Annotated in this window: 48 protein-coding genes and 1 pseudogene (1 of these 49 cut by a window edge); 22 read left to right on the top strand and 27 right to left on the bottom strand. The window is 63.1% G+C overall.

Going from position 1 to position 57,331, the window contains the following annotated elements; genetic code table 11:
• The first annotated feature begins 4 nt into the window (after positions 1-4).
• Together AC070A_RS08255 and AC070A_RS08250 are read left to right on the top strand one after the other, a co-directional pair.
• Positions 5-469 carry an SRPBCC family protein gene (locus AC070A_RS08255; protein ID WP_057255368.1) on the top strand — a complete coding sequence of 155 codons (465 nt, stop codon included), beginning with the start codon at positions 5-7 and terminating at the stop codon, positions 467-469.
• 321 nt (positions 470-790) lie between these two features.
• Positions 791-1,750: a YeeE/YedE thiosulfate transporter family protein gene (locus AC070A_RS08250; RefSeq protein ID WP_057255367.1), complete on the top strand. Its 960-nt coding sequence runs from the start codon at positions 791-793 to the stop codon at positions 1,748-1,750.
• A 280-nt stretch (positions 1,751-2,030) separates the two neighbouring features.
• Here the strand turns inward: AC070A_RS08250 and AC070A_RS08245 are convergent, their stop codons facing one another.
• From AC070A_RS08245 to AC070A_RS08225, 5 genes are read right to left on the bottom strand one after another with little or no spacing between them, the layout of a single operon-like run.
• The gene (locus AC070A_RS08245; protein ID WP_058329987.1) at positions 2,031-3,047 is read right to left on the bottom strand and encodes an ABC transporter ATP-binding protein; all 1,017 of its coding nucleotides are present in this window, start codon (positions 3,045-3,047) and stop codon (positions 2,031-2,033) included.
• On the bottom strand, positions 3,044-4,039 hold the full coding sequence (locus tag AC070A_RS08240; RefSeq protein ID WP_057255365.1) for an ABC transporter ATP-binding protein: 996 nt from the start codon (positions 4,037-4,039) through the stop codon (positions 3,044-3,046). The genes AC070A_RS08245 and AC070A_RS08240 overlap by 4 nt, the downstream gene beginning before the upstream one ends.
• On the bottom strand, positions 4,032-4,940 hold the full coding sequence (locus AC070A_RS08235; protein WP_057255364.1) for an ABC transporter permease: 909 nt from the start codon (positions 4,938-4,940) through the stop codon (positions 4,032-4,034). The genes AC070A_RS08240 and AC070A_RS08235 overlap by 8 nt, the downstream gene beginning before the upstream one ends.
• A complete protein-coding gene (locus AC070A_RS08230; RefSeq protein WP_057255363.1) occupies positions 4,931-5,866 on the bottom strand; it encodes an ABC transporter permease in 936 nt (311 codons plus the stop codon). The genes AC070A_RS08235 and AC070A_RS08230 overlap by 10 nt, the downstream gene beginning before the upstream one ends.
• A gap of 12 nt (positions 5,867-5,878) precedes the next feature.
• The gene (locus AC070A_RS08225; RefSeq protein ID WP_112996440.1) at positions 5,879-7,456 is read right to left on the bottom strand and encodes a nickel ABC transporter substrate-binding protein; all 1,578 of its coding nucleotides are present in this window, start codon (positions 7,454-7,456) and stop codon (positions 5,879-5,881) included.
• Between the two features lie 457 nt (positions 7,457-7,913).
• Here AC070A_RS08225 and AC070A_RS08220 point away from each other — a divergent pair, with 457 nt between their 5' ends.
• A complete protein-coding gene (locus tag AC070A_RS08220; RefSeq protein ID WP_113736468.1) occupies positions 7,914-8,189 on the top strand; it encodes a metal-sensing transcriptional repressor in 276 nt (91 codons plus the stop codon).
• Between the two features lie 50 nt (positions 8,190-8,239).
• On the top strand, positions 8,240-9,562 hold the full coding sequence (locus AC070A_RS08215) for an MFS transporter (RefSeq protein ID WP_492383809.1): 1,323 nt from the start codon (positions 8,240-8,242) through the stop codon (positions 9,560-9,562).
• Positions 9,563-9,573: 11 nt separating this feature from the next.
• On the opposite strand, the gene AC070A_RS08210 is transcribed toward AC070A_RS08215, so the two are convergent.
• Positions 9,574-10,554 (bottom strand): TetR/AcrR family transcriptional regulator, encoded by a 981-nt coding sequence (locus AC070A_RS08210; protein WP_309140499.1) that lies wholly within the window; start codon positions 10,552-10,554, stop codon positions 9,574-9,576.
• A 69-nt stretch (positions 10,555-10,623) separates the two neighbouring features.
• Here AC070A_RS08210 and AC070A_RS08205 point away from each other — a divergent pair, with 69 nt between their 5' ends.
• Together AC070A_RS08205 and AC070A_RS08200 are read left to right on the top strand one after the other, a co-directional pair.
• Positions 10,624-13,767, top strand: coding sequence for an efflux RND transporter permease subunit (locus AC070A_RS08205; RefSeq protein ID WP_112996444.1), 3,144 nt, complete (start codon positions 10,624-10,626; stop codon positions 13,765-13,767).
• A gap of 15 nt (positions 13,768-13,782) precedes the next feature.
• On the top strand, positions 13,783-14,934 hold the full coding sequence (locus AC070A_RS08200) for an efflux RND transporter periplasmic adaptor subunit (protein ID WP_057255357.1): 1,152 nt from the start codon (positions 13,783-13,785) through the stop codon (positions 14,932-14,934).
• 41 nt (positions 14,935-14,975) lie between these two features.
• Here AC070A_RS08200 and AC070A_RS08195 read toward each other — a convergent pair whose 3' ends face one another.
• Entirely contained in the window at positions 14,976-15,872 is an 897-nt protein-coding gene (locus AC070A_RS08195; protein WP_244495738.1) for a DMT family transporter, read from the bottom strand.
• Positions 15,873-16,029: 157 nt separating this feature from the next.
• On the opposite strand from AC070A_RS08195, the gene AC070A_RS08190 reads away from it, so the two are divergent.
• On the top strand, positions 16,030-16,491 hold the full coding sequence (locus AC070A_RS08190; RefSeq protein ID WP_112996526.1) for an Lrp/AsnC family transcriptional regulator: 462 nt from the start codon (positions 16,030-16,032) through the stop codon (positions 16,489-16,491).
• Between the two features lie 17 nt (positions 16,492-16,508).
• On the opposite strand, the gene AC070A_RS08185 is transcribed toward AC070A_RS08190, so the two are convergent.
• The gene (locus tag AC070A_RS08185) at positions 16,509-16,967 is read right to left on the bottom strand and encodes an SRPBCC family protein (protein WP_057255354.1); all 459 of its coding nucleotides are present in this window, start codon (positions 16,965-16,967) and stop codon (positions 16,509-16,511) included.
• Positions 16,968-17,119: 152 nt separating this feature from the next.
• On the opposite strand from AC070A_RS08185, the gene AC070A_RS08180 reads away from it, so the two are divergent.
• Entirely contained in the window at positions 17,120-18,178 is a 1,059-nt protein-coding gene (locus tag AC070A_RS08180; RefSeq protein ID WP_057255353.1) for an adenylate/guanylate cyclase domain-containing protein, read from the top strand.
• Between the two features lie 18 nt (positions 18,179-18,196).
• Here AC070A_RS08180 and AC070A_RS08175 read toward each other — a convergent pair whose 3' ends face one another.
• Entirely contained in the window at positions 18,197-19,144 is a 948-nt protein-coding gene (locus tag AC070A_RS08175; protein WP_112996446.1) for an AraC family transcriptional regulator, read from the bottom strand.
• A gap of 94 nt (positions 19,145-19,238) precedes the next feature.
• Between AC070A_RS08175 and AC070A_RS08170 the strand changes: the two are divergent.
• From AC070A_RS08170 to fabF, 4 genes and pseudogenes are all read left to right on the top strand, one after another.
• Positions 19,239-20,250: pseudogene (locus tag AC070A_RS08170) on the top strand (SDR family NAD(P)-dependent oxidoreductase).
• A 118-nt stretch (positions 20,251-20,368) separates the two neighbouring features.
• Positions 20,369-20,968 (top strand): TetR/AcrR family transcriptional regulator, encoded by a 600-nt coding sequence (locus AC070A_RS08165; protein ID WP_057255350.1) that lies wholly within the window; start codon positions 20,369-20,371, stop codon positions 20,966-20,968.
• 59 nt (positions 20,969-21,027) lie between these two features.
• Positions 21,028-22,221 carry an acetyl-CoA C-acyltransferase gene (locus AC070A_RS08160; protein ID WP_492383808.1) on the top strand — a complete coding sequence of 398 codons (1,194 nt, stop codon included), beginning with the start codon at positions 21,028-21,030 and terminating at the stop codon, positions 22,219-22,221.
• A gap of 130 nt (positions 22,222-22,351) precedes the next feature.
• A complete protein-coding gene (fabF, locus tag AC070A_RS08155; protein ID WP_057255348.1) occupies positions 22,352-23,620 on the top strand; it encodes a beta-ketoacyl-ACP synthase II in 1,269 nt (422 codons plus the stop codon).
• A 24-nt stretch (positions 23,621-23,644) separates the two neighbouring features.
• On the opposite strand, the gene AC070A_RS08150 is transcribed toward fabF, so the two are convergent.
• Positions 23,645-24,100, bottom strand: coding sequence for an Lrp/AsnC family transcriptional regulator (locus tag AC070A_RS08150; RefSeq protein ID WP_057255347.1), 456 nt, complete (start codon positions 24,098-24,100; stop codon positions 23,645-23,647).
• Positions 24,101-24,216: 116 nt separating this feature from the next.
• Between AC070A_RS08150 and AC070A_RS08145 the strand changes: the two genes are divergently transcribed.
• Together AC070A_RS08145 and AC070A_RS08140 are read left to right on the top strand one after the other, a co-directional pair.
• Positions 24,217-25,128, top strand: coding sequence for a DMT family transporter (locus AC070A_RS08145; protein WP_192495507.1), 912 nt, complete (start codon positions 24,217-24,219; stop codon positions 25,126-25,128).
• A 25-nt stretch (positions 25,129-25,153) separates the two neighbouring features.
• A complete protein-coding gene (locus AC070A_RS08140; protein ID WP_112996450.1) occupies positions 25,154-26,365 on the top strand; it encodes an amino acid aminotransferase in 1,212 nt (403 codons plus the stop codon).
• On the opposite strand, the gene AC070A_RS08135 is transcribed toward AC070A_RS08140, so the two are convergent.
• Positions 26,349-26,831 carry a methyltransferase family protein gene (locus AC070A_RS08135; RefSeq protein ID WP_057255344.1) on the bottom strand — a complete coding sequence of 161 codons (483 nt, stop codon included), beginning with the start codon at positions 26,829-26,831 and terminating at the stop codon, positions 26,349-26,351. The genes AC070A_RS08140 and AC070A_RS08135 overlap by 17 nt on opposite strands.
• A 157-nt stretch (positions 26,832-26,988) precedes the next feature.
• Here AC070A_RS08135 and AC070A_RS08130 point away from each other — a divergent pair, with 157 nt between their 5' ends.
• The gene (locus tag AC070A_RS08130; protein WP_057255343.1) at positions 26,989-27,414 is read left to right on the top strand and encodes an OsmC family protein; all 426 of its coding nucleotides are present in this window, start codon (positions 26,989-26,991) and stop codon (positions 27,412-27,414) included.
• A gap of 68 nt (positions 27,415-27,482) precedes the next feature.
• On the opposite strand, the gene AC070A_RS08125 is transcribed toward AC070A_RS08130, so the two are convergent.
• From AC070A_RS08125 to AC070A_RS08110, 4 genes are all read right to left on the bottom strand, one after another.
• On the bottom strand, positions 27,483-27,863 hold the full coding sequence (locus tag AC070A_RS08125) for a VOC family protein (RefSeq protein ID WP_057255342.1): 381 nt from the start codon (positions 27,861-27,863) through the stop codon (positions 27,483-27,485).
• 54 nt (positions 27,864-27,917) lie between these two features.
• Positions 27,918-29,645, bottom strand: coding sequence for an adenylate/guanylate cyclase domain-containing protein (locus AC070A_RS08120; protein ID WP_057255341.1), 1,728 nt, complete (start codon positions 29,643-29,645; stop codon positions 27,918-27,920).
• Positions 29,646-29,770: 125 nt separating this feature from the next.
• Positions 29,771-30,742 carry an aldo/keto reductase gene (locus AC070A_RS08115; RefSeq protein ID WP_057255340.1) on the bottom strand — a complete coding sequence of 324 codons (972 nt, stop codon included), beginning with the start codon at positions 30,740-30,742 and terminating at the stop codon, positions 29,771-29,773.
• Between the two features lie 127 nt (positions 30,743-30,869).
• Positions 30,870-31,286, bottom strand: a complete 417-nt coding sequence (locus AC070A_RS08110; protein ID WP_057255339.1) for a hypothetical protein — start codon at positions 31,284-31,286, stop codon at positions 30,870-30,872.
• A gap of 466 nt (positions 31,287-31,752) precedes the next feature.
• Here AC070A_RS08110 and AC070A_RS08105 point away from each other — a divergent pair, with 466 nt between their 5' ends.
• Positions 31,753-32,376, top strand: a complete 624-nt coding sequence (locus AC070A_RS08105; RefSeq protein WP_057255338.1) for a hypothetical protein — start codon at positions 31,753-31,755, stop codon at positions 32,374-32,376.
• Positions 32,377-32,462: 86 nt separating this feature from the next.
• On the opposite strand, the gene AC070A_RS08100 is transcribed toward AC070A_RS08105, so the two are convergent.
• From AC070A_RS08100 to AC070A_RS08085, 4 genes are all read right to left on the bottom strand, one after another.
• Entirely contained in the window at positions 32,463-33,803 is a 1,341-nt protein-coding gene (locus AC070A_RS08100) for an HlyD family type I secretion periplasmic adaptor subunit (RefSeq protein WP_057255337.1), read from the bottom strand.
• Between the two features lie 23 nt (positions 33,804-33,826).
• The gene (locus tag AC070A_RS08095; RefSeq protein WP_492383807.1) at positions 33,827-36,286 is read right to left on the bottom strand and encodes a type I secretion system permease/ATPase; all 2,460 of its coding nucleotides are present in this window, start codon (positions 36,284-36,286) and stop codon (positions 33,827-33,829) included.
• 20 nt (positions 36,287-36,306) lie between these two features.
• Entirely contained in the window at positions 36,307-38,412 is a 2,106-nt protein-coding gene (locus tag AC070A_RS08090) for a type I secretion protein (protein ID WP_200964217.1), read from the bottom strand.
• Positions 38,413-38,542: 130 nt separating this feature from the next.
• Positions 38,543-40,303 (bottom strand): hypothetical protein, encoded by a 1,761-nt coding sequence (locus AC070A_RS08085; protein WP_162770874.1) that lies wholly within the window; start codon positions 40,301-40,303, stop codon positions 38,543-38,545.
• A gap of 528 nt (positions 40,304-40,831) precedes the next feature.
• Here AC070A_RS08085 and AC070A_RS08080 point away from each other — a divergent pair.
• From AC070A_RS08080 to AC070A_RS08070, 3 genes are all read left to right on the top strand, one after another.
• Positions 40,832-41,314: a hypothetical protein gene (locus AC070A_RS08080; RefSeq protein ID WP_112996458.1), complete on the top strand. Its 483-nt coding sequence runs from the start codon at positions 40,832-40,834 to the stop codon at positions 41,312-41,314.
• Positions 41,315-41,440: 126 nt separating this feature from the next.
• Positions 41,441-42,388, top strand: coding sequence for a DUF817 domain-containing protein (locus AC070A_RS08075; RefSeq protein ID WP_082616242.1), 948 nt, complete (start codon positions 41,441-41,443; stop codon positions 42,386-42,388).
• A gap of 76 nt (positions 42,389-42,464) precedes the next feature.
• Complete coding sequence (locus AC070A_RS08070; RefSeq protein ID WP_492383804.1) at positions 42,465-45,512, top strand: AsmA family protein; 3,048 nt, start codon at positions 42,465-42,467, stop codon at positions 45,510-45,512.
• Positions 45,513-45,560: 48 nt separating this feature from the next.
• On the opposite strand, the gene AC070A_RS08065 is transcribed toward AC070A_RS08070, so the two are convergent.
• From AC070A_RS08065 to AC070A_RS08040, 6 genes are all read right to left on the bottom strand, one after another.
• Entirely contained in the window at positions 45,561-46,445 is an 885-nt protein-coding gene (locus AC070A_RS08065) for a dihydrodipicolinate synthase family protein (protein WP_057255332.1), read from the bottom strand.
• Between the two features lie 27 nt (positions 46,446-46,472).
• A complete protein-coding gene (locus tag AC070A_RS08060; protein WP_057255331.1) occupies positions 46,473-48,092 on the bottom strand; it encodes an ABC transporter ATP-binding protein in 1,620 nt (539 codons plus the stop codon).
• Positions 48,085-49,008: an ABC transporter permease gene (locus tag AC070A_RS08055; RefSeq protein WP_057255548.1), complete on the bottom strand. Its 924-nt coding sequence runs from the start codon at positions 49,006-49,008 to the stop codon at positions 48,085-48,087. The genes AC070A_RS08060 and AC070A_RS08055 overlap by 8 nt, the downstream gene beginning before the upstream one ends.
• Positions 49,009-49,018: 10 nt before the next feature.
• On the bottom strand, positions 49,019-49,933 hold the full coding sequence (locus tag AC070A_RS08050; protein WP_057255547.1) for an ABC transporter permease: 915 nt from the start codon (positions 49,931-49,933) through the stop codon (positions 49,019-49,021).
• Positions 49,934-50,020: 87 nt separating this feature from the next.
• Positions 50,021-51,490, bottom strand: a complete 1,470-nt coding sequence (locus AC070A_RS08045) for an ABC transporter substrate-binding protein (protein ID WP_492384391.1) — start codon at positions 51,488-51,490, stop codon at positions 50,021-50,023.
• Positions 51,491-51,546: 56 nt separating this feature from the next.
• The gene (locus AC070A_RS08040; protein WP_112996460.1) at positions 51,547-52,416 is read right to left on the bottom strand and encodes a DMT family transporter; all 870 of its coding nucleotides are present in this window, start codon (positions 52,414-52,416) and stop codon (positions 51,547-51,549) included.
• 232 nt (positions 52,417-52,648) lie between these two features.
• Here AC070A_RS08040 and AC070A_RS08035 point away from each other — a divergent pair, with 232 nt between their 5' ends.
• From AC070A_RS08035 to AC070A_RS08025, 3 genes are read left to right on the top strand one after another with little or no spacing between them, the layout of a single operon-like run.
• Positions 52,649-53,845, top strand: coding sequence for a sialidase family protein (locus AC070A_RS08035; protein ID WP_057255328.1), 1,197 nt, complete (start codon positions 52,649-52,651; stop codon positions 53,843-53,845).
• Entirely contained in the window at positions 53,842-54,798 is a 957-nt protein-coding gene (pdxA, locus tag AC070A_RS08030; RefSeq protein ID WP_057255327.1) for a 4-hydroxythreonine-4-phosphate dehydrogenase PdxA, read from the top strand. Before AC070A_RS08035 ends, pdxA begins: the two co-directional genes overlap by 4 nt.
• Before the next feature lie 4 nt (positions 54,799-54,802).
• On the top strand, positions 54,803-55,921 hold the full coding sequence (locus tag AC070A_RS08025) for an iron-containing alcohol dehydrogenase (RefSeq protein WP_113736475.1): 1,119 nt from the start codon (positions 54,803-54,805) through the stop codon (positions 55,919-55,921).
• Positions 55,922-55,982: 61 nt separating this feature from the next.
• Here AC070A_RS08025 and AC070A_RS08020 read toward each other — a convergent pair whose 3' ends face one another.
• Together AC070A_RS08020 and AC070A_RS08015 are read right to left on the bottom strand one after the other, a co-directional pair.
• Positions 55,983-56,684 (bottom strand): FadR/GntR family transcriptional regulator, encoded by a 702-nt coding sequence (locus AC070A_RS08020; RefSeq protein WP_057255325.1) that lies wholly within the window; start codon positions 56,682-56,684, stop codon positions 55,983-55,985.
• A 3-nt stretch (positions 56,685-56,687) separates the two neighbouring features.
• On the bottom strand, positions 56,688-57,331 hold the 3' portion of the coding sequence (locus AC070A_RS08015; protein WP_057255324.1) for a four-carbon acid sugar kinase family protein. Its footprint extends 385 nt past the window's final position; 644 of the gene's 1,029 nt are visible here — the last part of the coding sequence; its start codon lies off the right edge, out of view — the gene reads right to left on this strand; its stop codon occupies positions 56,688-56,690.

The following is a 57,331-nucleotide window of genomic DNA, read 5'->3' as shown; positions in this document are numbered from 1 at the left end:
GGCGATGTCTCTCACCGAGTTTCATCTCATCACCCAATGGACCATCGATGCTCCGGTCGAAGACGTGTGGCGGGAGCTGAGCACCCCGGAGGCCTGGCCGGAATGGTGGCCATCGGTCAAGCGGGTTTCCCTGCTGCGCGAGGGAGACGAACACGGCGTGGGCGCGGTTCGCCGGCTGGAATGGGTGACGGCCCTGCCCTATGAACTGATCTTCAACGTGGAGACGGTGCGGGTCGAGCCGCTGTCGCTCATCGAAGGCAGGGCCTCAGGGGAGCTTGACGGCATCGGCCGATGGACGCTTGAGCGCGAAGGCCCCCGCTGCCGGGTGCGCTACGACTGGATCGTCCAGGTCACCAAGCCCTGGATGATCACGCTCTCATTCATCCTGAAGCCCATCTTCCGTTGGAACCATGGGGTGGTCATGGAGCGTGGCCGGCGCGGTCTCGTGCGTCGCCTCGCCCGCGTCTAAACGCTATTTTGAGCACACCTTTTCCCAAAGACAGGAAGAGCACAGCCCGCCCGGGCGACGCCAAGGTCGGGGCGGAGGCACCTGGCTAAACGGCAATGGTCTGGCTTGAAGTCGCCCGGGGGGATCGCCCGCTCTTCCGAAGCGATCGTTCGCATCGAAACCACCGAAGTGCTGTCCGCCCAAAAAGATTTGAGGCACAATTGCGCGCCCGCCGGAGCGGGAGAACCTCACTGCTGGGGTCGCTGAAATGTCAGCGACGGCGATCAATATGAATCGCTGGATGTGTCCGAAACTGGAGCAGGACGCGAGTCCGTTTGCCGAATGAGTGAATTTCTCCTTAACATATCAGGCACGGGCCCTGTCGCCACTAGCTTGGAGATCTGGGTAAGTATGGCCTTGATCGGGGCGCTCGGATTTGTTCTCGGCTTCGCCATGAATCGTGGATCGATCTGCACCGTCATCGCCACGAAGGAGTTGGTATCGGACAAGAGGCCGGCACGTTTCATCGCTCTGGTCGAATGCGCCGTCTGGGCGGCCCTCGTCTACGCAATCCTCGAAACGGCACCGATGATGCAGGAGGGCTGGTCGCCACTCGGCTACCTCGTTCCCGCAGCCATTTTGCTTGGGATCGGCAGCTATGTGAACGGCGCTTGTGTGTTCGGGTCCGTTGGGCATATCGGAAATGGCGAAATCGGATTCGCATTCACGTTTCTCGGGATCTATGCGGTCCTCTACATTGAATCCTTGTTTGATCTGCTTTCGGATCAGCCGCCGATAAGTGCTCCCCCGCCGCTGGAGGCGGCGCTTCTCGCGCTTGCATTGTTGGCGATCATGGCTCTGAGGCTCGGCGTTTCACGCAGATCCGAGTCAAACTTCCGGCGGCTGACGATAGCGATGGGAGCGATCGGCATCACCTCTACGGTCCTGACGCTTCTTGCGCCCGGGTTCTCAATCACCGCATCGGTCGGAGCGATCGCTTCGATACCTGTCGCGGGAGCCGTGATTTCGGTCTGCATGTTCGGCGGCAGCCTCGTTTCCGCAAGACTTCGGAAGCATGGATTCATGCTGAAGCGGCCGACAGTGAAGACCATAGTCAAGAGAACGCTTGCGGGCATCCTTATGGGACTGGGTGCACTACTCATTCCCGGTGGGAACGACACGCTGCTGCTGATTGGTCTGCCCGCAGGGGCCTGGCAGGCGGCGCTCGCCTACGTGCTGTTCGTTGCGACGCTTGCCGCGCTCATTGTCAAAATCGGTTCGGTGGCAAAACCTTGGTCATGACGCTGCTACACCGACAAGATGCTTGTCCGCCTCTAGAGCATCCCGCCTTCAAGTGGAAGCACAGAACGCGGATAAGATCCTCTAGAATCAAAGTGCTAGTGCGTCCATGTTGATCGCGTCCGCGACACCGCGGTGCGGTCCACACGTCTATCCGAACAAAAAAAGGCCCCGCTCGATGGCGGGGCAGGCGCGCATCCCCAGCTTAAAGGATGCGAGGGAACTTGGGATTCGAAGCAGGCAACGTCCGGACCGGTGGCTCTGAGGCGAGCCGCTCCCGGCTCTATGGCGCCGACATCTCCTGTTGAACGAGAGCCGTTCGATTGCCGCGGTGGAGATCCGCGGCGAAAGTGCAGGCCGCCGTATGCCCCGGCGAAAGCACCCGGGATGGCGGCAGCGCCTTAGCGCAATCGTCGACGGCAAGAGGGCAACGGGTTCGGAACCGGCAGCCCGACGGCGGGTTTGTCGGACTGGGAACTTCGCCGATCATCAACGGTCCCCTGCGGTGCTTCTCGATCCGCGGATCCACCTCGGGCGCCGATGCCAGCAGCATCTGCGAATAGGGGTGGCTCGGACGGTCATAAAGCTCCTTTGACGAGCCATGCTCGACGATCCTGCCGAGATACATGACGTAGACACGCGACGCCGCCTGCCGCACCAGCGCAAGATCATGGGCAATGAACAGGCATGCCACGCCCAGATCCTTCTGCAGCCGCAGGAAGAGGTTCATCACCTGTGCACGGATCGAGAGATCGAGCGCGCTCACCGGTTCATCGCAGATCAACACGCGCGGGTTCACGGCAAGCGATCTGGCAATCGCCACGCGCTGGCGCTGACCGCCCGAGAGCTCGCGCGTGTGACGGTCCCTGACCGCGGATGCGAGGCCCACCTGATCCAGGAGCTCCTTGGTGCGGCGATCCCGCTCCTCCGGCGATCGGGTGCCGGCGATCACCAGCGCTTCGTCGATCGCCTCGCCCACGGTCTGTCGATCGTTCAGAGACGAATAGGGATCCTGGAAGACGTATTGCAGCGCCCGGCGGCTGTCGCGCAGGGCGGCCCCGGAGAGAGCGCTGAGATCGACGCCGTCGAGAAGCACGCGGCCGCTGCTTGCCTTCTCGAGCCCGACGATGGTGCGCCCGAGGGTCGACTTGCCGCAGCCGGATTCGCCGACCAACCCGACGATCTCGCCCGGATAGAGTTCGATCGAGACATCGTCGACGGCATGGACAAATTTGCCCCGCTGAACGCTCTTGAAGCGCGTCTGCAGGTTTTCAACTTTAAGAACAGGTGCTTGTGTCATGCGGCAGCCTTTCCTTGATTGACGACAGGGCAAGCCACGAGAACCGCGCTGTCGTCCGACCGGACCAACGGAGGGCGGCTGTTGCTGCATGCAGGGACGGCGAGTTCGCAGCGCGGCGCAAGAGCGCAGCCTTTGATCGGTGCACCGAGCGTCGGCGGAATGCCGGGAAGCCCCCGGAACTCCGAACCGATTGGGTCCTCTCGCCGCGGTATCGCGTTGATCAGGCCCTGCGTGTAGGGGTGACGCGGACTCACCAGCACCTTGTCCACCGGACCGCATTCGGCAGCGCGCGCCGCATACATGACGACGATGTTGTCGGCTGCACCCGCGACCACGCCCATGTCGTGGGTAATCAGCACCATCGCCATGTTCAGCCGACGCTGCACGTCCTTGAGCAGCCGCAGGATCTGCGCCTGAACCGTCACGTCGAGTGCGGTCGTCGGCTCGTCGGCAATCAGGAGCTTCGGCTCGCCGGCAAGCGCAATGGCAATGACGATGCGTTGCCGCAAGCCGCCGGAGAGCTCGTGCGGATACTGCCGAAGCCGTGCCACCGGGTCGGAGATGCCGACGAGTTTTACAAGTTCCAACGCACGCGCTTCCGCGGCCCTCGGCGTCACGTCGAGATGCAGTTCGGCCATCTCGGCGATCTGCCGCCCGATCCGGCGTACCGGATTGAGCGCGCTCATCGGGTCCTGAAAGATGAAACCGACGGACTTGCCGCGCAGTTTCTGGATCTCAGCCTCGGGCAGGCCGATCAGCTCGCGACCCTCGAGCTTGACGGAGCCGGAGAGCATCGTCGTCACGCCTGTTGGCATCAGCCCGAGCGGCGCGAAATTCATCACCGTCTTGCCGCTACCGCTTTCGCCGACGATGGCAAGACATTCGCCTTGCCGGACCGAATAGCTGACGCCGTCGACCGGGCGTACTGCCGATTTCGCGGTCAGCAGGTTGACCGTCAGGTTCCTGACCTCAAGGAGCGGTTCGTCATGCATCGGAATTCTCCTTGCCCCAGCTTGCGACCTCGGCCCGACGGATTGCGAGCATGCGCCGTGTCAGCGGTTTCGGAATGCGGTTGAGCGCGATGGATTCCCCGAGCGTGTTGAAGCCGATGACGGCGGCTGTGAGGGCGAGGCCCGGCAGCAGCACCTGGCGCGGGTCGGATTCGAGATAGGGCAGCGCATCCACGAGCATCTGCCCCCATTCCGGCGTCGGCGGCTGGATGCCGAGGCCGAGGAAGCTCAGCGTCGCGACCGCGAGCGCAGCCGTGCCGGCGTCTGCCGTCGCATAGACCATCACCGCACCGATCGTCCCTGGCAGAAGGTGACCGAAGTAGATGCGCCAGGGGCTGGCGCCCAGCACCCGCAAGGCCTCGATATGCGGCTTGCTCATGATGCTGACGGCGACGGCCCGGCTGATGCGGCCGCTCATGGGCCACCAGGCAAGCGCCAGTGCCAGCACCATGGTCCAGTATCCGGGGCCGACGATGCCGATGACGGCGAGCGAGATGATCAGGCTCGGAATGGAGAGACCGACATCGACGACGCGCATCAAGAGGTCATCGACCCAGCCGCGATGATAGCCGGCGATCGTTCCGAGCAGGATGCCGATGGTCATGGCGACGCCGAGAACCGAGCCCACGCTGACGAGCGAAGTGTTTGCGGCGATGATCAACCGGCTGAAGGTATCGCGTCCGAGGTGGTCGGTTCCGAGCCAGTGAGCGGCGGACGGACCAAGTCCGGCATCGAGCAGGCTCTGGGTGCTCGGATCCTGGGGTGCAAGCCAGGGCGCGAAGGTGCCGAGAGCAACGAATAGGCCGATGGTGATCAGTGCCGCGCGCGGCATCTTGTTCAATCGGGCAAAAATGGGATTGAGCATGTTCATGGTCAGCTCCATTGGCGACGAATGCGCGGATCGGTCAGCAGGACGGCCAGATCGACGATCAGGTTCACCACGATGAAGAAAGTGAGGAAGATGAGCAGGCACGCCTGCACCACCATGAAATCGCGGAAGCGCACGCCGGCGAGGAAATAATCTCCCAGGCCCTGCCAGGCGAACAGCGGTTCGACGATGATGGCGGTCGCGGTCATCAAACCGACCTGGGTGCCGAGCGCGTTGATGAAGAGGGGTGTGATGTTGGGCAACGCCTCACGGAACAAGATGGCGGTGCGGCCGAGGCCCTTGCTTTTCGCGGTCAGAACGAAGGGACTCGTCATCGCCTCTTCCAGACCCACCCGCACGACACGACTGAGAACGGCAGCCGGCAGAACGGCGACGGTGAGCCATGGCAGGATCCAGCTTTTCGGACCATTGAAACCGAACGATGGCAGGAGCTGGAAGGTGACGGAGAAGGCGTAGATCATCAGCGCGCCGACGAAGAACGTCGGGGTCGATGCGCCGAGGAGCGCCAGACCGCGCGAAACGCGATCCGGCAATTTGTAGGGCCAGAAGGCACCGAGGAACCCCAAGGCCAGGCTGATGAGGGTGGCGATCACGGCCGAGCCCGCAATCAGCGTTCCCGTCACGAACATACGGTTCGCGAGGTCCGCGCTGACGTTCGTTCCCGTTCTGTAGGAGATGCCGAAATCTCCGCGAACCGCATCGCCCAGCCAATCCACGTAGCGCATCAGCAATGGCTTATGCAGTCCTATCTCTTCGGCAACCTGTTCGACGTAACCCGGTGTTGCGACCGCCCCGCGAAGCTCGGCAATCAAGACTGCAACATTACCGGGTGCCGAAACCACGAGGGTGAAGCAAACAAGGGACGCCATGAACAAAAGGACCAGGGAATGCTTCAGCCGCTTGCTGATGAAGTGGATCAAGGTACCCTCCTCTTACTCGGCCAGCAGAACGTTTTCGTAGGGCATGTCGTATTCGGTGACCGGGCTCGAAAAGCCGTGGACCCGCTTGGAATGCGCCCAGATGCTCGGCACGTAGACCAGCGGCGCAATCGCGTCGTTGTCCCTGAGCCAGTCGTAGACCTTCTGGATAGTCGGCTGAATCTGGTCCCCCGTTGCCGCCATCGCCGCGTTGATCAATGGATCCAGATTAACCGGATCGGTGACCAGCTTGCCCTCGACGTCATTGTGGAAGGTCGACAGGCACAGCCCCACGATCGAGCCGAATGGATCGTATGGCGCGCCGTAGGTCAGGAAGAAGCCGAGGTCATACTTCTGCTCCAGCATGTCGGTGTGCTTGGAGGCATGGTCGACCGAACGGATCACCAGGTCGATGCCGATCTCCTTCATCTCGGACTGGATGACTTCGGCAATGACGCGCGATCCCGGCACGGCGTCCGGGCTGACGACCAGTTCGAGCGTCAGCGGCTTGCCGTCCTTGGACCTTATGGGGCTTCCCGTCCAGCCGGCCTTTTCGAGCAGGGCCGAGGCGGCCGCCGCATCGCGAACCGGTGCATCACTCTGCGTTCCAGCATAGGGCAAAGCGCTGGAGAACATGTTGCCGGCGGGCTTGGCGTAGCCGTGGTAGAGCACCTTGGAGATCGCCGCGCGATCGATGCCGATGCTGACGGCCCTTCGCACCGCCGGATCCTTGAGCGCCTCGGCGCGGTCCGGATTATAGGCCATCACCAGCGTGACATTGCCCGGATCGACGACGACATTGAAGCCGGCCGCCTCGAGCTGCTTGCCTTCTTCCGGGGTGAGCGGCGCGATCCAGAAGCCGCCGATCAGGTCAAGCTCGCCGGCACGCAGCGCTGCAACCCGCGACCGTGCATCGGGGACGACCTTGGCTTCAAGGCGTTCATAGGATGGCAACTCGCCCCAGTAACCTTCGTGATGCTCGAAGACGCTCTGCGTATCGTCGGCGCTGATCTGACGCCACGGCCCGGTGCCCACAGGCTCCTTGAACTTGCCATCAGCGCCAACCGATTTGGGCGAAAGAAAGCGCGTCGGCCGGGTGTAGGAAAGCTCCTGCATCAGCGCGAGAACCGGCTCCTTGAAATGCAGGGTGACGTGGTAGTCGTCGACCACCTCAAGCGACTGGAAGTGTTTTGAGCAATTCATCCAGCTGAACTGGTCGAGCCCCATCCAGCGCTCGAGATTCCATTTGCACGAGGCAGCATCGAACTTGGTGCCGTCCTGAAACGTGACGCCCTGGCGCAACGTCAGATACAGCGTTTTTCCACCGTCCTCGATCTTCCAGTCGGTCGCCAGGCACGGTTCGATCTGGCCGCCCTTGCCGTATTTCACGAGCGGTTCGAACATCAGATCCTGGATCGCCCAGATCGCATAGTGGCTCTGCGGATCGAGATTGCCGGCAGGCTTGGCGATGGCGACCCGGAGCGTGCCGGCTGCACCCTGCGCATAGGCGATCTTCGACAAGGCACCCTGTGCGATGGCCAAGCCGATAGCGCCGGCCGCCCCTTGCAGGAACGTACGTCTCTTCACTGACATGAATTTTCTCCTCCGTTTTGGCGCTCCCTGCGCCCGCCTAGACATCCGGCCTCCACGCCGTTTTGTATAGACAAAATAACTGTCTCATGTATGCAATCTTGCGTCAATATCGTATTTTAGATTGTAGGCATTTTGAACTTTGAGTGAAAAGACACCGGGTCTGGCGCATCAAAATCGGCGAGAAACCTCCCGCATCCCGGCTCATTTGATGAAAAAGTGGATGCAGTGGCGGGACTTTATCAGCCAGATCGGCGTTCTTCGGCTTCAATCTCCGAGGATTGCCGAATTCAAATTGTATGCAATATGAAGAAAGTCACGTCACTTGTCGTTACGTTCGCGCGAGTTGAATAGCGCCAAGGCGATACCCGCGCTTCCAAGGCGTTACGCGCGCCTGAGGGCAGCGCTATCTCCGCAAGCATCCCTTGATATATCCCCTCCAGGGGGATAGGTTACGAGCATGAGCGAACACAGACACGATACCCATCCCGAGATCGTCAAGCGGCTAAAGCGCGCCGAAGGGCACCTGAAGAGCGTCATTGCCATGATCGAGGGCGGCCGCCCCTGCCTCGACATCGCCCAGCAACTCCACGCGGTGGAGAAGGCGATCAGCCAGGCGAAGCGAACCCTGATCCAGGACCATCTGGATCATTGCCTCGAAGACACGATCGGTGCGCTTCCGCGTGACCAGCGCCACTCCATCGACGAGTTCAAGGCGATCACAAAATATCTCTGAGCGGCCGAACCCGCCGTCACATCAACCGCCACCGAGCGAGCCCAAACCTCATGCTGCAGATCCTCGCAAACCGGACGTACCGCCATCTGTTTCTGGCGCAGATGATCGCGCTGGTCGGAACCGGTCTTGCGACCGTTGCGCTCGGGCTTCTCGCCTATGACCTGGCCGGCGCCGAAGCGGGCGCCGTCCTGGGCACGGCACTCGCGATCAAGATGATTGCCTATGTCGGCGTGGCGCCGATCGCCGCCGCCTTTGCGGAGCGGCTTCCGCGTCGCGCGATGCTCGTCTGCCTCGATCTGGTGCGCGCCGCCGTTGCGCTCTTCCTGCCGTTCGTGACAGAAATCTGGCAGGTTTATGTGCTGATCTTCGTGCTGCAGTCGGCGTCGGCCGCCTTTACCCCCACGTTCCAGGCAACCATTCCGGATGTGCTGCCGGATGAAAGGGAATACACACGCGCCCTGTCGCTCTCGCGGCTTGCCTATGACCTCGAGAGCGTCGCAAGCCCGATGCTGGCCGCAGCGCTGCTCACCGTCGTCAATTTCCACAACCTGTTTGCCGGCACGGTTGTTGGCTTCCTCGCCTCCGCCGCACTCGTCGTCTCAGTCGCGCTTCCAAGCCCGAAGGCGACGGAACGGCGCGGCATCTACGACCGGACGACGCGGGGCTTGCGCATCTACCTGGCAACGCCGCGGCTCAGGGGACTGCTCGCGCTCAACCTCGCGGTTTCGGCTGCCGGATCGATGGTCATCGTCAACACCGTGGTGTTGGTCCAGGCCAAATTCGGGCTCACCCAGACCGACACAGCCATCGCACTCGCCGCCTTTGGCGGCGGCTCGATGATCGCCGCGCTGCTGTTGCCCCGCCTGCTCGACAGGACACCCGATCGCGTCGCCATGTTTTCGGGTGCAGCGGTCCTCACCACCGGCCTGTTCATCGGCGCTCTTGTCCCAAGTTTCGTTTCGCTGCTGCCGCTGTGGCTCGCCATCGGTCTCGGCTATTCGCTGGCACAGACACCATCCGGCCGGCTGCTGCGCCGCTCGGCGCAGCCGGAAGACAGGCCCGCGCTCTTTGCCGCGCAGTTCGCCCTTTCGCATGCCTGCTGGCTGATCACCTATCCGCTTGCCGGCTGGCTCGGCGCGACGGCCGGGCTGACGCCGACCTTCGCAGCGCTTGGCCTCATCGCTGTAGGCGCCATCGTCGCGGCGGCCCGGCTCTGGCCGGCGCAAGATCCGGACGAAATCGAGCACGTCCATCACGAGCTTGCCGACGGTCACCCTCATCTCGCAGGTGCCACGCGCGTCGGCGGCGGTCACCGACACACCCATGTGTTTGTGATCGACAGCCATCACCCAGACTGGCCGGCCGAGCGATAGGCAAACGGTCGCTACTTGAAAGCGTCACCGCTGCCGGCAAAGGACAGGATCGCCGCGTCGGCGATCTCCGCAAAACGGGCGCTCGGCCCTTCGGCACCGCTGCTTTGCTGAGCGGCGCGCGCGCCCTCGATCAACAGCAGCAGCGTGTCGCAAAGCAGTTCCGCATCCGCGACGCCGGCCCTGCGGCAGAGTTCCACGACGCGGTCGCGTTGCGCATCCTTGAACATGCGGATCACCGAGCGCCCGGGATGATCCTCGTCGGTCAGTTGCACGGCGGCGCTCATCATTTCGCATTGGCACTTGTCGTCACCGAGATGGTCGGCGATCCGCCGAACCCAGGCCCTGAGCTGCCCTAGCCCGTCGCCCGGATACGCGTCTTCCAGCTCTCGCCAGAAGTCGTCCATCTCCATTCCCGCATGGCGCAGGCATTCGACGATCAGCTCATCCTTCGAATTGAAATGGCGATAGAGCGTCATCTTGTTGCTGTCGGCGGCATCGGCGATCGCATCGACGCCGGTTCCGCGAATGCCGTGCCGGCGAAAGAGGTCTCGCGCGGCCTCGACGATGCGATCGCGCGGCGAACGACGGGATGGCTTGCAGAAATCCGTTGTCATCGCATTGGCCCGGCGTGGTCGGCGTGAAAAATCTTGCCCTTGACGCCCTGTCATTGGTCGATAACATGCAACGCTGTTACCGACCAGTAACATTTTCGCCAACGCGGCACAGAGGAGTCGCCGCTTGCCGCGAAGGCCTTCCGGAGACGGCGGTAACCGCAGAAAACTTTCTAGCGCAGTGTCGGTGAGCGCGGTCGTCAGGCGTCTTTTAGCCAGAGCGCACACCGCAGAGACTTTTAAAATTCGATAACGCTCATGATTTGGGTCGATCCGGCCCATCATGATCTCGTGCCGGAGCCTTACGATGCGCATGCTGGATGGGCCGAAAGCTGAGGAGAACGTCGCGGACCGGAAGGTCCGCGCGGCGGGCGTGCGCATGCACAGGTTCGAAATGCTCCGCTATGCCGCCCGCCCCGAAAGCGGCGCCTGCAATGGATCGTTCCCGCCATGATCGACTTCTTCATTCACCGGCCGATCTTCGCATCGGCGATCGCGATCATCATGACGCTTGCCGGCGGCATCTGCTATTTCCTGCTGCCGATCTCGCAGTTTCCCGATGTAACGCCGCCGCAGATCGTGGTTGCCGCCAATTATCCGGGTGCCAGCGCGCAGGTGGTCGCCGACACGGTGACGACGCCGCTCGAACAGCAGATCAACGGCGTGCCGGGCATGCTCTACATGACCTCGACGAGTTCGAACGACGGCTCGTCGCGCATCATCATTTCCTTCGAAGTGGGTTATCCGATCGACGTCGCGGCACTCGACGTCCAGAACCGCGTCTCCCAGGCGGCCTCGTCGCTTCCCGCGCTCGTCAACCAGACCGGCGTCACCATCGCCAAGCAGATCCCCAATTTCACCGTGCTCGTCAGCCTGGATTCGCCGGACAATTCGGTCGATTTCGCCTCGGTCAGCAATTACGCCTACCTGCAGATTCTCGATCCGCTGAAGCGCCTGCCGGGCGTCGGGGACGTGCAGCTTTTCGGTGAGCGCCGCTATTCGATGCGCGTCTGGCTCGATCCGGATCGCATGGCCAATCTCGGCATCACCGCCGTCGACGTCCAGAACGTCATCGCCGAGCAGAATATCCAGGTCGCAGGCGGCAAGATCGGGCAGTCGCCGGCGCCAGCAGGCACGCCCTTCGAGATGCAGATCAACGCGCTCGGGCGCTTGAGCGATCCCTCGCAGTTCGGTGACATCGTGCTTCGGGCCGACCAGACGACCGGCGCGACAACCAGATTGCGCGACATCGCACGCATCGAACTCGGCGCCCTTCTCTACTCGTCATCGGTCACCTTCAACGGCAAGGAGAGCGTCGTGCTTGCCGTCTTCCAGGCGCCGGGCTCCAACGCGCTCGACCTGCAGAGCCGCGTGCAGGCGAAAATGGACGAGCTGTCGCAGCGCTTCCCCGCCGGCATCGCCTATCACATGTTCTACGACACCACGCGCTTCGTCTCGGCGGCGATGAAGGATGTGGTCTTCACCCTGCTCGAGGCGCTTGCCCTCGTCGTTTTCGTCGTCTTCATCTTCCTGCAGAACCTGCGTACGACCATCATTCCGACGATCGCCATTCCGGTCTCGCTGATCGCGACGCTCGTCGTCATGTATCTCTTCGGCTTCTCGCTCAACATGCTGAGCCTGCTTGGCATGGTGCTTGCCATCGGGCTGGTGGTCGACGACGCGATCGTTGTCGTCGAGAACGTCGAACGCCAGCTGGAGGCCGGCTTGCCGCCGCTTGCCGCCACCAAAAAGGCCATGCAGGAGGTGACCGGCCCGATCATTGCCACGACAGCCGTGCTGCTCGCCGTGTTCATCCCGGTCGCCTTCATTCCGGGCGTCGCCGGCAGCCTTTATAACCAGTTCGCTCTGACGGTTGCGATCTCCGTCGCGTTCTCCGCCTTCAATTCGCTGACGCTCAGCCCGGCCTTGAGCGCCGCGTTCCTTCGCTATCGCGGCGAGCCGCGCTTCGCCCTCTTCCGCTGGTTCAATTCGGGCTTCCATGCGTTGTCGCACGGTTATGCGCGCAGCGTCGCGGGGCTCGTGCGCTGGCGCTGGGCGCTGTTTGCCCTTTTCCTCGTCGCGATCGGGTCCACCTATGCCTTGTGGCAGCGCATTCCGTCGACCTTCCTGCCGGTCGAGGACCAGGGCTATTTCTTCGTCGTCATCCAGCTGCCGGACGGCGCCTCGCTTGAAAGAACCGAGGCCGTTGCGCGGCGATCGGAGGAGATCCTGCGCGGCACCGCCGGCGTCGATTTCGTCGGCTCCGTCGTCGGCTTCAATTTCCTGTCCTTTGCCGCCCAGTCGAATTCCGCGGTGCAGTTCGCCGTCTTGAAGCCATGGGACGAACGTCCCCCCGAACAGGGCGCCTCGGCGCTACGCGAGGCCGTAATGCCGCAACTGCTGCAGATCCCGGATGCGCTGGTGCTTGCCTTCGATCCGCCGTCGATCCAGGGGCTCGGCGCGACAGGCGGCTTCGAATTCCAGGTCGAGGATCTCGGCGGGCGCAGTGCGCAGGCGCTGAGCGACGCGACCCAGGCACTGATTGCCGAGGCGCGCAAGCAGCCGGAGATCAATCCCTACCAGCTCTTCACCACCTTCAGCACCTCGAGCCCGCAATTCGACTATGACCTCGACCGCGACAAGGCGAAGCTGCTGGGCCTGAGCCTGCCGGACATCTTCAGCACGCTGCAGATCTATTTCGGCTCGCTCTATGTCAACGACTTCAACATCTTCGGCCGCACCTTCCGCGTGACGCTGCAGGCCGACCAGGGTGCGCGGGCCTCGGCGACGGATCTTTCCCGCCTCTATGTGCGCAACACCGAAGGCGAAATGGTGCCGCTCAACACGCTCGGAACCTTCAAGCCGACGGTCGGCCCCGAGACCATCACGCACTACAACAATTACCCCTCGGCGCTGATCAACGGCGCGGCAGCGCCCGGCTTCAGCTCGAGCCAGGCGGTGGCGGCGATGGAGCGCGTCGCCCGCACGACGCTGCCGCGGGACTACACATTCGAGTGGACCGGCATTACCTATCAGGAGATCCGCGCAGGCTCGATCGCCGCGCTCGTCTTTGCGCTCGCGCTCGTTTTCTGCTTCCTGATCCTGGCCGCCCAGTACGAAAGCTGGTCGATGCCGTTTATGGTGCTGCTTTCGGTGCCGCTCGCGCTTTTGGGGGCGCTTTCGGCGCTATGGCTGCGCGGACTGCAGATCGACGTCTATTCGCAGATCGGTTTCGTGATGCTGGTAGGACTTGCCGCCAAGAACGCCATCCTGATCGTCGAGTTCGCAAGACGACGACGCGAGGAGGGTCTCGACGTGGTCGCGGCCGCAGCGGAAGCGGCGCGCCTGCGCCTGCGGCCGATCCTGATGACGGCCTTTGCCTTCATCCTCGGTGTGCTGCCGCTGATGTATGCCAGAGGCGCGGGTGCGGCGAGCCGCCAGTCGATCGGCACCACCGTCTTCGGCGGCATGTTGGCAGCGACCATTCTCACACTCATCTTCGTCCCGGTGTTCTACGCGGTCATCGAGCAATGGCGCGAGCGTACGTCCTCGAAGCCGTTCGGCCAGAGCCGCGAGCCGGAGGCGGCGGAATAGGAATTGGAGCCTGACATGCGTGGTTCGAGACTGGTCCTTGCCGCAGCGGTCGCGATCGCCGCCCTCGCTGCAGCCTATCACTACAAGAACGGCGGCTTTGAGCTGAAAGGCGGAGACGCCGGCGCGGCGGTGGGTCCGCCGCAGCAGGCGATGCCCGTTCCGGTCGCGGCGGTGGTCAAGAAGACGATCCCGATCTATCTCGACTATTCGGCGCGCACCGAGGCGATCCGCAACGTCACGCTTCGCGCCAAGATCACCGGCTACATCGAATCGCAGGCGGCTCCCGACGGTTCGGATGTGAAGGAAGGCGACCTTCTCTACCGGATCGACGCCCGCGACTATCGCGCAGAACTCGATCAGGCGAAGGCCCAGGTCGAGCGCGACCAGGCATCGCTTGCCTATCTTCAGTCCAACCTCACGCGCGGCAACGAGCTCGCGACCACGGGCTATCTGGACAAGGACAGTTTCGACCAGCGCCAGAGCGCCGTGCATCAGGCGGAAGCGGCGCTGGCGATGTCGCGAGCGGCGGTGCGCACGGCCGAGATCAACTTCGACTACACCGAAATACGAGCGCCCTTCGCCGGCCGGCTTGGCCGCAACCAGGCTTCTGAGGGAACGCTCGTCAGCAATACCACCGGAACGCCCCTCAATAACCTCGTGCAGCTTTCGCCGATCTATGTCTCGTTCAACCCGAGCGAAACGGAACTCGCCGACATCCAAAAGGCTCGGGCAAAGGGCAAGGTGGAGGCCGAAGTGCTTCTTCCCGGCGACGAGGAGCCGCGCTATCGGGGCGACCTCAGCTTCATCAACAATACGGTCGAGGGCAATACCGGAACGGTCATCGCGCGCGTGACGATCGACAATACCGATCTGACCCTGCTACCTGGCCAATATGTCCGCGTGCGGCTGAAAGTCCGCGACGAACCAAATGTGCTGATGGTGCCGGAAACGGCACTCGGCTCGAGCCAGCTCGGCAAATACATCTATGTCGTCGGCAAGGGCGACACGGTCGAGCAGCGGCTGGTCACCCTCGGCCCGACAAGCGGCGACCTCATCGGCCTGACGTCAGGCGTTGCGGAGGGCGATCAGGTGATCGCGGGAAACCTGCAGAAGATTTTCCCCGGCGCGCCGGTCAAGCCGATGCCCGCCGAGCAGGCACAGAAGTAGGCGTTCTCTGGCAACCCCGGAGCATCCTTCCAAAAAGATCGCTACGCTCGCATCAGGATCGGGAAGATCATTCCAAACGCGATGACCGCGATTGCCGCAAATTGCAGAGGCGCCGGTATTTCGCCGAGCGCCACCATGCCGACCAAGGCGGTGGTCACCGGAATGAACGGCATGAACAGCGAAGCCGGCTGCGGCCCAAGCTGGCGCACCACGAAGGTGTAGAGGACGACGGCAGCGGCACCGGCAAGGAACCCCTGGATCACCAGCTGCGTTGCGATTTCCGCCAGCGACGTGGCCCCGAGCCCGCTCGGCGCCAGGATGTGCAGCAGCGGCAGAGGCAGACAGGAAAAGAAGACCACGGCGATGGTCGCCGTGACCGCATCGACCGACCAGAGCCTCACTAGCACCGCATAAACCGCGAACATGATGCCCGAACCTGCAAAAAGAAGATCGCCGCGCAAGGTGTCGCCGGAACCGATGCCTGCGTGAAAGACGAACAGCGCGAGCCCCGCCATGATCACGGCAATGCCGATCACCCGTTGGCCGGAAACCCTGTCCCTGAACGCGATGCGCGAGAACAGGAACGAAAAGAAGACGATAAAGGCGGGAGAGAGGGCCGCGGCATGGGCGGCCGGCGCCTGGGTGAGCCCCTGATTGATGATCAGTGGATAGGGTAGCCCCGTCAGCAGGGCCAGCAAACCAGCCTTCCGCCAGCCGAGTGCCCTCAGCCTCGCAGCCCCGGTCTTCCAAACCACCGGCAGGAAGGCGAAAGCAGCGCCCGCAAACCGCAAACTGACGATATCGGCGGCGGTCAGATGTTCGCGCAGGCTGAAGCGGGCGGCAACGAACTGGATAGTGGTGATCGCAACGAAGACCACGCCCGCCAGGATCGCCAACCTCTTGCTTCCGGCCTCTTGCTCGACCAACAGAACACGCACGCTTGCCTCCATGACGACGAGATCGGTCCGGCCAGAAACGGTTATCGGACTGCGGAAGCGGCATGCTATTGCTCGAATGAGCGTGTCTAAATATATTAATTTCGCAGAATCTGAGTGAAATGCACTCTATCGAGGATCAGTTTGCGTGAATCAGGAAATTGCAGGTCTCGACACCATCGATCGCAACCTGCTGAGGCTGCTCCAGGAAGACGGCCGGCGCACGACGCTTGAACTGGCGAACCGGGTGGGGCTCTCGCCGACCGGCACCAGCCAGCGCGTCAAGCGCCTCTTCCGCGAGGGTTATGTGAAAGCGGTGCGAGCAATCCTCGATCCGAAGAAGATCGGCCGGGGAACCGTCGTCTTCATTCAGGTGCGCCTCGACCACACGGCGCCGCATATCTTCGAGCGGTTCTCCGAGGCCATCGCAAAGGCACCGGAGGTTCTCGAATGCCACATGGTGATCGGCGGCTTCGACTATCTCGTAAAGGCGCGGATTGGCGACATGTCGCTATTCCAGGACTTTCTCGAACGGGTGATATTGCCGCTTCCCGGCGTCAGAGAGACGCACACCTACGCGTCGGTCGGGGACGTGAAGCCGGATGCGCTCCTGCCGATCTAAGCAATCAGGAGAGGTCGTCAGCTGCTGCTGCCGTCACGGCCGAGCCAGGGATCGGGCCCGGGATCGCGCCCGGACGCGACTTGCCCCAACCGTTCCAGATAATGCGCCCAGCCTTCCGCATGGCCGGCGCATTGCTCGGAATTGGGCAATCCCGTGTGGGTGAGACGCAGCAAGGTTCCATCCGGCTGTTCGATCAGGTCGATCTCGATCAGGCTGGAGCCGGGCGGGACGATGTCACTGCCCTCCCAGCCGAAGCTGTAGGCGAGCCGATGCACCGGCACCACCTCACGAAAAGACCCACGGGCGAAACGCGCTCCGGTTACGTTGACGAGATAGAGACCGCCGGGCTCCGCCTTGGTGTCGGCCTCCGTTCCCATCCAGCGGAGGATCTTTTCCGGATCGGTCAGGAGAGCGAACACCGCGGCGGGCGGCGCCTGAATACGCGTTTCGCGGCGGACGACGAGGGCTTCTTGCATCGGTCTTCCCTTTGCTGTTTGGCCTGCCCGCCGGTTCAGGAGAGGTGAAGCACGGAACCCGGGCTGCCGCGATCATAGACCCGCGTGCCGTTTGGCGCCACCTTGCAGGCCAGCCCCTTGCCGGAACGAGCCCCGGCTCTATCCTCTTCGCCATGGATTTGTCCGCACCCCTCGCCTGGCTCGTGGATGAAGCGAGCGCCTCGCCCGATCCGGACCGGTTCCTGTCCGGGCTTGGACGCCTGCTTGTCGCCGACGACCTGCCGCTTGCCGGCGGTGCGCTCACTCTGGCCGTGCCGCATCCGATCATCGCCCGCCGCACCTGGCTATGGCGGGCCGAGACTGGCGTCGTGATCGAGAGCCTGGGCTTCGCGGGCGCGGTATCCGATCGGGCAGGACATGACTGGCTGGCCGGTCTCGGGCCGGTGCTTGAACAATCGACCAGTTCGGGGACGGACCGGGCGAGGCTCGGCTGGGCCGGAACCCGGCCTTTCGACCCGGCAGAAACCGCTAGGCTTCGTCAGGTCGCACGCTTCGCCGTCGCTCCCTTGGTGGCACTCGCCGAGCGGGCAGCGCTCGCCGCCCTGCTCGAAGCCTATCTCGGCCGTCGCAGTGCCGCCCGCGTCCGAGCCGGGGAGCTGACCCGCGGCACCGGCGAGACCATTCGCGCCGCATTGTTCTACGCCGATCTTCGCAATTTCACGGGTTTGTCCGAAACAACGGAGCCCGCTTTGGTGATTGCGGCCCTCGACGCCTGGTTCGATCGGGTGGCCGGCGCGATCCACGCCTTCGGCGGCGAGGTGCTGAAATTCATCGGCGACGGCGTCCTGGCGATCTTTCCGGTCAGTGGTTCGCCGACCGAGGCGTGTGACGCGGCCTTGCGCGCGGTGACCGCCGCCCGCGCCGGCATGGCGCATCTCGATGCTGCAAGGCAGGCCGAGGGTCTGCCGCCGCTCTCCTTCGGCGTGGCGCTGCATCTCGGCGACATTCTCTGGGGCAATATCGGCGCAGCCGACCGGCTCGATTTCACCGCCATCGGCGCGGCGGTGAACCTCGTCAGCCGCCTGGAAGGCCTGTGTCGGCCGCTTGGCCGGTCCGTATTGATCTCAGGCGCCGTCGCCAACGTCACGACGACGCCGCTCCTACCCCTCGGCGATCATAAATTGCGTGGGATCGCAGCGCCCTGCACCGTCTTCACCCTGCCGGATGCCTGAGGGCACTCCGGCCAAAGGTCAGAGCGTGACCGGCAACAGCTGACCCGGCGAGACCTGACGTCCAGTCTTGGCGCGCTGCCGTGGCGAGCGGCCCATGATGCGCTTGAACGCGGTGCTGAAGGCGGCTTCGGAGGCGTAGCCGACGGATTGCGCGACCGTCGCCACAGACTGGCCACCATCCTGTAGCTTTCGCTCCGCCAGCCGCATGCGCCATTCGGCGAGATAGCTGAGCGGAGCAATGCCCGCGACGGCCTTGAAATAGGTGGCAAAGGCAGTGCGCGACATGGCCGCAGCGCGGGCCAGTTCCGGCAGATGCCAGTTGCGTGTCGGGTCGCCATGCATCAGTGAGAGCGCCGGCGCCAGCTTCGGATCGCATGCGGCGCGCAGCCAGCCGACATCGACGCCACGCTCCCGTGACAGATAGCCCCTGAGGATCTGCAGGAACATCAGATGGGCAAGGCCCGAGCACGCGGCATCTGCACCGGGCGCTGCGGCCATGGTTTCCTGCACCAGCTCGCGGATGAGCCATTGCAACTGATCCACCCCGGCATCATCGCGGCGCAGGTGAATGACCGGCGGCAGATTGTCGATGAGCAGGCGGCTGCTTGCGGTGCCGAGGTCGATATGGCCACCCATGAACAGGAAGTCGTCCCCCTGCCCGAGGGACGCCATGCGCTTGCCTTCGGTATAGAGCTCATAGGCATCAACGGGAGAAATTCCATCTGCGCTGGCGATCGTGAACGGAGCCGGCGCCGACAGCAGCACGACATCGCCACAATCAAGCTGAAGCGGATCGCCGAGGCCATCGACAGCAAGCAGGCAGGCGCCGCGGGCAATGGCGAAGAACTTGATCTTCTCCGGCGGCGGAAAGCGGATTGCCCAATCGCCGCCGGCACTGAAGCCGCCGGCATAAACCGCGCGGGCTTCGATCAGCGACAGGATGGAGGAAAGCGGATCTTGGTCCATTTCTGAACTATGGCGAAAGGACTACGGATTATCAAGCATTCATAATTCAGTTGATGATGGATATCTCCAGGGGGCATCAACTGGAGACCCCACCATGTCCACTTTGCAACAGCCCATCAACTCCGGCTTCACCGCTGCCTCGACCACAGCGGATGTCGTCCGCGGCATCGACCTCAAGGACAAGATCGCCATCGTCACCGGCGGCTATTCCGGCCTCGGCCTTGAAACGGTACGCACATTTGCGCAGGCAGGCGCCAAGGTGATCGTGCCGGCCCGCGACGTCGACCGCGCCCGCAAGGCCATCGGCGCGGTGGCCGCGGGCGTCGAAGTCCGGCCAATGAACCTTGTCGACCCCGCCTCGATCGACGCCTTCGCCGATGATTTCCTGGCCTCCGGGCTGCCGCTCCATATCCTCGTCAACAGCGCCGGCATCATGGCCGTCGAAGAATTGAAACGCGACGCTCGCGGCAACGAGCTGCAGTTCTCCACCAACCATCTCGGCCATTTCCGGCTGGTTGCGCGGCTCTGGCCGGCGCTGAAGCGCGCGCAGGGCGCCCGCGTCGTTTCCGTCTCGTCGGCCGGGCACCGCTTCTCGCCCGTGGTGTTCGACGACATCAATTTCGAGCGCCGCGCCTACGATCCGTGGCTGGCCTATGGCCAGTCGAAGACGGCGAATATGCTCTTTGCCACCGCGCTCGACGCGCGCGGCAAGGAGGATGGCATCCGTGCCCTCTCCGTGCACCCGGGCGGCATCGTCGGAACCGGGCTCACCCGCCACATGTCGGTCGAGACGCTGCAGGCGCACGGCGCGCTGGACGATAAGGGCGAACCGATCCTCGACCCGTCGCGTGACCTGAAAACCCCGGAGCAAGGGGCGCACCCAGGTCTGGTGCGCCACCAGCCCACAGCTCGACGGCAAGGGCGGCGTGTTCTGCATGGACTGCGAAATTGCCCCACTGCTTCCCAGCGACACGCCCTGGTCGATCGCACGCAATACGTCGTCCGCCCGCATTGCCGGCGTCGAGGCCTATGCCGTCGACCGGGAGGCCGCCGAGCGGCTTTGGGCCGTCGGTGAGGAGATGACCGGCGTTCGGCTAGGCGCCTGAGCCTCCTCGTCGCAGCCGCTCAAGCCTCCATTAAGATTTCGGTCACCATCTATACTTGACGGATAGATGGTGATCGACATATATTCTCTTTGTCGCATTTGCCTGATGGGAGCAGACAATGAGAGTAAGCCGGGCACAGGCGGAGGAAAACCGCCGAACGGTCATCGAGGTCGCAAGTCGCCTCTTTCGCGAGAGAGGCTTCGACGGCATCGGTCTGAACGACCTGATGAAGGGCGCCGGCCTGACCCAAGGCGGTTTCTACAAGCAATTCGAATCCAAGGACGACCTCATCGCTCAGGCTTCTTCCAAGGCGCTGGAGAGCGGCGTGGCGAACTGGGCTAGGGTCGTCTCCAAGGCGGCCGGTAAGCCGCTTCGCGCCCTGCTCCGCTTTTACCTGTCGGATGCGCATCGCCACGAAAAGGCCGACGGATGCGCGCTGGCCGCGCTCGCACCGGAAGCCGCCCGCCGCAGCCCAGCTTTGCGCCAGGCTTTCGAGGCCGGCATCAACAGTCATCTCGACATTCTCGATGGGGTGGTTCCACCCGAACCAGGCAAGGAAGTGCGTGACCAATCGATCGTCGCGCTCTCGACCATGGTCGGTGCGCTGGTGCTTTCGCGCGCAGTCGATGACGAGCAACTCTCGAACCGGTTCCTGAAGGCGGCGGCCGAGAGCTTGCTTGCCGACGAAGGGGCGTCGCAGGCGTCGCCACTGCAATAGCAGGCAAAGATCCCCCACGAAACGTTCAGGGTTTCCCTCCAGCCGGAAAGGACCGGACCATGTCCAGCACATCCGACCCCATCGTCATCGTATCGGCGGTGCGCACGCCGCTTGGCCGCTTCCTCGGCGATCTTGCGCCGGCCCAGGCGAGCGCGCTCGGCGCCCACGTCATCCGTGCCGCACTTGAACGGGCACACCTCTCACCCGATCGCCCGGACGAGGTGCTGATGGGCTGCGTGCTTCCCGCTGGCCAGGGACAGGCCCCGGCCCGGCAGGCAGCCCGCGGCGCGGGTCTGCCCGATGCCGTCGGCGCCACCACGATCAACAAGGTCTGCGGTTCCGGCATGAAGGCGACCATGCTGGCGCATGATCTCATTCTTGCCGGATCGATCGATGTCGCGGTCGCCGGCGGCATGGAGTCGATGTCGAACGCGCCCTATCTGCTCCCCAAGGCACGAGCCGGCTATCGCGTCGGGCATGACCGGATCTTCGACCACATGATGCTCGACGGGTTGGAAGATGCCTATGAGCCCGGCCGACCGATGGGCGATTTCGGCGAGGCAGCGGCCGAAGCCTATGGGTTTACCCGTGCCGATCAGGACTCCTATGCGGTCGAAACGCTGACACGCGCCCGCACCGCGATCGAAACTGGGGCCTTTGCCGACGAGATCGCGCCGATCACCGTCGCGGCCAAGGGCGGAGACACGGTCATCGATACCGACGAGCACCCGCGGAAGGTGTCGCCCGAAAAGATCCCGAACCTGAAGCCCGCCTTTCGCGCCAATGGCACGATCACGGCCGCTAGCGCGTCGGCCAATGCGGATGGTGCGGTGGCGCTCGTCCTGACCCGCCGCTCGATTGCCGAGCGCGAAGGCATGCCGATCCTCGCCGAAATCAAGGCGCATGCGACGCACAGTCAGGAACCCGCCTGGTACACGACGGCACCTATTCCTGCGATCCGCAAGCTGCTGGAAAAGACCGGCTGGAGTGTCGATGACGTTGATCTCTTCGAAATCAACGAAGCCTTCGCCGTGGTGGCTATGGCCGCCGCCAAGGATCTCAGCATCGCCCGCGACCGGCTGAACGTCAACGGCGGCGCCTGCGCGCTCGGCCATCCGATCGGTGCGACCGGCGCGCGGCTGATCGTGACCCTGCTTCACGCCTTGGCGCGGCGGGGTCTTTCGCGCGGCGTCGCTGCCCTGTGCATCGGCGGCGGCGAAGCCACCGCGATCGCCATCGAGCGTCCTCGCTGAGGACCATGCACAGGAGAGAGGTCATCCGTGCTGCGGCCGTTCGCGCCTTGCGGCTCGGATCCGCGAGCAATGGCAGGAACAACACGAGCGGCTTTCCGTTCGGATTGCGTAACCCAGGTCAGGAGAACCGATGCGTCGCATCGTCGTAACGGGAATGGGGGCGATCAGCCCTTTGGCAGCGGGCGTAGAGGCAAGCTGGTCGCGGCTTCTTGCCGGAAACTCGGGGCTTCGCCGTCTGCCGGAAGAGGTCGTCGCCGAACTCGGCAGCAAGATCGGCGGGACGGTGCCTACCCCTGCGGACGACGCAACGGCTGGCTTCGATCCCGACCGGATCATCCCGCCGAAGGACCAGCGCAAGATGGATCGCTTCATCCTGTTGGCGTTGGCCGCGGCGGAAGAGGCAATTGAGCAAGCGGGTTGGAATCCCGCGACCGCGATCGAACAGCAGCGCACGGCCACGGTGATCGCGTCCGGCATTGGCGGCTTCCCGGCAATCTCGGAGGCGGTCCGCACGGTCGATCAGCGCGGCGTACGGCGGCTCTCGCCCTTCACGGTGCCATCCTTTCTCGTGAACCTCGCCGCCGGCCAGGTTTCGATCCGTCACGGTTTCAAGGGGCCGATCGGCGCGCCGGTGACCGCTTGCGCCGCAGGCGTCCAGGCGATCGGCGACGCGGCCCGGCTGATCCGCGCGCAAGAGGCGGATATTGCGATCTGCGGCGGGGCGGAAGCCTGCATCAACACCATCAGCCTCGGCGGTTTTGCCGCTGCCCGTTCCCTGTCGACGGGTTTCAACGAGACGCCCGATCGCGCTTCACGGCCCTTCGATGTCGATCGTGACGGCTTCGTCATGGGGGAGGGCGCAGGCATCGTCGTGATCGAGGCGCTCGAGCATGCATTGGCGCGCGGCGCCACACCGATCGCCGAACTCGTCGGATATGGCACCACGGCCGATGCCCACCACATCACCTCAGGCCCGGAGGATGGTGCAGGCGCCCGGCGGGCGATGGAAATCGCCATCGCCCAGGCCGACATTCGGCCAAGCGATATTCGCCATCTCAATGCTCATGCGACCTCAACGCCGGTCGGCGACAAGGGCGAAATCGAGGCGATCAAGTCGGTCTTTGGCCGCAACGGCGAAATCGCCGTCAGCGCGACGAAATCCGCAACCGGGCATTTGCTGGGTGCAGCGGGCGGTCTGGAGGCGATCTTTACCGTGCTCGCCCTGCGCGACCAGATCGCGCCGCCGACGCTCAATCTCGAAACGCCGGATCCGGCTGCGGACGGTATCGACTTTGTCTCGGGCGCGGCACGGAAGCTGTCGCTCGACTATGCCATCTCCAACGGCTTCGGGTTCGGTGGCGTCAATGCCAGCGTTGTCTTCCGGCGTTGGGCGGAGTGACGAGGCGCGGCATTCGCTGGCCGCTCACAGACGCGGAAAGACGGTTGCGCGCTTGACCGTGCCATAGGCAAAGCTGGTATCGATCGCGGCAATGCCCTCGATATTGTGCAGTTGGGTGCGGACGAACTGCTCGTAATCCTTGAGGCTCGTCACCAGGACCCGCAGCAGGTAGTCGGCTTCGCCGGTCATGACGTAACAATCCTGGATGTTGTCGATCGTTCTCACCTTGCGCTCGAAGGCGGCGACGGAAGCCTCGGAATGGCGCTCGAGCCGGATGCGGACGAAAGCCGTGATCGGCAGACCATAGGCCTCCTCGTCGACGATCGCCGTATAGCCCTTGATGATCTTCGCCTCCTCAAGCAGGCGCAGCCGTCTGAGGCACGGAGAAGGAGACAGCGCGACCTTCTCGGAGAGATCCTGATTGGAAAGGCGGCCGTCCTTCTGCAGCGCCCAGATGATCTGCATGTCCTTTTCGTCCATTCGCCCCTCCCCGATGGCAGATTCTGCCAAACTCTATGCAAACGGCGAGTGAAATAGCAAGATATCGACTGCGCGAGAAGCATATCATGTGAGCCATCCTAGCGATGAGGCCCCGCATGACCGACGTGACGTCAGATTTTCAGCAATCGAGAAGCGGATGGCTGACACCGACGACAGTCGGCTACATCGTGCTGTCCATCGTCGTGCTGGTCTGGGCGGGCTTCGCGCTGACCATGCGGGCGATCGGGGCCTCGCCGCTTGCCACCGTCGACGTCGCCCTCATTCGCTTCGCGATCCCGATCCTCGCCCTGCTGCCGGCCATCCCCCAGCGCCTTTCCGCACTTCGCAAGGTCAGGCCAATGGATGCGGCCCTCGTCTTGCTCGGCGGCGTACCGTTCTTCTTCATCGTCTCGGAAGGTGCCAAAGCAACCTCCGCGGCCTATGTTGGCGCACTCGTTGCCGGAACGACGCCGCTATCCGTTGCCTTGCTCGTCCTTCTGCTTGAGCGAAAGGGCGTGCCGAGGAAGCGCTGGCTGCCGCTCGCCCTGATCCTTGCCGGCGTCATCGGCATCGTTGCCGGACAGCAGTATGCGGTGACGACCGAAACCCTCCGCGGCGTCGGCCTGCTGCTTGTCGCGAGCCTCATCTGGGGCGCCTATACGATCGGGCTGCGCCGCACCGGAGTGGATGCGATCAGCAACGGACTGCTGCTCTCCATCGGCTCGCTCGTCATCCTCCTCCCCCTGCTCCTGACCGGCGCCGTCGCCTCGCATATCGGGCAATTTTCCTGGCATCAGGCCCTGCCCTTCATTCTGGTGCAGGGGCTCGGTGTCGGCCTCGTTTCGACCGTCGGCTACGCCTTCGCGATCTCGCGGCTCGGCACTGCCAGAAGCGCGACGATCGGCTCGCTCGCGCCGGCGCTCGCAAGCCTGATGGCCATTCCGATCCTTGGCGAGGCGCTCGCGTTAGCGACCGCCATCGGTATCCTCGTCATCACGACGGGCGTGATCTTGGCAAACCGCCACTAGTTTCAAGAACGATAGGGAACCCAGTATGCTCGCCGCTCTACCAATCGCCGAACCCGATCCGTTGTGGGCTCTCATCAGCTCGTTCCGGCAGGATCGTCGCACCGACAAGATCGATCTCGTCGTCGGCGTCTATCGCGATGCTTCGGGTCAAACACCTGTCATGCGGGCGGTCCAGGACGCAGAGGCGCGTCTCGCCTCCGCAGCCGCGTCCAAGTCCTACAGGGCACTCTCCGGGAACCCGGCATTCAACGACGGGATGTCCAGGCTCCTTCTCGGTGAAGGCGCCGAGGCGCTCAACCGCCAGTGTACGATCCAGACGGTTGGCGGCACTGGCGCGCTCCGGATCCTCGCGGATTTCATCGCGCTCGTCTCGCCGCACGCGACGATCTGGAACACCAATCCCGGCTATGTGAACCACCGCCCGATCATGACGGCCGCGGGCCTCGCCGTACGGGCTTTCCGCTGGCAGGAGAACGAGGCTGGCCTCGATCTCGACGCCGTCGTCGCGGATTTTGGGGAGGCCCGCCAGGGAGACGTCGTTCTCCTCCACGGCTGCTGCCACAATCCGACCGGCATCGATCCGACGCCGGAGCGGTGGCGGCTGCTTGCCAAACTCTGCAAAGACAAGGGGCTGATACCGCTGATCGACATGGCCTACCAGGGCTTCGGCGACGGGATCGAAGAGGACGCCGTGGGCCTGCGGCATTTCGCTCAAGAACTCGACACGGTGCTCGTCGCGGCAAGCTGCTCCAAGAACATGGGTCTCTATTGCGAACGTACCGGCGCGGCGATGGTGATCGCGCCTGACCGGGACCTGCTCGCCAACATTCGCGCCACGCTGGAGCGGATCACCCGGGCCAACTACTCCATGCCGCCGGAGCACGGCGCCGCGATTGCCGCGCGCCTCTTCGAAAACCCCGGGATGTGGCTTGCCGAACTGGAGGCGAGCCGCCGCCGCGTAGCCGAGATCCGCAGCGGCCTCGCCGATGCGCTCGCAGGATGCGGCGCCCCGGAGAAATTCCAGGTGTTGCGCCGGCAAAAAGGCATGTTCTCGCTGCTACCGCTCGACCAGCGCCAGATGAACCGGCTCCGCGAGGACTTCGGCGTCTACGGAACGGCGAACGGACGCATCAACATCGCCGGTCTACTGCCGCGCGACGTCGAGCGCCTGGCCGATGCGCTCCGGGCAGTTTCAAGCTCTCCGTCCTTCGTCCGCGCCGCTAAAGCCAGCGCCTGACGCGCGTCTTGTAGGCCCGATAGACGTCACCGAACTTGCGCTCGAGATAGGCCTCCTCACGCGCCACCACGCCATAGCGGATGACGAGGTAGAAGGGGACCAGCAGGATCAGCAGCCACAGGCTGTCGAAGGCGATGGAAAAGCCGATCAGGCCGAGGAACATCCCGGTATAGATGGGATTGCGGGTGAAGCGGTAGGGACCCGCTTCGACGATCGTTGACGTCGGGCGGTTGACCGGTATGTCGGTTCCTGCACGGCCGAAGGTCATCGCTGCCCAGACGAGCAGCGCGAGGCCGGCCAGAAACACGAGGCCGCCAACCAACGCGTCAGGCACCATCTCCGGCACGAACGGCAACGGGTAAAGCCGGTCGAGCACGAGGCCGCCACCGACGGCCAGCACCCACGCGATCGGCGGGTGCACCACCGCGCCGGAGCTGTCAGGCGCATTTCCGGTCGTCTCGTTCATCCGATCAATCCTTGCCTGTTTCGCGCGCACATGGCGCGGGCTTGGCATTTTACCGGAAGCGAGGCATTTGCGAAAATCGTTCGAAACGGTATGTGAACTGGAGGTCATCGGCCGCGCGGGTCTATGATCCGGACATTGCTGTAACAGGACGAAACACATGAAAGCACGCGTCAAATGGGTGGAAGACCGGACCTTCGTCGGAGAGTCCGGAAGCGGCCACAAGGTCGTTTTGGGAACCGCCTTCGGTGAGGAAGGCCGCACGCCGGGTCCGAGCCCGATGGAATTGGTGCTGATCGGCACCGGCGGCTGCTCGGCCTTTGATGTCGTGCACATCCTGGAAAAGGGTCGCGAGCCGGTCGAGGATTGCGTCGTCGAACTCGATGCGGACCGCGCCGAGACGGAACCGCGCGTCTTTACCCGCATCCACATGCATTTCATCGTCAAGGGACGCGGACTGGCGGTCAACAAAGTCGAACGCGCCATCTCGCTCTCGATCGAAAAATACTGCTCGGCCTCGGCCATGCTCGCCAAGACCGCGACGATCACGCATGATTTCGAAGTGGTCGACACCAGCGCCGGCTGAGACCAGATCCGCCTCTCGCATCTCCAACGGTGCGCGCGGCGTCAACGAACGTGCTCAGGGCGCGATCGTTATCGGCGCGCCGGCTGAAACAGTTCGACGACATTTCCGGAGGGGTCGATCAAAAGGATCTGCGCCCCTCCGGGACCGGTGACGATGTCGTTGCGAAACCTGACGCCGGCGCCGCGCAGCCGCTCTACCTCGGCGTTGAGGTCATCGACGATGAGATGGATGCGGTTCCAGCCGCCAGGCCCCGGCGTCTCGCCATCCGGCATCGGCCTGCCCGCCGAGCTCGTCGGCCCGCTGAGCAGGAGCCGCAACGCTCCGCGCTGGACATCCGCGAAGGCCGGCGCATAGTTCGACAGAACCGAAAAGCCCAGATGGGTGGTGTACCAGGCGATCGCCGCCTCGACGTCGTCGACCATGTAGCGGACGTTGACTGTTTCCGACATTGCGTATCCTCCAACTGAACACGGCCGAGGCGGCGCCCTCGCGACAACCAGACCTCATTCCGGCAGTTCCGCCAGCCGCAGCCCTTCAACGTATCGCGCGAGCAGCGCCTTGTCCCGATAGGGAGTGCGAGAACTGTATCGCTCGATCGAGAATTCCGGATTGAGTTTTAAGAGTTCGGCCGCGGCGCGGCGCGCTTCCTCCAAACGGCCGAGTTGCGCGTAGGTCGCCGCGAGCAATCGGTAGGCCGATCCAAGCTCGGCCATCTTTTCCAGCAGCGCCAGCGCTTCGCTATATTGCCCGGAGAGGTATTTGCTGGCCGCGATATTCCAGAAATACCAGTCCGGGCGACTGGGGTTCAGCCGCAATGCCAGTTCGCCGATCCTGATCGCGTCTTCAAGAAGACCGAGATAGCCGAGGGCATCGCAATATTCTGCGAGGAGATCGCAGTTGTTGGGTGCCAATTCGCGGCCGCGTTCATAACAACCGATTGCCCGATCGGCCTCTCCCCTCCACAGATGGACGACGCCAAGCGCCCAGTGAATGTCGGCGTCATAGGGGCTGAGCTCCAGAGCCTTGCTTGCCGAGGCGAAAGCGCTGGCGAGCGTCGCCTCCATATCAACGCGCTCGTTCCACTTCAGCTTGCGTATCTCCAGCCAGGCGAGCCCGAGATATCCGCGCGCATAAGCCGGATCGGCGTCAATCGCTGCCAGGAACATCTCCTTCGCCAACCTGATCTCATCCGGTTTCAGGCTCTTTTCAATGTGCCGGCCGCGCAAATAGAAATCGTAAGCGCTCGAACCTTTGAGCGGTTCGGCGAGAACCCTGTATCGTTCGGCTTCTTCGATCTTGACGTTCAGGGCCGCCGGAATGGAACGGGACAGTTCGTCCTGGACGTCGAACATGTCGATCAGGTCGAAATCGTATTTCTCCGCCCAGATGTGTTCGCCAGTGGCGTTCGTCAGGTTGGCATTGACCCTGACGCGGTCGCCAACGCGCCTGACGCTGCCTTCAAGCGAGTAGCAGGCGGCTGCATGGTGTTGCGGTTCGACACGTGGCGCCCGAACAATCACGTTCAAGCCGGAGAAGCGCGACAATGCCGCGACGACATCCTGCGTTATGCCGGCAGCGAAATACTCCCGGTCGGGATTGCCGCTCAGATTCGCAAAGCGCGACACATGGAGAAGAGTCCGGCCCGATTTGACCGGGGGATTTTCTCGAACCTCTTGTGATGGCGGCGCCATCAGCACGGCGGGCCCGGACCCGGCGTCGTCGATGAAGACATTGTAGATGTGGACGGGGCGGCCGATGTTCTTCAATGCCTGCGCGCCCGTATCTTCGAAGCGGATGCCCAGGCGACCGCCCAAGGTGTCGTAGACCGAGGAGGAGACGGATACCCCACCCGGTTTGGCGAGGCCCTCGATGCGCGCCGCCACATTGACGCCGTCGCCATAGACGTCGCCATCTTCAAACAGCATGTCACCGATATTGATCCCGATGCGAAATTCCATCCGGCGATCCGGGCGTATGCCGGCGTTTCTGCTCCGCATTCCCCGCTGGATCTCGACCGCGCAGAGAACTGCGTCTTCCACAGCACGGAACTCCACCAGCATACCGTCGCCGATGAGCTTGACGATGCGCCCATGATGCGCGGCGACCTCGACGTCCCAAAGCTCCCGTCGATGAGCCATCAGGGCCGCAAGCGTACCCTTCTCGTCGAGCTCCATCAGCCGGCTATAGCCGGCCACGTCCGCGGCCATGATGACGGATAGCTTTTGTTCCATCGGCGCCCCCGGGCTCCTGCAACCATATGGATAGCACATCCGGGCGCCCGGGGCACCGATAGAGCAGTCGCCCGACGGCAATGATCCCTTGGGGGAGTGTCTTAACCGCCAGGCCGCCGGGCCGCTCAATCCCGGTAGAAGTTGCGCCGCCAGTGGTGGGCGCTCAGCTTTGCACGTTGAGCGTCCGGCAAGCCGAGGCCGTCGCCGATAGCGCAGTTGCGCTCGACGTTGCGGACCGAGCGCATGCCGGGAATGACGGTCGATACGGCTGGGTGGCTAAGAACGAAGCGCAGTGCCGTTTCGGCAAGCGCGTCGGGCGCGATCTCCAGGTCTTCGACGATCTTCTGCGTGCGTTCCTCGACCTCGCGCTTGCGCTCGCCGCGGAAATAGGTCTCGCGAAAATCGCCCTCGGGGAAGACGGTGTCAGCGCGAATCTGGCCGGTCAGGCCGCCTTCGTCCAGGGCCACGCGGACGATGACGCCGACATTGTGCTCGAGGCAGGCAGGCAGCAGCTTTTCCTCTGGCGCCTGTTCGAAGATATTGTAGATCACCTGCACGCTGTCGACCACGCCGCTTTCGATCAGCCTCAGTGCGTTGTCCGGTTCGTAGTCGTTGATCGAGACGCCGAAGAAACGGATCTTGCCGTCGCGCTTCAGTCGCTCGACCGCCTCCAGCCAGTCGCCGCGACCGACCCACTCATCCGACCAGACATGGAACTGCTGCACGTCGATCGTCTCGACGCCGAGATTGCGCAGGCTCGTCTCGGTACAGGCGATCACATGATCGGCCGGAAAGGTCTGCTCGGCCGGCGTGCCGGCGTGGGCAGGCCATTGCATGTTCTTCGGCGGGATCTTGGTGGCGACATGGATCGTCTCCGACCGCTCGCGCAGCAAAGCCCCGATCAGCTTCTCGCTGTGGCCCTGGCCGTAGCCAAGCGCGGTATCGATGAAGTTGAGGCCGAGATCGACGGCGCGATTGAGGGCGCGGGCGGACTCGTCATCGGTCGCTCCCCGCCAATGGCTCTTGCCGATGCCCCAGGCACCATAACCGATTTCGGATACGCGAAGGCCGCTACGGCCGAAGGTTCTGTAGTGCATGATGATCTCGCTGGCGTTGGAATGAGGCGGGATGTCGCCGGTAATCTAGGGTTCGGCCTTTGGTCGTCAACCGTGGCGGCGTTGCAGAGATAGGGTGACTTCCAGTCACACAACACTCGTTGCCGCGCTACGTAAGAAACCAGAAGAAGACTGCCGACAGGAAGATAAAGGCAAACACCAGCCCCATGAACTGTCGCATGGCTTCGCTGGTATTATCGCCGAGCACGGCCAACCAGACCGGCCCGCCGGCGCCATCTTCGTCGCGCATGGCCTGGGCGGAAAGCAGCTTGCCGATCTTCGTCGCGGGACGGCTGTAGTCGTGTGGAGGCGGTTGGCGGCTGCGATCGGGTACAGGGGTGGCTGCAAGGTCCGGCGCTACCAGGCCGCCGTCGCCCGCGTCGACGATCTGCTCACGCTGCACTTCAGCGACCAGTCGGCTGCCTGTATCGTCACTTTCCGCCCGGCGGAGACGTCCCGCGCCATGGTGGAACGCCCACCGCGGCGATTTCTGCTCCACATTGGATTTCAAGTGCCGGATCGACATTGGAACCTCCCGGAGGTTCAACTATCTAGCCGGCACTTTGTTCCGCAGAGTTGGGGCGTGTCATCATCCGCCGTCGCGTCAGGTCCATGCTGCGCAAGCTGGCGTCCCATCCGGTGAAAACAAAAGAGCCCGCCGCGGGAGGAGCGGCAGGCTCTTAGAAAACCGATCAGCAACCTTGGGAGGAGGAGTGGCGCTGATCTCGCAAACGACCTTTGGGAGGAGGAGAAGTCGTTTACCTGTCGAAGCTTTGCGGGAGGAGGTGCATCGCTTCGATGATCTGAATATACAGCGATCGCGCCGAAATCGTAGATGGGATTTCGCAAGCCAGCCATGCGTCCGGCGCGCAACACGATGCCTGGCCCCCGCGCCTCAGAGGGACACTTCCCCTCGTTCATCACGCCATTTCGATTTTACTCCGCCAAGCGCGACCATTAGGCTTCCCCGAAACCTGATGGGAGAGAGACCAATGAAAAGCGGACTTGCAGCTCTCGCATTCGTCCTGGCCTGCTCCGGAGCGGCCCATGCCCAGGACACCAGCATGAGTTTCTTCGTCACCAGCGTGAACCCAGGAAAGGGCGGCGATCTTGGCGGGCTTACGGGCGCAGACGCCTATTGCGACACCCTGGCAAAGGCGGCCGGCTCGACCGGCAAGACGTGGAAAGCCTATCTGTCCACCGACGCCGAAAATGCCAAGGACCGGATCGGCAAGGGGCCATGGTACAACGCCAAGGGCGAGAAGATCGCCGACGACGTGGCCTCGCTCCATAGCGACAAGAACAACCTCACCAAACAGACCGCGCTCAATGAAAAAGGCGAGGTCATCAACGGGCGTGGCGACACACCCAACCGTCATGACATCCTGACCGGCTCGAAGGCGGATGGCACTGCGGCACCCGATACCTGCGGCAACTGGACGATGGGCGGCGCCGACGGCGCGGCGATCGTCGGCCACAGCGACCGCACGGGCCCGAACGATTCCGCCGAAGCCAAATCCTGGAACTCGTCGCACACGACGCGGGGAGGCTGCACCATCGAAGCTTTCAAGGGTACGGGCGGCGAAGGCCTCTTCTATTGCTTCGCCGCGAACTGAAGCCTTGCGGGAGAACCAATGTAACCTTCCCTCCCAGATCATTTCAGATCTCGGGCAGTCGGCAAGGCAGAACGCGAAGGCCTCGGTCAGTTTTCCATGAAGGCGCGGGCCATGCTGTCGCGGATCGGCTTGGTAAGATAGTCGAAGAAGGTCCGTTCAGCGGTCTGGATCAGGATTTCCGCCGGCATGCCCGGCGTCACGGCAAAGTTATGCACCCTTGCAAGCTCGCTCGTCGGCAGGCTGATGCGGGCGACGTAGACCTCGCGCGTCCCCTCCTGAGTCTGCACCGGCAGGGCATCGGCCGATACATAGAAGACCTGGCCGTTCAGCACGGGCGTCGTGCGCTGGTTGAGAGCCGTCAACCGTACGGTTGCCTTCTCGCCGACCTTGATGTTGTCGATCTCGGTGCGCAGCACCTGGGCCTCGATGATCAGCGGCACGTCAGCCGGCAGGATCTCCATGATCGGCTTGCCGCTTTCGATAACGCCGCCGGACGTGTGGTAGTGCATCCTGATCACCGTACCGGTCACCGGCGCGTTGATCGTGGCGCGGCGAAGAACGTTGGTGGCCCCGCGCAGCTGTTCGCGCACCGTGTCCAGTTCAGCCTCTGCCTTCTGCAAGTCGTCCTGCGCCGCCTCGCGGTAACTCTGTTCGGTCTGGTTGACCTGCTGTTCCTGCTTGAGCATCTGGGAGCCCGTTTCGGAGACTTCGGACATCAGCCTGCCGATCTGACCTTCTGCGTCGGCGATTGCCCGCTGGATGGTCTTGATCTCCGTCTTGCGGATCAGGTCTTTCGCAAGCAGCGTCTTCTTGCCTTCATATTCCTCCTGCAGCAGCCGGCGCTGCTCCCGAACCGACTTCAGCTGCTCCGAGAAGCCTTGCGACCGGAATTCCAGGCTCTCGATGTTGCGTTTCAGCAAGCCGAGATCGCTTTCCAGCTTGCTTCTCCAGGTCTGGAAGCTGAGTTGCTGGCTTTGCACGATCGGGCCGATCTCCGGGTCATTTTTCAGGTGCGGGGTCAGGATATCGGGCAAGACGATCTCTTTCAGACCGTGCGTCTGCGCATTGAGGCGGGCGACGATCGCCTCCAGCCGTGCCCGCCGCAGAAAGAACTGGCGCTCATTGGCGAGCGCCGCCGTTTCGTCCAGCAGCACCAACGGCTGGTCGACAGTCACGTGATCGCCCTCGCTGACCAGGATGTCCTTGATGATCCCCCCTTCGAAATGCTGGATCACCTTGTTTTGGCCGGTTGCGACAAAGCTCCCTTGAGCGATGATGGCCGCGGCCAGCGGCGCAGTAACGGCCCAAAAGCCGAACCCGCCGAATGTGATCGCTATCAGCACGACGCCGATCAGTGTGTGTTGCCAGATCGAGCGCGGAACCTCCGCGTACCACGTCAGGTCCTGTACTTTGGCTATGTCCGTCATAGAGCTATGTCCGTCCTGGTCGCTTACGGAAGCTGCGTTTGGTCGAGCGGGTTGCCTTCGGTGTTCACCCCACGGGCAGCGAGCGCCTTGAGGACGTCCTGCCGGTGGCCGAAGAGCGCGACCGTGCCGTTCACCAGGAGCAGCACCTTGTCCACGCTGTTGAGAAGGGCGGGCCGCTGGGTGATGGTGACGACGGTGATCTTCTCGCGCTTTGCATGCGTGAGTGCTCGGGTCAGCGCCGCCTCGCCCGACGTGTCCAGATTGGAATTCGGCTCATCCAGCACCACTATGCGCGGATTGCCGAAGAAGGCACGGGCAAGCGCCACGCGCTGCTTCTGGCCACCCGACAAGGGCGAACCGTCAGCGGCAACGACCGTCTCATATCCATGCGGCAGCATGGCGATCATGTCGTGCACGTCAGCGAGCTTGGCGGCGGCATAGATGTCCGCGTCCGTGGCATCCTCGCGCATGCGGGCAATGTTGGCCTTGATCGTGCCCGGGAAGAGCTGCACATCCTGCGGCAGATAGCCGATGCTCTCACCAAACTGACGCTGATCCCAGTTCCTCAGATCCATCAGGTCGAGCCGGACGTTGCCGGAGGTCGGCAGGATCGAACCGACGAGCATCTTACCGAGCGTCGTCTTGCCGGCGCCGGAACTGCCAATCACCGCGAGGGAATCGCCCGGTTCGAGCGCGAAGGTGATGCCGTTCAGCACGACACGCTTGGTGCCCTGCGGGACGAAGAGCAGGCGTTCGACATCGAGCCGCCCCTCTGGCCGCGGCAGCTTCAGCCGTTCGAAGTTCAACGGCGACGTCTGCAGCAGCGAGGAGATGCGTCCATAGGCGGCGCGGGCCTGGATGACCTGGTGCCAACCTTCGATCGCCGCCTCGATCGGACCGAGCGCGCGGCCGGCGATGATCGAGGCGCAGATGACCATACCGCCGGTCAGATGACCGTGGAGCGCGAGATTGGCGCCCCAGCCGAGCATCGTCACCTGGGTGAGAAGGCGCACAGCCTTGGAAAGCGACGCAAAGGCGATGTTGCGGTCCTGCGCCAGCACCTGGGCCTTGAGCGAACCGGCCATGTCCTTGCCCCAGATTTGCACGGCCTCCGGGATCATCGCCAGCGCATTGATGATCTGCGAATTACGCGACATCGAATCGAGATGCAGGTTGGCTTTCGTCTGGTAGTTGGTGGCTTCACCGAAGCCTCGCGCGGTCGCCTTCTGGTTTATCAGCGTGATGATCAGAAGCAGAAAGGCCGATGTGAGCACGATCGCGCCGAGATGGGGGTGGATGAGGAACACCGCCAGCACGAAGAAAGGGGCGATCGGCGCATCGAGAAAGGAAAGCAGCGTGCCCGAAACCAGGAAGGAGCGCAGCTGCTGCAAATCCCCGAGCGTCTGATACTCGCGCCCATTGCTATGAAGGGATGCCCTCGCGGCCGCGCTCAGGATCGGTGCGCCGAGCTGAGCGGCGACTTCGACCGCCGTCCGCATGAGGATCATGCGGCGAATACCGTCGAAGATCGTCTGCAGCACCACGGCGCCGACGATCAGGGCCGTCAGCATCACCAGCGTGTCGAGCGACCGGCTGGTCAGCACCCGGTCCGAGATCTGGAACAGATAGACCGGTATCGCCAGAACGAGCACGTTGGTCGCGATTGTGAACACCATCACGATCATCAGATTCTGACGGATCGCCTTGAGGCCAGCCTTGAGGCTCGCGGAAAAATCGACGGGTCCGAGGCGTTTATGAAAGACGCCACCACCGCCGCCGCCACCATTGCCGCTGGACGAGCCACCGCCCTTGCCGGGCGATCGCGCCTCGGCCTTGATGGGTCCGCGATCGCCATCGATCACGACCATGCCGGGCGGCGAGCTCCTCTCCTTCATCTCGGCCGTCGGCCAGATAACCGGCCGCTCGGCACGCGGTTCCGGCTTTTGCTCGTCCTGAGACGGCTGCCGTTCCACCGACATCCGATCGCGCAAGGCGGACAGGGTCTCCGTCTTCGCCGGTGTCTCGTTTTTCGGATGCGTCTCGACCTTGGAAGGGGTCTCGGCTCTGGGGGGCCAGGGCCGCGGCGTAAAGCTGGCAGCCTCTGCGGTGCCCGTTGGCGCGGGCGGGGACTTTGCTGTCGCGGATGCGGTATTTGTCGGCGGGGGGGTAATGTCGATGGGCGCGGGCGTGACGCTCGCGACCCTGGCGCCCGGTCCCGGAAGCGGGACTGCTGCCTTATTGGCCCAGTTCTCGTTTTCGTTGGAGCCGTTTGCTGCCGCTCTTCGAAGTTGGTCCGCCACCCCGTCGATCTCCTTTACAGCGCGATCCAGACTGTATTCCTGTTGGTCAAGCTGGCGGATCAATTGCCGCCGGACGGCCTCTGCATCGGGCTTTTCCGGTTGCCGTCCCCCTTCTGCGGCGCCGGGCGAAGCCACGCCACCGCCCTCTGTAGACGCTTGCCAGTGGTTGCCACGGTCGGTCATGTCTTCCTCCCGCGTCCCGATCAGGCCAATACGCTTTGCATCGGATCGGCGTCTGCCGAATCGATCGAGTGCGACCCGTTATGCGCCGACCCATGGTCGGAATGTCCGTTATCCTTTGCTTCGTGGTTCTTGTGCCCGTTTTTCTGGTGGCCAGGCGGTTCGTGATCGGGCGACTGGGGCCCGGGATCCGGCGCCAACATGTCATCGCCGAGAAATACCACCGCTTCACTGACGAGCGCGTCGGGATCCTCGCTTCCAAGATAGGGTTCATCCTTGATCAGTTCGGCCTGGAAAAGGACTTCGTCCGAATAGACGTCACCGCCGGCATAGATCGTCCCGCCAGTATCGACATCGACGATCCCGGCATAGTTGAGCAGGGCGTTCGAGCCCGTCGAGATGGTCCAATCCGCATCCGGAAGCGCCGTCAGCGCGTTCATTGCCAGCGTCACCTGGTCGCTGTCGCCGAGGATGTTGGTCTGCGAAATGTAGTTGAGACTGAGCAGATCGCCGGAAATATAGAGCACACGCAGGCCCAGCAGTCCGGCAAATGCGGCGTCGTGCATGAAGTCCTTCGACGAAGGGTCCTTGCCTTCCGCAAGGTCTTGCAAGGCCGAGAGATATCCTTCCGACATCGGGTTCACGGCGCTGGCGCCACCGGCCTCGACGATATTGGCATAGTTCCACAACAGGTTTCCGCCGGTCGAAACGGATCCGTTTCCACTCATCTGGAATCCGCCGACGGCGCCGATAAAATCGTTGTCGAGCAGGATGTTCGTCTGGTGGATGATGTTGGCGTCGAAGACGTTTCCGCCGACGAATATCAGGTCGTAGCGGAACCCCAGTTCAAGCAGCGACACCTGATTGGCGGAGGTGTTGTCGCCGGCGATGATCGAAAGCTTGGAGCCGGAGGCCGCCAGGATAGCGGTGTCGTTGTCGGACATGAACGTGAACTGCTGGAGCCAGTTCACCATCATCAGGTCGCCCTTGACCTCGGTGATCGCCCATGCCTTTGGGAAAACACCCGACTCGTTATGTGTCGTTTCCGTGGAAGCGACGTGCTTGAATGACGCGATGTTGAGCGCTTCGGTCGCCTTGTCCGCCGCCAGACTGCCGCCGCAAAGCGCGGAGCTTACCAGATCGCTGTCGTAGTAGGCATTGGTCTGGACGATGGCGTTGAGCTGAACATGGTCGCCGGCAACGGCGAGGACGTTCGACTGCAGCCAATTGTTTGTGATGACAACCTCGTTCACCAGCGTATTGCTGCCGGCCTCCAGCTCTACCGAGGCCGAGATCGCAACCTCCCCTTCGCCATGCGCAACGGCACCACTCGCCTCCTTCGGGCCCTCCGTCAGTTCAGGTTCCGGCGTTTCCTCGGTTTCGTCCTGGTTCGGCAGATGGTCCTTGAGAACGGGCGCGGTCTCCACCAGATCGCCGTTGACATAAACGCCTTCAAGCGTTGCTGCCTTCGCGACGAATGTGCTGGCGGCCAGCCCGCCCACCTGGCTTTCATCGCCGGCAGAGTAGGCATCGAGCGTCGCGGCGGTGGTCGTCACCAGGCTGGCGACGGTTTCGGCAGAGCCTGCGGGATCCTCGAGGCCTAGCGGCGAAATCTGCAGCGAGCCTTCGATGAGTTCCGCCATGACCGCACTGCTATCGATGTGCAGGACGGATTTCAGGCCGTGTCCGCCCATGTTGACATAGTCGTTGTCCGAGAGCTCGGCGGTCTGCTGACTGTAGACCACGACCGAACCCGGGGGATTGATGTGCGGGGTGCTGAAATAGGTCGACTTGAACGACGAGTTCTGCACGGCGCCATCGGCTTCCGGACGACCGTACGTCCCTTCAGAGTGTGGGTACTGCGGGAAAGGCAAGCCGGCATAGCCGTATGGAACGGGCGTATAGATGTCCGTATCGAGCGGCCGGTAGGGAACGTCGGGATTGAAGTCGTCGAGATCGTACGGCGCCTGCACTTTGACCGGGGCGGTTTCAAGGTCCTTCGGGTCCTTGTGAATCTCTCGGTTGGGGTCGAACTTCTCGTGCGCTTCGCGTAGGCGGGCGTCCTCGATCGAGAGTTGGAAGAGACCTATGAAATGGGCGATGGTTTCGGTGATTTTTGCGGAATACAAGGTCAGGGCCTCCTTTTGGTAGCGGGTAGTGCCCCTAAGCGCATCGGGTCATGACGGGCTGCGCGGGAGACCCGCGCAGCCCGGTTCGAAGCCGATTGCGAATGATCGCAACCGGCCGCGTCGCTTACAATCAAGCGTTGTCGTCGTGACCGATTACGTCGGCATGGTAGTCGCCACCGACGACTGTCATGTCGATCGTGTTGCCCTGCAGGTTCGCGCCGAGCACGATCTGCTGGTTGAAGGCGTTGGTGTCGATCACGGCATCTGCCGTCGCCTGGGAGAGCCCCTCGACCACAGAGTCGCCGCCATTGAAGGAGCCCCAAGTGCCGGCATTGCCACCTGCACCACCGTCGCCATTCGTGGCAAAGCCGCCGTTGCCGCCGGCACCACCGTCTCCGCCCCAGGCGTCGCCGCCATAGGCAGCACCGCCTTCACCGCCACTGGCCCACGAGCCCGTGAGAGCAAGACCACCGAGGCCATGGCCACCGGCCGCCGCGCCACCGGTTCCGTCACCGCCATAGGCATCACCCGTGGCTCCACCGTTGGCGCTGGCACCGCCGCCGGCACCGCCGTCACCGCCGTAGCCAACGCCTGCGCCGTAGCCGCCACCAGCCCCGAGGCCTGCGCCGAAAGCATTGCCGCCGTCGCCGGCATCGCCCGATTCGCCACCGTCAGCGCTGCCGGTCCTGCCGAGTGCAACACTGTTGCCATCGCCGCCGTCGCCGCCGTCGCCGCCGTCTCCAGCGAAGTTCAGAATCGGCAGGATGAAGCCGCCAGCGTCGCCGCCGTCACCAGCATCACCGCCGTCACCGCCGTCACCATCCCCACTTTGGACGTTGCCAGACTGACCGCCGGCGCCGGCTGTGTTGTCGCCACCATCACCGCCGCCTGCTGCGCCGACACCGAGGCCAAGACCGAGGCCAAGACCTACGCCGAGACCAGCAGCACCCTGACCACCGGCACCACCTGTGGCGGCACCACCGTTCGCGTCACCGCTTGTGCCATCGGCGCCGACGCCAACGCTGGCTGCAATACCACCAAGGCCGTGCCCGCCAGTTGCGTCGCCGTCGTTGTCGGAATCACCGCCCTCACCCTTACCGCCGGCGGCAAAGCCGCCGACCGTGTGACCGCCGTCACCACCGGCGCCACCATCGGCATAAGCTTTGCTTCCGCCCTCGCCACCGTCTGCTCCGGACTGGATGCCGTCACCCGACTTGGCGATACCACCCCAGGCGCTGCCGTTCTGGTTCAGCGTTCCGCTGTTGTGGATGTTTTCAGCCTTGTCGTCGTCCGACATGATGGCGTTTTGGCTGAAGACATTGGCAACGTTGTTGTTGCCGTTGAGCGAGTCATTCAAGATGTCCTTGAAGCTCGTGCTGGCCATACCGTCGATCTTGGAATGGTCGATGTCGTTGAAGTCGTCGTCCGACGGCTTGTAGCCGTCGAGGTCGATGTCCACATCCACGTCGACTTTGGTCTTACTGTCGACGTCGACGTCAACGTCGGTCTTGTTTTCGTTGAAGTTGGCGTTCAGGTTGCCGTTGGCGTTCAGGTTGCCGTTACCGTTCAGGTTGGCGTTGCCGTTACCGTTCAGGTTGCCGTTGCCGTTCAGGTTGCCGTTGCCGTTGCCGTTCAGGTTGCCGTTACCGTTCAGGTTGCCATTGTAGGATTCGCTGTATTGCGACTGATCCTGACCCTGGCCTTGGCCCTGGTCTTGACCCTGATCCTGGCCTTGTCCCTGGCCCTGACCTTGTCCCTGGCCTTGGAGCTGGGCCTGGAGCTCAGCTTGCAGTTGCCCTTGACCCTGGCCTTGACCCTGGTCCTGGTCCTGGTCCTGGCTTTGATCCTGGCTCGGGTCCCATGGGAACAGAATATTCTTGTCCTTGCTCATGACGATCACCTCAAGTTGAGGCCGCCATAGCCGAACCGCATTCTTCTCTTACGCGGATTTGGGCCATTGGCGGGCTGCGGTTGGATTTGATGAAAGTTTGGATCCTCCGAGGCGCTTGCGCGCCTATATGCTCTAATATGCAATCAATTTAATATTGGGCTGCCTCTCCCTCTACTTGGTGGAGAGCAGCGGTTTCAGGTATGAAAAGGGCATTCTCCAATTCGCTGCAGTACTAGCCCTCAAAGGCCTGAACACGTCCTGCTCGCCGATTACGGAGGCAAGTCTGTCGCAAACAGACATGCGTTGTAAGCTGCCACTTCGGGCTAGCCTTGCCGGGGTAGCATTGACTTAGCCGCCGGTCCGCCCAATGTAGTACCTATTAGAAATTGCTTTTAAACGGATTCCTTGCACAAAGCTCAACGGCACCGAATGCGTGCGCCGCATAGCCGTATTGGGAGAATGTACTGACGACGGGAATGCGCTATTCTGAAACACTATTGTTCTTGAACAGAAGCTCGGCAGGTGCCCATGGCGAGATTTCACGACATCCTTCTCCTGATCGGACAGCTAAACTACACTTGGACCAACACGGAAAGCCTGCTCATCTATCTGATCGCCGGTCTTGCGCGCGTGGACAAGGAAACCGCGATCATCATCTTCCTGACGCTGAACACGACGCGGGCTCGGATCGAGCTGGTCGAGCGATTGGCCAAAACAAACAAGACACCTCTGAACCAACGGCAGGAAATCCTCGCGCTGACCCAGCAGCTGGGCCGGCAAGCGAAGCTTCGCAACAAATACAGCCACTGCATCTATTCCTTCGACGAGACCGGAGACCAGGCAAGCACCCAGCTGATGGCGATCTTCGACAGCAAGGACACGATCAAATACGGCAAGATCGAGCAGATCAACGATGCGGAGATTTCGCGGATCAACGAAGTCATCGAGCAGTTGCAGGTGGTCAACAGGGAAATCTGGTCGATCGTCGAGCGCTATTCCTTCCCCCGGTGAGGCGGGCAACCCGCAGGGGCGGCTGCCTGTCCGCCCACCCGGCAGTTGTTGTCCACCCTTAATTCAACCGCATTGTCCCGGCATCGCGTCCCCAACGGCGAAGCGGAGGCGGTACTGATGGCTCGAATGGCGGACGATAGGCGTTTCACGAGCCGGGAAGCGCGTATCGACGCTGCGGCGCACCGCCTGCTCGATCGGCTGCCGGCGGCCGGCCTCCTCGGCGGCCTGACGGAGTTCCTGGTATTCGGCATCAAGCAGGCCTTCGCCTGCCTTTTCGGCGGCGCCATGCTCGCCCTGATGCTCGCGACAAAATTGTTCTGGCCGGAGGACATGGGCTTTGCCCGCTATGATTTCCTTTTCGTCGCGGCCCTTGTCATCCAGATTTCGTTGCTCGTCTTCAAGCTTGAGACCGTCGCCGAAGCCAAGGTCATTCTGATCTTCCACATCGTCGGCACGGTGATGGAGATCTTCAAGACGTCGGTCGGGTCCTGGATCTACCCGGAGCCAAGCATCTTCCGCATCGGCGGCGTTCCGCTATTCTCGGGCTTCATGTATGCCGCCGTCGGCTCCTATCTCGCCCGCGTGACCCGTATCCTCGACATGCGCTACAGCAACTATCCGCCGCTTTGGGCGACGATGCTGCTCGCCTTGGCGATCTATGCCAATTTCTTTACGCACCACTTCGTCATCGACCTGCGCTACGCGCTGTTTGCGATCACGGCGGTCCTGTTTCTGCGCACGACAGTGCACTATCGCGTCTTCCGGTTTCGGCACCGCATGCCGTTGCTTCTCGGCTTTCTACTCGTCGCCCTGTTCATTTGGTTTGCCGAGAACATCGGCACCTGGTCACGCGCCTGGATCTATCCCTCGCAGCACAACGGCTGGACCCCGGTCTCGCTCCAGAAGCTCGGCGCCTGGTACCTGCTGATGATCCTGTCTTTCGTGCTGGTCACGCTCGTCCATCGCCCGCGAAACTACGCGCCGGCAGCCGGAAACGTATCGACTACGAACATCGAAGCACAGACGACGACGGACATCACTGCAGATGCGGGAAGTCCCGCGGCGTCCAGGTGAACACACCGCAAGAGTTGCAAAACACGCCTCCGTGGAAAACGATACCGAATCAATTGCTATCGCAACGGAGAGACACATGCGGCGTTTCTTTCTCGGCCTGCTGGCGCTCGGGGTTCTCGCAGTCGTCTCTCTCATTGTCCTGCCGAGCTTTGTTTCCAGCGACTGGATGCGCGCCGAGCTCAGCCGTCAGCTCTCGAGCGCGACGGGCAGTTCGATCGCGCTGAAGGGTCCCGTCCGGCTCTCCGTCATCCCCCATCTGGCTGTTGTGGCCGAGGATGTTTCGCTCGATGCGCAAAGCGATGGCGTGACGGCAGAGATTGGCGAAGTCGCAGGCTCCGTGACGCTCTCCTCGCTGTGGTCGAACCGCCTGCACGTCAAGGAGGTCAGGCTCACCCGGCCGGTCGTGGTGATACGGCAGAAACCGGAGAACGCATCGACGGTGGAAGACGGCGGGGGCGGCAATGGCGAGGCCAAGCAGAACGACCCGCTCGCAGCCCTGGTCGCCTTCCTCGAACGAAGCGCCATCGATACGATTTCGATCACCGGGGGCACGCTGAGACAAGAGAACGCCGCCGGGACAGCTGACGTTGTCAGCGATCTCGACCTTACACTCCAGGCCCCTGACATCGACGGCGAGCTTTCGCTTTCGGCCGGTGCTCGGCTTGAAGACCGGCGCTACCAGGTCGCTCTCTCCGTCTCCCCGCTTCGCCCTCTCCTTGAGCGCAAGCCCGCTGACCTCAGCCTCTCGGTGGAAGCCGACCCCCTGCTTGCGCCGGGCCTGACCGAGCTCAAGGCCAGCGGGCAGGTGGCGCTCAACAGCAACGGCAGCTACCAGATCCGCGGCGGCAAGCTGCTAGCGGGGGACGAAGAGCTCAGCCTCGATGCGCTGTTCATTCCCGGTGACCGGCCGCGGTTCCTGGCCGACCTCAGTGCCGATCAGCTGGATTTCAGCGCGTTTGTCGGAACCAGCGCCTCGGGGTCGTCACAACCGGCAGGGCAATCGGAAAGGCAGTCGGCCTCGGCCGGCTTGCAGGCACTCGCCGGCTTCGATGCCGATGTCAGCGTCACTGTGGGCGCCATTACCGTCAACGATATTTCCGCCTCCGATGCGGCATTGACGGCAACGCTGAAGGATGGGCTGCTCAGGACCCGGCTTGAACATCTCGGCATAGACGCCGGCGGCATTTCGGCCGAAATCACCGCCGACGTCCGCAAGAGCGAGCCGACGTTCAAGGGACGCGTCGCAAGCAAAGGGCTCGACATCTCCAAGCTCGCGAGCCTCGCCGGCCAATCGGTTTCACTGTCGGGAACGCTTGCGATGGATACCGGGTTTGCGTTCCGCGGGCTCGGCGGAGATGCGTTCCGAAAGACCGTCAACCTGAGCGGCACTGCGAGCCTGCGCGACGCCACCTTCGTAGCACCCGGTGTCACCGACCCATCGATGGGCGAAGTGACGATCAAGAAGCTGGCGGTCCAGATCGACGATCTTACCAAGCCCGTGCTCCTATCCGGCAACCTGGTCTGGCGCGGGAAAGCAGCCGATATCGATTTGCGACTGCCGGTCCGCGAACTGCTCTCGGGTTCGAGTGAGCTGCCCCTGACACTCGATCTGCGCATGCCAGAAGCGACACTCTCCCTTGACGGCAAGGCGGCGCTCGCGGGCAGCTATGCCGGCAAGGTGAACTTCGCGGCCACGGATCTGCGCGCGCTTCTTGCCTGGTTCGGCCAGGGCGGCGGCGACAGCGTCGAGCAATTCGCCTTCAAGGGCGATGTCAACGCAAGCCCCACCGGCGTTGCGTTTCAAAAAGCCACCTTGTCCGTCAACGGGGTCGAAGGAACCGGCAACGGTTCCGTAGAGCTGGGCACGCCCCTCAAGATATCCAGCGCGCTCCATTTCGCCGAACTCGACCTCGCGCGGCTTGCCGGTGCACGCCCCGCACCGTCGCAAGCGAAGGGCAAAGCAGGCAGCCCCACCCCCGACGCGCCGCTGGACCTGTCGTCGCTTCGAACGATCGATGCATCCATCAAGGTCGACGCGGAGAGGCTCGGCTATGGCCGCGTCTTTGCCGGACCGGTAGCAACCACCCTGGTGATCTCCCAGGGTGTGGCCAGCCTCGACCTTCCCGAAAGCCCGTTCTATGGCGGGCGGATGGCCGCAAACCTTAGAGCTGACGGCACGGGAGAGGACGCTTCGATCGCCCTGAAGGCCTCGATCGCCGGCGCTTCGGCCGCCCCGCTGCTGATCGACCTTGCAAATTTCAAGTATCTCGAAGGCGCATTGCAAGCCCAGTTCGACATCACCGGCGCAGGCGCTACGGCCGGCGCGCTCAAGCGCGCGCTTCAGGGGTCGGCGAATGTCCGCTTTTTCGACGGCGCCATCCGCGGCATCGACGTCGCCGATGTCTACAACAACCTTGTCGGCCTGATGTCGTCGGGCTTCAAGCAGAACGAAAACAAGGCGACCGGCTTCACCGAGCTTGGGGCATCCTTTGCCATCGAAAACGGCGTCGCGCGCACCGAAGATATCAAACTCATCGGCCCGCTGGTGCGTATGAGCGGCAGCGGTGAGGCAAACCTTCCAAACGACCAGCTGAACTTCCGCCTGGATCCACGCGTCGTCGCCTCACTCGAAGGCCAGGGCGCCGCTATCGCGACCGAAGGCATCGGCGTGCCTGTGATGATCGAGGGTTCCTTTGCTGCCCCGCGCATCTATCCCGATCTCTCAGGCCTGCTGAAGAACCCGGACGCCGCACTCTCGGCGCTGCAGAAGCTGGGCTTGCCGACCGGGAAGCTGAAGCTCGACGAGCTGCTCTCCGGCGAAGGAAAGGCCGGATCGATCCGCGACATCATTGGTGGCGCTATCGGCAAGCCAGCGAAAGACGGAGGCGATCAACTCTCCATCGAAGAGATCATCGGTGGCAAGGCGACAGAAGGCAGCGAGACGCCACCCGCTCCACCGGCTGAAGAACAAGCCGTGACGCCGGACGTTGCCACCGAGCAACCGGCACCGGAGGGGCAGCAGCCCGACCAGCAACCGGCTGCTGAAACGGAGCAGCCTGCGGAGGAAAGCGGCACCCTGGGAAAACTGTTCAACCAGCTTCTGCAGAAGCCGGCGCGTGAATAGCCTTCCATCGCCGATCCGGCTGCCGTGTGGTCGCCGGCACTCGCGGCATCACCCCAGAAGTTCGTATCTGCGGAGGATTTCCGCGATCTGGTCGTCCTGCTCTGCGTTCGGAAGCAGGGCCGGCTGGCGGCTGGCGCCGACGGAGGCGTCCTGCAGGAAGAGCGCGCGCTTGACCATGGCCGGGGCGAAACCCAGCGCGTAGAGGTCGGTGCGAAAAGCGGTAAAGATCGCCTGCTGCTTTTCGGCTTCGCCGATCTCGCCTGCATTGAACGCCTTCAGGATGCCGGCAAGCACATGCGGCATGGCGTTGCCGAGGCCCGAAATGCAGCCGGCCGCACCGTTCAGCAGTGCCCAAAGCACGAGGTGGTCTGGGCCGGAATAGACCTCGAAACTTTCGACCTCCCTAGCAACCTGCAGATAGGCCTCCAGCGTCTCCTTTGCGCCGCCGGAATCCTTGATGCCGGCAATGTTGCCGTGGCCGGCAAGCGTGCGCGCGGTGTCGGGTTCGATGTGGTTCTGCGTGCGGGCCGGGATGTCGTAGAGGTAGACGGGTGTCTTCACGGCGTCGGCAACGGTCGAGAAGTGGCGGACAAGGCCATCCTGCGTACAGGCGATGAAGAACGGTGTGATGACAGCGATCCCATCGACGCCGATACGGTCGAATTCGCGGGCAAGCTTCACCGTCTCGAAGGTCGCCGGCATGCCGGCATTGACAATCACCTTGACCCGGCCGCCGACCTCATCGACCACCTCTTCCGTCAGGCGCACCTTCTCCTCGAAGGTCAGCGCGGTGAAGTCCCCATTGGTACCGGCGCACATGATGTTGTTGCCCGCCGCCACCTGGCGGCGGACCTGGGCGCGCGTGGCCTGGTAGTTGATGGTCTCGTCCTCGTTGAAGCAGGTCACGAGGGCGACGAAGGCTTGCTTGGTCATGCGGGCATTCCTTTGAATGGGCGCGTCTCAAGACGCGCGCTGAAGACGGGCGGCGCGATGAGCGGCCTGGACGTCGGGATCGGGGTCGAGGCCTGCGGCGAGTAGCGCGCGCGTATAGTCTTGCCGCGGCGTATCAAACACCTCGCGCACCGTGCCGAGCTCGACGATGTTGCCTTTCTGCATGACCATGACGTGGTCGGCAAAGTCGCGCACGACTGGCAGGTCATGGGCGATGAAGATGAAGGCGATGCCCATTTCCTTGCGCAGCCTGTCGAGCAACGCGATCACCTGGGCCTGAACCGAGACGTCGAGTGCCGAGACCGCCTCGTCGCAGATGATGAGCTGCGGCTCGAGCGCAAGTGCGCGGGCGATTGCGATGCGTTGGCGCTGGCCGCCGGAGAACTGATGCGGGTAGCGACCCATGTGTTCCGGACCGAGACCGACCTGCACCAGAAGTTCAGCCACGCGCTCGCGCCATTTCGCCTTGGGCAGGATATCCGGATGGATGACCCAGGCCTCGGAGATGAGCTGATAGACCGTCATGCGCGGATTGAGCGATTGCGTAGGGTCCTGGAACACCATCTGCAGGTCGCGGCGCAGCTTATAGAGTTCGGCGGGCGACATGGTGAATAGGTCGCGGCCCTTCCACAAGGCACTACCGCTATCCGGTTCGTCGAGGCGCAGCAGGATACGCGCCAGCGTCGACTTGCCCGAGCCGCTCTCGCCGACGACGGCCATGGTCTCGCCGGGCATGAGATCGAAGGACAAGCCCTTCAACGCCTCGAAGGAGCCGTAGCGCTTGCGCACGTCACGGACCGAGAGAACAGGCTCGGCGCGAGCCGCAGGTGCGTGCATCTCGCCCTTGCCGGGGGCGGCGGCAATGAGCTTTTTCGTATAGGGATGCTGCGGGTTCTTGTAAACCTCGCTCACCGTGCCGGCCTCGACCAGGACGCCTTTCTCCATCACGACGACGCGGTCGGCGATCTCGGCGACGACACCGAGATCATGGGTGATGATGAGAACCGCCATTCCGGTCTCCTGCTGCAATTCCTCGAGCAAAGCGAGCACCTCGGCCTGCACCGTGACGTCGAGCGCCGTCGTGGGCTCATCGGCAATCAGGAGGTCCGGGCGGAGCGCTAGCGCCATGGCGATCATGACGCGCTGACGCTGGCCGCCCGAGAATTCGTGCGGATACTTGTCCAGTGAGCGCTCGGGGTCGGGGATGCCGACTCGCGTCAGAAGTCGCAACGCCTCAGACGCAGCCTTGGCAGCATCGGTTCCGTGGGTGGTGAGCGCCTCGCGGATCTGCCAGCCGACCGTATAGACCGGATTGAGGTGGCTCAGCGGATCTTGGAAGATCATGGCGATTCGACGCCCGTTGACCTTGCGCCTTTCATGCGCCGGCATCGTCAGCAGGTCGGCACCGTCGAGCAGGATTTCTCCGGAGCTGATGCGTCCCGGCGGCATGTCGATCAGGTTCATGATCGCCGAGGAGGAGACCGACTTTCCGGACCCGCTCTCACCGAGGATCGCTAGGGTCTCGCCACGGTCGAGGTGGTAGGAAATGTTGCGGACCGCCTTCACCACGCCGACTGCGGTGTGGAACTCGACCGAAAGGTCGCGGACTTCCAGGAGATGGTCAGCCATTCTTGCGACCTTTCATTTCGAGGCGCCAGCGCTGCACCGGATCGAGCGCGATGCGCAGCCAGTTCGACAGGAGGTTCAGCGACATGGTGGTGAGGATGATCGCAAGCCCGGGCCAGAAGGAAAGCCACCAAGCGTTGGTGAGGTATTGGCGGCCCTGAGAGATCATCAGCCCCCAGGTGATTTCCGGCGGCTGGATGCCGATACCGAGGAATGAGAGCGCACTTTCCGCCAGCATCACATAGGCGAAATCCAGCGTGGCAAGCGTCGTCAGTGTCGGCAGCACCACCGGCAGGATGTGGCGGAAGAGGATGCGCTTGCTGGATGCGCCCATCACGCGCGCCGCCTGCACGAACATGCGCTCGCGGATTTCCAGCACTTCGGCGCGCGTCGTCCTCAAGTAGACCGGGATGCGCGTGATCGCCAGCACCAGCATCAGGTTGAGGATCGACGAGCCGAGAATATAGAGCACGATGACGGCGATCAGCAGCGACGGGAAGGACATGATGACGTCCGCGAGCCGCATGATGACCTGATTGACGCGCGGCGAGGCAAAGCCGGCGACAAGGCCGAGGAAGGTGCCGACGGTTGCCGAAAGCGCGACGGCACCTGCGGCCACCATCAGCGTGTTCTGGGTGGCAACGATCATGCGGGCAAGCAACGGTCGCCCGAGAGCATCGGCCCCCATCCACCAGACCCATCCGCGCTCCCAGTCGAAAGGCACGGCGTTGCGCCCTCTGAGGTTCTGCTTGGTCGCGAGATCGCCGAGCCAGCTCGGCCCCACGATCGCCAGGATCAGCACGAAAATCAGGAAGATCGCAGCGCATAGCGCGAACTTGTCGGCAAGCAGCATGCGGAACATGCGCATCGCGAAGCGCGGTTCTTCGGCAATGACGGTATCGGCAGTCTGGAGGGTCATGGTCGCCTCCTCAGTGTCGAATTCGCGGATCGAGCAGCGCATAGGCGAGGTCGATGAGCAGGTTCATGAGGAAGATCGCCAGAGCCGTGACGAGGATGGCGGCAAGCACGACGTTGAAATCGCGCTGCAAAATGGAATCGATCATCAACTTGCCGACCCCCGGAAATCCGAAGATGGTCTCGACGATCACTGCGCCATTCAGAAGGCTCGCCGCCTGGTCGCCGATGACGGTGATGACCGGCAGCATGGCATTGCGCAGTGCATGCACAAAGATGATCGGCCCGGATTTGACGCCCTTGGCGCGCGCCGTCTTCACATAGGCCGAGGACAGTGCCCCGATCATAGAGCCGCGCACTACCTGCACGATGATGCCGAAAGGCCGGATGAACAGAACCGAGATCGGCAGGATCCAATGAAGCAGAGACCCCGTGCCCGAAGTCGGCAGCCAGGCGAGGTTTACCGAAAACACGACGATCGCGACGATGGCGATCCAGAAATCGGGAACGGAAGCGCCGACCAGCGAGATCAGCGAAGATAGCCGGTCGAAAAAACCGCCGGCGCGGAAGGCGGCAAGCGAGCCGACGACGATCGCAGCACCGGCGACGAGCGTCATGGTGATGACGGCAAGCCAGAGCGTCCATGTGAAGGCCTCGAGCACGACCTCCAGAGCGGGGCGGGCCTTGCGCAGGGATTCGCCAAAATCGCCGGTCACGACGTCGCCGACGTAACGCGCGAATTGCATCAGCATGGGATCGTTCAGGCCATGCAGTTCGCGGAACTGCGCCTTCATCTCCGCGGAGGCTTCGACCGGCAGGAACAAGGCGGCCGGATCACCCGTCAACCGCGACAGGAAGAAGACCATGACGAGCAGCCCGACGAGCGAGATCAGACTGGCCACGGCGCGTTTTCGAACGAATTTCAGCATGGCGCCCTCGAAGGAATCCGGCGGCGGGATCATCCCACCGCCTTGATTTCTGTTGTGACTGGCGAACCGATCGTCCGCCAGGGCAGATTACTTGATCTTGATCTCCGAGAGTTGCAGCGTCCCGTTGGTCGCCATCGTCGGCTTGAAATCAAGCCGCTCGGAAACGCGCGAGAAACCGACCATGTGGAAGAGCAGGACGTCGGCGACGACATCGTCATGCACATAGGCGATCAGTTCGGACCAGAGCTTGGCACGTTCCTCGCCGACGGCAGCCGATGCACGCTTTATCAAGTCGTCAACCTTCGGATCGGAAAAGCCGGACTGCGTACCGTCGGTCGCATACTTGAAGAACATCGAGAATGACGGATCGCCCTTGGAATTGTCGTGCATGGCAGCGACGATCTGCGGACCGCGGCCTTCCTTGAAGGGCTTCGAATAGTACTGTTCGTGCTCGGCAACCTCGACGAATTTCAGCTCGACCTTGAAGCCCGCTTCCTGAAGCTGTGCCTGAATGGCTTCCATGATCTCGGTCACGTTCGGGAAGTTTGCTGAACGGGCGATGATGGTGATAGGCGTACCGACCTTCACGCCATCGGCCTTGGCTTCCTCGAGCAGCTTCTTCGCGCCTTCCGGGTCATAGGGGAAGACCTTTACGTCAGGGTTCCAGCCAAGCGTCGGCGGCGGCACGATTGCGGTCGCGAGCAGTGCGCTTTCGGGAACCAGGGTGCCGAGGAAGGCCTGGCGGTCGATGGCGATGTTGAGCGCGCGGCGAACGCGAACGTCGTTCAATGGCTCGATGTTGTGATCGATGCGCAGGTAGACGGTTTCACTGTCGAGGTAGGAGAAGTCCGTGGCCGGATTGGTGGCGTCGAGTTGCGAGATCGACGGCGAGAGATCGGCCTCGCCGGTCTGCACCATGGCGGCGCGCACCGATGGGTCGGCGCGGAACAGATATGTGGCTTCCGTGACCTCGGGTTTCGTGCCCCAATAGTCGTCGCGGCTCGTCAGCACGATCTGCTGCCCCGGCGTCCAGTTGGTGAGCTTGTAGGGACCGGTACCGACCGGCTCGCGGATGAACTCAAGCGGCGTTTCTTCGGGCACGATCGTGACGAGAGACATCAAGAGCGGCAGGATCGGCTGGACCGGATCGGCGCTGAAGTCGATCGTGTAATCGTCGACCACAGTGGGGGTCACCGTAATGCCGCCGAAATAGCGACGCGACTCGCAGGTGTTCTTGTCGCTCATGATACGGTCAAAGCTGTGCTTGACATCCTTGGCGTCGAAGGTCGTGCCATCCGAGAACTTGACGCCCTGACGCAGGTGAAAGCGCCAGCTGCCGTCTTCATTCTGTTCCCATTTTTCGGCAAGCCGCGGCATGACGCCCTTGTCGCCGCGAACATCGAGTTCGGTCAGTGTTTCGCTGACGTTCTGCATGATGACGCGACCGATGTTCGAACGCGTCGCCATGCAGGGCTCGAGCAGGTCCGCTTCCTCGGCCAGCACGATCTTGATCGGGCCGGACCCGGCAAAGGCGGGCGAAAGAGCGGAGCTCAGCATGAGCGCACTCAAGACAAACAGTTTCTTCACGGCATTTCCTCCCTGGTGAAATTCGTTCAGCCGGATGTTGCTTTTCCGGATCGCGCAGCGATCAGCGCCGCACAACCGATGAGCCCGCCACCGCAAAGGGTGGTGAGGGCAATGTGTTCCCCAAACAGCGCGAAGCCGCCGAGCGCCACGAGCGGCAGGCGCAGGAAATCGACCGGCGCGACGATCGTGGCGGGTGCGAGCGAAAAGGCGTGAGTCATCATCCCCATGCAGGCAGTTCCGACGACGCCTTGCAGCGCCAGAAGCGTCATCTCCCTCGCCCCCGGCATAACCCAGAACGGTAGAGCGAAAAAAAGCGCGATCGGAACGGTCAAGAGGAGGTTCCAGACGACAAGCGTCGATGTCGAGTCGCCCTTCGACATCGACTTCAGGATCAACTGAATGGTCGACTGGAGCACCGCGCCCGTAAGCCCAAGAAGGATGGCAAAGCTGAAGCCGGCGCCCGAGGGGCCAATGATCAGCATCGCACCCACGAAACCAAGCGCCACCGCACCGATCATCGCCGCGCCGGGCTTTTCGCCCAGCGCCAGCGCGGCGCCGAGCAACAGGAAGATCGGCGAGGTGAAGGCGATGGCCGTCACGTCGGCAAGCGGACCCCAGCTGAAGGCGGCGAAGAAGGCGACCATGGCGAGCAGCTTGAAGCCGGCACGCACCGCATGCTGACGCAAGGGGTGGCTCGACTTGAGCACGGATGGGCGCAGGACAACAAAGGGCAAAAGGATGACCGCACCGAAAAAGGCACGGAAGAAGCCAATGACGAAGGGATGCACGGCACCGTTCAGCGCCCGCACGATCACCGCGTCGACTGCCGCCAGAATCGCGGCACCGACCGCGAAGGTGACAGCAATCTTGGCCCCCTGGGGGCTGGCTTCCGGCATGAGATCCTCCTCCCCGGCATCCTCTCGCCGGCTTGTCCAGACAATCCACTTTTCGCTCAAGTTTGTCAAATTAATTTGCGATGTAAAATTCATTCTAGAATTCTCACAATAAATAATTACGTAAATTCAATATATTAATGACATAAACGAGCAAACACAGGTCAATTTGTAACTTTATCAAACTTGACAACTTTGAAAATTCAGCGATTTTCGAAGCACACAGGAGGAGCCCATGAACCCTGAAGAAATCGCCCGCGGCATGAATGGCCTGCTTCAATCCGCCTCCCCCGGGCGCATGGAAGCGCTCTTGCCTTCGCCGATGATCCAGAACCATGCTGCCTTTCTGCATCTGCTTTCAGATGGCGCGCTCGCCTGCGCCTGGTTCGGCGGTACGCTCGAGGGCAAGTCGGATATCTCGATCTTTGCTTCCGTCCTGCCAAAGGACGCTACGCAATGGGGTCCGCCACAGCGCCTGAGCTTTGACCCTGCGCATTCGGAGCAGAACCCGGTGCTCTTCACCGCACCCGACGGCAGGCTGTGGCTCTTCCACACGTCCCAACCCTCCGGCAATCAGGATGAGTGCCGGATCCGGATGGCAGAGATCCGCCGCGATGCATCCGACCCGCTGGCACTGACGACGACCGAGGGCCGCTATCTCGACCTCCCGCGTGGATGCTTCATCCGCGCGCCCCTCGTGGTCCGCGGCGACGGCGCATGGATGCTGCCGATCTTCCGCTGCGTTCAGCGCCCCGGTCAGAAGTGGAACGGAAGCCACGATACCGCGGCCATCGGCATCTCGCTCGACCAAGGGGAAACATGGCAGCTCGAAGAACTGGAGCGTTCCATTGGCTGCGTGCACATGTCGCCGGTATCACTCGGCGATGGCCGCCTTACCGCCCTCTTCCGCCGGCGGCAGGCCGACTGGGTCTATAGGACCGAGAGCCTCGACGAGGGCCGAACCTGGTCCGCGCCCGAGGCAAGCGACGTCCCGAACAACAATTCCTCGATCGCCGCCCTGCGCCTTGCCGATGGTCGGATCGCGATGATCTGCAATCCCGTCAGCGCGGCCGACACCGCCGAGCGGCGCACCTCGCTTTACGACGAAATCGGCGAGAACGACAGCCGCCCCGACGCAGACCCCACGGGCGGCTGCGTTCCAATCTGGGGTGTCCGGCGCGCGCCGGTCGCCCTCTGCCTCTCCGAGGATGGCGGCAAGACCTTTCCCGTCCGGCTGCTGATCGAAGACGGCCCCGGCACGTGCCTTTCCAACGACTCGACCGACGGCCGCAACAAGGAGATGTCCTATCCCTGGCTGCTTGAGGGACCGGACGGGGCCGTGCATCTCGCCTACACCTACCACCGGCGCGCCATCAAATATGTTCGCCTGGCCCCTGGCTGGGACCACGCCGACCAACGGAGACCTTCATGAGCAACATCATCGGCATAACCATGGGCGACCCGTGCGGCGTCGGCCCCGAGATTTCGGTGCGTGCCCTCGCCGACATGTCGCAGCAAGAGCGCGACACGATCCGGATCTACGGCAATCTCGCCACGCTCGAGGCGGCCCGTGCGGCCCTTGGCCTCGAGATTGATCTCACCGCACATGTCGTGGATCTGCCGATCGAGGGCGCGCCGCTTCCCTGGGGACAGTTGAGCCCGGTCGCCGGCGACGCCGCCTTCCGCTTCATCGAAATGGCGGTGCGCGACGCCGAAGCCGGCGTCATCGGCTGCATCGTGACGGCGCCGATCAACAAGGAAGCCCTCAACCTTGCCGGTCATCACTATGACGGCCACACCGGCATGTTGCGCAGCCTCACGGGATCGAAGGCTGCCTACATGCTGCTTGCCTCCGAGCGCCTCAAGGTCATCCACGTTTCGACCCATGTGGCGCTGCAGGAAGCAATCCGGCGCTCGACGACCGAACGGGTTCTCGCCACCATCCGCGCCGGCGACGCCCATCTGAAACGCATCGGCTACGCGGCACCCAAAATCGCAGTCGCCGGCATCAATCCCCATTGCGGCGAGAACGGCCTTTTCGGCACCGAGGATGACGACCAGATCGCGCCGGCCGTCACGGCGGCGCGGGCAGAAGGGATCGATGCCTATGGCCCGATCTCCGCCGACACGGTGTTCCACCGCGCCTATTCCGGCGCCTTCGACCTCGTGGTCGCGCAGTATCACGACCAGGGGCACATCCCGGTGAAACTCGTCGCCTTCGATACCGCCGTGAACGTGTCGGTTGACCTGCCGATCGACCGAACCTCGGTCGATCACGGCACCGCTTTCGACATCGCCGGCCAGGGCATCGCCAACCACGGCAACATGAATTCCGCCATCGCCTATGCCCGCAAGCTCGTCGCGGGTGACGCCAAGCGAGGATGACACGATGACCATCGCTCCCCTTACCCTTCACCAGCCGCGTCGCCTCGCCGTCGGCGCCGGCACGATCGCAGACGTCGGCACCTGGGCGGCCGACGCCGGTTCGGTGCTCGTCATCGCAACGCCGATCACCGCCGGCTTCGTCGATCGCCTGACGCTTTCGGGCCGCGTCACGGTGTTTGACGCCATCCCGGGCGAACCCGATGTCGATACGCTCAACGCCGCGCTCGACGCTGCGCGTCAAAGCAAGCCGGACCTCATCGTCGGCCTTGGCGGCGGATCGGTACTCGACGTCGCCAAGCTGGTTGCCGTGCTTTGGGACTCGGAGCAGACGCTTGCCGATGTCGCCGGGCCAAACCGGGTTCTTGGCCGCAAAACGCGCCTTGCCCAGGTCGCCACGACCGCCGGCACCGGCTCGGAGGCCGGTATCCGCTCGCTGATCACTGATCCCGCCAAGGGGAACAAGATCGCGGTCGAAAGCCCACACATGATCGCTGACTTCGCCGTTCTCGATCCGGAACTCACCTATTCGGTGCCGTCGGCGGTAACCGCGGCCACCGGCGTCGACGCCATGGCCCATTGCGTGGAAGCCTTCACCAATCGGCGCGCCCATCCGATGATCGACGGCTTTGCCCGTATGGGCTTCAAGCTCGTCGGCAAGTATCTCGCGCGCGCAGTCAGGGATGGTGCCGATACCGAGGCACGTGAAGGGATGATGCTTGCCTCCTACTACGGCGGCATCTGCCTTGGCCCGGTCAACACCGCTGCCGGACATGCCATCGCCTATCCGCTCGGCACGAGGCTTCGCCTGCCCCATGGCCTGGCAAATGCCATCATCTTTCCGCACGTGCTCGCCTTCAACCAGCCGGTAGCCGTGAGCAAGACGGCGGAAGTCGCCCAGGCCTTAGGTCTTGGCGAAAATCTGTCCCCCCGGGAACTCCTGGATGCAGCATGCGGCTTCTGCCGCGATCTCGGCATCGAAATGTCGCTTGCCGCCCACGGCGCAAATGCCGACGACTTGCCGCTTTATGCCAGCGAGGCCCATGCCAACCGCCGGCTGATGGACAACAATCCCGTCGATATGAGCGTCGAAGACGCGCTCGCCGTCTACAGGGCAGCCTTCTGACCCACCGGCCACTGCAAAAATCAAACCCCGGCAGCAGCCGGGGTTTTCGCATTCGAGATCACTATTTGGTCGCCTGGAACAGGCGCTCGCGGGACCCGGCAAGGTGGTCTTGCATGAGTTGTCTCGCCTTTGCGGCTTCGCGCGCGGCAATGGCTTCGGCAATCGCCTCGTGCTCCGCGAAGACGCGCGTCAGCCCGGTGGTCTCCCGCTTGACCGAAGCACCGTGAAACCGCATGCCGACGGCGATATGGTCCTTCAGCGCTTCCATCGCCGTGAAGAAATAACTGTTCTGGGCGGCGCGCGCGATCGCGAGATGAAACTGGAAGTCCGCATCCTCCCGGTGCGATTGCCGGTTGGTGGCGTCCCGCATCAGTTCCAGTGCCTGACGGATGGCGGCCAAGGTGGCAGCGTCGTGCCGCTCGGCCGCAGCTGCAGCTGCAGCCGGCTCGACCGTCAGGCGGAACTCGTAGCAGTTCAGAAGATCGGCGACGTTCTCCAACTGCCCGAAGCCAAGCGGCTCACGCATGCCGACAGCGCGAACGAAGCTGCCAGCGCCGCGCCGCGAATAGATGAAACCCTGCTCGCGCAGCCGGCGCAGCGCTTCGCGAATGATCGGGCGGGAAACCTCGAACTCGCTTGCCAGATCGTGCTCAGTCGGCAAGCGCTCGTCCGGCTTGTAGGCGCCGGATTTGATCGCTCGGTGCATGCGCTCAAAGACGAGATCGCCGAGGCTCTTGCGTGCTGTTCCGTTCTCCAGTCCCATCCGTCATCCCATCTTGCGGAGGACAGCCTCCGCGATTTCCTTCAGCGTGTCCGGCACGCCGAATCCGCCGGACTTGGCGATGATGCAACGTCCATCGACCTCAGCCAAGCCCAGGCCCGGCAGGCACTCACCAAGCAGGCGAAAGCGCTGAACGCCCATTTTCTTCAGAACCGCCTCTGCGGTGGCGCCACCGGACAGAAGCAGCGTTCCTGCCGCTTCGACAAGGCCCTGACAAACGCTTTCAGCAAGCGCCTCGGAAACCGCCTCCGGCGTCACCTCCCCTTCGCCCGGCACCGCCTGAACGAGGGTGATCGCGCCGCCAGCGTCGCTTGACCCGACAAGCCGCCCATTCGGCGCCGGCAGGTAGGAAAGAGCAAGGACACTGCGAAGCGCGTCGATCTGGGCAAGGGTAATCGGGTCGCGGGACCCGATAACGAACAAGGCCGGGCCACCCGACATTTCGGCAGCGCTTGCTTCCTCTCCGTCACTCATCCGCTCGGCAAGCGCTTCGGCCAGGCCACGCGCTCCGATCAGCAGATCGGTGCCGCTTCGCTCCGCCTCTTCGAGCAGAGCGCGCATTTCGGCCTCGGTGGATGCATCCGGGATCAAGGCTCTTGCCGCATGCCGGCCGAGCCTCTCGGCAACGG

The sequence above is a fragment of the Ensifer sp. GW101-20A05 genome (assembly GCF_059424735.1).
This window is presented reverse-complemented; position numbering and strand designations above follow the sequence as displayed.

Coding starts and splice junctions, on each gene's coding strand:
- AC070A_RS08255 (WP_057255368.1), top strand. CDS start 5: ATGTCTCTCACCGAGTTTCATCTCATCACCCAATGGACCATCGATGCT.
- AC070A_RS08250 (WP_057255367.1), top strand. CDS start 791: ATGAGTGAATTTCTCCTTAACATATCAGGCACGGGCCCTGTCGCCACT.
- AC070A_RS08245 (WP_058329987.1), bottom strand. CDS start 3,047: ATGACACAAGCACCTGTTCTTAAAGTTGAAAACCTGCAGACGCGCTTC.
- AC070A_RS08240 (WP_057255365.1), bottom strand. CDS start 4,039: ATGCATGACGAACCGCTCCTTGAGGTCAGGAACCTGACGGTCAACCTG.
- AC070A_RS08235 (WP_057255364.1), bottom strand. CDS start 4,940: ATGGAGCTGACCATGAACATGCTCAATCCCATTTTTGCCCGATTGAAC.
- AC070A_RS08225 (WP_112996440.1), bottom strand. CDS start 7,456: ATGTCAGTGAAGAGACGTACGTTCCTGCAAGGGGCGGCCGGCGCTATC.
- AC070A_RS08220 (WP_113736468.1), top strand. CDS start 7,914: ATGAGCGAACACAGACACGATACCCATCCCGAGATCGTCAAGCGGCTA.
- AC070A_RS08215 (WP_492383809.1), top strand. CDS start 8,240: ATGCTGCAGATCCTCGCAAACCGGACGTACCGCCATCTGTTTCTGGCG.
- AC070A_RS08210 (WP_309140499.1), bottom strand. CDS start 10,554: ATGCGCACGCCCGCCGCGCGGACCTTCCGGTCCGCGACGTTCTCCTCA.
- AC070A_RS08205 (WP_112996444.1), top strand. CDS start 10,624: ATGATCGACTTCTTCATTCACCGGCCGATCTTCGCATCGGCGATCGCG.
- AC070A_RS08200 (WP_057255357.1), top strand. CDS start 13,783: ATGCGTGGTTCGAGACTGGTCCTTGCCGCAGCGGTCGCGATCGCCGCC.
- AC070A_RS08185 (WP_057255354.1), bottom strand. CDS start 16,967: ATGCAAGAAGCCCTCGTCGTCCGCCGCGAAACGCGTATTCAGGCGCCG.
- AC070A_RS08180 (WP_057255353.1), top strand. CDS start 17,120: ATGGATTTGTCCGCACCCCTCGCCTGGCTCGTGGATGAAGCGAGCGCC.
- AC070A_RS08175 (WP_112996446.1), bottom strand. CDS start 19,144: ATGGACCAAGATCCGCTTTCCTCCATCCTGTCGCTGATCGAAGCCCGC.
- AC070A_RS08165 (WP_057255350.1), top strand. CDS start 20,369: ATGAGAGTAAGCCGGGCACAGGCGGAGGAAAACCGCCGAACGGTCATC.
- AC070A_RS08160 (WP_492383808.1), top strand. CDS start 21,028: ATGTCCAGCACATCCGACCCCATCGTCATCGTATCGGCGGTGCGCACG.
- fabF (WP_057255348.1), top strand. CDS start 22,352: ATGCGTCGCATCGTCGTAACGGGAATGGGGGCGATCAGCCCTTTGGCA.
- AC070A_RS08150 (WP_057255347.1), bottom strand. CDS start 24,100: ATGGACGAAAAGGACATGCAGATCATCTGGGCGCTGCAGAAGGACGGC.
- AC070A_RS08145 (WP_192495507.1), top strand. CDS start 24,217: ATGACCGACGTGACGTCAGATTTTCAGCAATCGAGAAGCGGATGGCTG.
- AC070A_RS08140 (WP_112996450.1), top strand. CDS start 25,154: ATGCTCGCCGCTCTACCAATCGCCGAACCCGATCCGTTGTGGGCTCTC.
- AC070A_RS08135 (WP_057255344.1), bottom strand. CDS start 26,831: ATGAACGAGACGACCGGAAATGCGCCTGACAGCTCCGGCGCGGTGGTG.
- AC070A_RS08130 (WP_057255343.1), top strand. CDS start 26,989: ATGAAAGCACGCGTCAAATGGGTGGAAGACCGGACCTTCGTCGGAGAG.
- AC070A_RS08125 (WP_057255342.1), bottom strand. CDS start 27,863: ATGTCGGAAACAGTCAACGTCCGCTACATGGTCGACGACGTCGAGGCG.
- AC070A_RS08120 (WP_057255341.1), bottom strand. CDS start 29,645: ATGGAACAAAAGCTATCCGTCATCATGGCCGCGGACGTGGCCGGCTAT.
- AC070A_RS08115 (WP_057255340.1), bottom strand. CDS start 30,742: ATGCACTACAGAACCTTCGGCCGTAGCGGCCTTCGCGTATCCGAAATC.
- AC070A_RS08110 (WP_057255339.1), bottom strand. CDS start 31,286: ATGTCGATCCGGCACTTGAAATCCAATGTGGAGCAGAAATCGCCGCGG.
- AC070A_RS08105 (WP_057255338.1), top strand. CDS start 31,753: ATGAAAAGCGGACTTGCAGCTCTCGCATTCGTCCTGGCCTGCTCCGGA.
- AC070A_RS08100 (WP_057255337.1), bottom strand. CDS start 33,803: ATGACGGACATAGCCAAAGTACAGGACCTGACGTGGTACGCGGAGGTT.
- AC070A_RS08095 (WP_492383807.1), bottom strand. CDS start 36,286: ATGACCGACCGTGGCAACCACTGGCAAGCGTCTACAGAGGGCGGTGGC.
- AC070A_RS08085 (WP_162770874.1), bottom strand. CDS start 40,303: ATGAGCAAGGACAAGAATATTCTGTTCCCATGGGACCCGAGCCAGGAT.
- AC070A_RS08080 (WP_112996458.1), top strand. CDS start 40,832: ATGGCGAGATTTCACGACATCCTTCTCCTGATCGGACAGCTAAACTAC.
- AC070A_RS08075 (WP_082616242.1), top strand. CDS start 41,441: ATGGCGGACGATAGGCGTTTCACGAGCCGGGAAGCGCGTATCGACGCT.
- AC070A_RS08070 (WP_492383804.1), top strand. CDS start 42,465: ATGCGGCGTTTCTTTCTCGGCCTGCTGGCGCTCGGGGTTCTCGCAGTC.
- AC070A_RS08065 (WP_057255332.1), bottom strand. CDS start 46,445: ATGACCAAGCAAGCCTTCGTCGCCCTCGTGACCTGCTTCAACGAGGAC.
- AC070A_RS08060 (WP_057255331.1), bottom strand. CDS start 48,092: ATGGCTGACCATCTCCTGGAAGTCCGCGACCTTTCGGTCGAGTTCCAC.
- AC070A_RS08055 (WP_057255548.1), bottom strand. CDS start 49,008: ATGACCCTCCAGACTGCCGATACCGTCATTGCCGAAGAACCGCGCTTC.
- AC070A_RS08050 (WP_057255547.1), bottom strand. CDS start 49,933: ATGCTGAAATTCGTTCGAAAACGCGCCGTGGCCAGTCTGATCTCGCTC.
- AC070A_RS08045 (WP_492384391.1), bottom strand. CDS start 51,490: ATGCTGAGCTCCGCTCTTTCGCCCGCCTTTGCCGGGTCCGGCCCGATC.
- AC070A_RS08040 (WP_112996460.1), bottom strand. CDS start 52,416: ATGCCGGAAGCCAGCCCCCAGGGGGCCAAGATTGCTGTCACCTTCGCG.
- AC070A_RS08035 (WP_057255328.1), top strand. CDS start 52,649: ATGAACCCTGAAGAAATCGCCCGCGGCATGAATGGCCTGCTTCAATCC.
- pdxA (WP_057255327.1), top strand. CDS start 53,842: ATGAGCAACATCATCGGCATAACCATGGGCGACCCGTGCGGCGTCGGC.
- AC070A_RS08025 (WP_113736475.1), top strand. CDS start 54,803: ATGACCATCGCTCCCCTTACCCTTCACCAGCCGCGTCGCCTCGCCGTC.
- AC070A_RS08020 (WP_057255325.1), bottom strand. CDS start 56,684: ATGGGACTGGAGAACGGAACAGCACGCAAGAGCCTCGGCGATCTCGTC.